Origin of the sequence: Pseudomonas cerasi (genome assembly GCF_027983475.1) — a bacterium.
GTDB classification, from domain to species: Bacteria; Pseudomonadota; Gammaproteobacteria; order Pseudomonadales; family Pseudomonadaceae; genus Aquipseudomonas; species Aquipseudomonas cerasi.
In genome coordinates, this window is record NZ_JAQJVM010000003.1 from 1,268,105 (window position 1) to 1,325,775 (window position 57,671).

Annotated in this window: 49 protein-coding genes and 1 pseudogene (2 of these 50 running past the window's edge); 21 read left to right on the forward strand and 29 right to left on the reverse strand. The window is 60.1% G+C overall.

Annotated elements, in window-relative coordinates; genetic code table 11:
• Positions 1–983: the 5' portion of a VRR-NUC domain-containing protein gene (locus PI739_RS21135; RefSeq protein WP_054081065.1), read on the reverse strand. Its footprint begins 721 nt before the window's first position; the window shows 983 of its 1,704 coding nt (coding positions 1–983); the start codon lies at positions 981–983; the stop codon falls past the left edge of the window.
• Between the two features lie 168 nt (positions 984–1,151).
• Between PI739_RS21135 and PI739_RS21140 the strand changes: the two genes are divergently transcribed.
• Positions 1,152–1,670 (forward strand): nucleoside 2-deoxyribosyltransferase, encoded by a 519-nt coding sequence (locus PI739_RS21140; protein WP_003371929.1) that lies wholly within the window; start codon positions 1,152–1,154, stop codon positions 1,668–1,670.
• 9 nt (positions 1,671–1,679) lie between these two features.
• Here PI739_RS21140 and PI739_RS21145 read toward each other — a convergent pair whose 3' ends face one another.
• Positions 1,680–2,582 (reverse strand): LysR family transcriptional regulator, encoded by a 903-nt coding sequence (locus PI739_RS21145; RefSeq protein WP_271352168.1) that lies wholly within the window; start codon positions 2,580–2,582, stop codon positions 1,680–1,682.
• A 106-nt stretch (positions 2,583–2,688) separates the two neighbouring features.
• Here PI739_RS21145 and PI739_RS21150 point away from each other — a divergent pair, with 106 nt between their 5' ends.
• Entirely contained in the window at positions 2,689–3,777 is a 1,089-nt protein-coding gene (locus PI739_RS21150; protein WP_003371924.1) for an AbrB family transcriptional regulator, read from the forward strand.
• Between the two features lie 33 nt (positions 3,778–3,810).
• Here PI739_RS21150 and PI739_RS21155 read toward each other — a convergent pair whose 3' ends face one another.
• The 5 genes and pseudogenes from PI739_RS21155 to PI739_RS21170 all read right to left on the reverse strand — a co-directional run bounded on the left by PI739_RS21155 (position 3,811) and on the right by PI739_RS21170 (position 9,323).
• Entirely contained in the window at positions 3,811–5,055 is a 1,245-nt protein-coding gene (locus PI739_RS21155) for a D-mannose isomerase (protein ID WP_003371923.1), read from the reverse strand.
• 125 nt (positions 5,056–5,180) lie between these two features.
• Positions 5,181–6,044: a methyl-accepting chemotaxis protein gene (locus PI739_RS24990; protein ID WP_371857177.1), complete on the reverse strand. Its 864-nt coding sequence runs from the start codon at positions 6,042–6,044 to the stop codon at positions 5,181–5,183.
• Positions 6,036–6,806 (reverse strand): annotated as a pseudogene (locus PI739_RS24995) (HAMP domain-containing protein); the annotation flags it as partial. The gene PI739_RS24990 and the pseudogene PI739_RS24995, both read right to left, overlap by 9 nt.
• A gap of 173 nt (positions 6,807–6,979) precedes the next feature.
• Complete coding sequence (locus tag PI739_RS21165) at positions 6,980–8,119, reverse strand: glycerate kinase (protein ID WP_271352170.1); 1,140 nt, start codon at positions 8,117–8,119, stop codon at positions 6,980–6,982.
• A gap of 112 nt (positions 8,120–8,231) precedes the next feature.
• Positions 8,232–9,323 (reverse strand): sugar diacid recognition domain-containing protein, encoded by a 1,092-nt coding sequence (locus tag PI739_RS21170; protein ID WP_058396319.1) that lies wholly within the window; start codon positions 9,321–9,323, stop codon positions 8,232–8,234.
• A 230-nt stretch (positions 9,324–9,553) separates the two neighbouring features.
• Between PI739_RS21170 and PI739_RS21175 the strand changes: the two genes are divergently transcribed.
• Positions 9,554–10,645, forward strand: coding sequence for an alpha/beta hydrolase (locus PI739_RS21175; RefSeq protein WP_054081111.1), 1,092 nt, complete (start codon positions 9,554–9,556; stop codon positions 10,643–10,645).
• 332 nt (positions 10,646–10,977) lie between these two features.
• On the opposite strand, the gene PI739_RS21180 is transcribed toward PI739_RS21175, so the two are convergent.
• Positions 10,978–11,691 (reverse strand): FadR/GntR family transcriptional regulator, encoded by a 714-nt coding sequence (locus PI739_RS21180; protein WP_003350184.1) that lies wholly within the window; start codon positions 11,689–11,691, stop codon positions 10,978–10,980.
• A gap of 461 nt (positions 11,692–12,152) precedes the next feature.
• Between PI739_RS21180 and PI739_RS21185 the strand changes: the two genes are divergently transcribed.
• The 5 genes from PI739_RS21185 to PI739_RS21205 all read left to right on the forward strand — a co-directional run bounded on the left by PI739_RS21185 (position 12,153) and on the right by PI739_RS21205 (position 18,365).
• Positions 12,153–13,478: an MFS transporter gene (locus tag PI739_RS21185; protein WP_044308790.1), complete on the forward strand. Its 1,326-nt coding sequence runs from the start codon at positions 12,153–12,155 to the stop codon at positions 13,476–13,478.
• A 64-nt stretch (positions 13,479–13,542) separates the two neighbouring features.
• A complete protein-coding gene (gene gudD, locus PI739_RS21190; RefSeq protein WP_240880349.1) occupies positions 13,543–14,895 on the forward strand; it encodes a glucarate dehydratase in 1,353 nt (450 codons plus the stop codon).
• 151 nt (positions 14,896–15,046) lie between these two features.
• On the forward strand, positions 15,047–15,700 hold the full coding sequence (locus PI739_RS21195; RefSeq protein ID WP_003396441.1) for a DUF1345 domain-containing protein: 654 nt from the start codon (positions 15,047–15,049) through the stop codon (positions 15,698–15,700).
• 42 nt (positions 15,701–15,742) lie between these two features.
• Positions 15,743–16,699 (forward strand): D-2-hydroxyacid dehydrogenase family protein, encoded by a 957-nt coding sequence (locus PI739_RS21200; protein ID WP_003371904.1) that lies wholly within the window; start codon positions 15,743–15,745, stop codon positions 16,697–16,699.
• Between the two features lie 418 nt (positions 16,700–17,117).
• Positions 17,118–18,365, forward strand: a complete 1,248-nt coding sequence (locus tag PI739_RS21205; RefSeq protein ID WP_096107814.1) for a cellulase family glycosylhydrolase — start codon at positions 17,118–17,120, stop codon at positions 18,363–18,365.
• A gap of 110 nt (positions 18,366–18,475) precedes the next feature.
• Here PI739_RS21205 and PI739_RS21210 read toward each other — a convergent pair whose 3' ends face one another.
• Positions 18,476–20,602 carry a TonB-dependent siderophore receptor gene (locus PI739_RS21210; protein WP_271352171.1) on the reverse strand — a complete coding sequence of 709 codons (2,127 nt, stop codon included), beginning with the start codon at positions 20,600–20,602 and terminating at the stop codon, positions 18,476–18,478.
• Between the two features lie 191 nt (positions 20,603–20,793).
• Between PI739_RS21210 and pncA the strand changes: the two genes are divergently transcribed.
• From pncA to PI739_RS21250, 8 genes are all read left to right on the forward strand, one after another.
• A complete protein-coding gene (gene pncA, locus PI739_RS21215; RefSeq protein WP_058396322.1) occupies positions 20,794–21,438 on the forward strand; it encodes a bifunctional nicotinamidase/pyrazinamidase in 645 nt (214 codons plus the stop codon).
• A gap of 141 nt (positions 21,439–21,579) precedes the next feature.
• On the forward strand, positions 21,580–22,515 hold the full coding sequence (locus PI739_RS21220; RefSeq protein ID WP_271352172.1) for a formate/nitrite transporter family protein: 936 nt from the start codon (positions 21,580–21,582) through the stop codon (positions 22,513–22,515).
• Between the two features lie 86 nt (positions 22,516–22,601).
• Positions 22,602–23,285 carry a response regulator transcription factor gene (locus PI739_RS21225; protein WP_003371891.1) on the forward strand — a complete coding sequence of 228 codons (684 nt, stop codon included), beginning with the start codon at positions 22,602–22,604 and terminating at the stop codon, positions 23,283–23,285.
• Positions 23,263–24,660: a sensor histidine kinase gene (locus PI739_RS21230; protein ID WP_042931051.1), complete on the forward strand. Its 1,398-nt coding sequence runs from the start codon at positions 23,263–23,265 to the stop codon at positions 24,658–24,660. Before PI739_RS21225 ends, PI739_RS21230 begins: the two co-directional genes overlap by 23 nt.
• Before the next feature lie 435 nt (positions 24,661–25,095).
• Complete coding sequence (locus PI739_RS21235) at positions 25,096–26,022, forward strand: alpha/beta fold hydrolase (protein ID WP_052810440.1); 927 nt, start codon at positions 25,096–25,098, stop codon at positions 26,020–26,022.
• Between the two features lie 65 nt (positions 26,023–26,087).
• On the forward strand, positions 26,088–27,311 hold the full coding sequence (locus PI739_RS21240) for an efflux RND transporter periplasmic adaptor subunit (protein WP_058417292.1): 1,224 nt from the start codon (positions 26,088–26,090) through the stop codon (positions 27,309–27,311).
• Complete coding sequence (locus PI739_RS21245; RefSeq protein WP_003371884.1) at positions 27,308–28,399, forward strand: efflux RND transporter periplasmic adaptor subunit; 1,092 nt, start codon at positions 27,308–27,310, stop codon at positions 28,397–28,399. Before PI739_RS21240 ends, PI739_RS21245 begins: the two co-directional genes overlap by 4 nt.
• Positions 28,396–31,434 (forward strand): efflux RND transporter permease subunit, encoded by a 3,039-nt coding sequence (locus tag PI739_RS21250; RefSeq protein WP_268950616.1) that lies wholly within the window; start codon positions 28,396–28,398, stop codon positions 31,432–31,434. The genes PI739_RS21245 and PI739_RS21250 overlap by 4 nt, the downstream gene beginning before the upstream one ends.
• Before the next feature lie 4 nt (positions 31,435–31,438).
• On the opposite strand, the gene PI739_RS21255 is transcribed toward PI739_RS21250, so the two are convergent.
• From PI739_RS21255 to PI739_RS21265, 3 genes are read right to left on the reverse strand one after another with little or no spacing between them, the layout of a single operon-like run.
• Positions 31,439–32,284, reverse strand: a complete 846-nt coding sequence (locus tag PI739_RS21255) for an amidohydrolase family protein (RefSeq protein ID WP_003435946.1) — start codon at positions 32,282–32,284, stop codon at positions 31,439–31,441.
• A 55-nt stretch (positions 32,285–32,339) separates the two neighbouring features.
• Positions 32,340–33,626 (reverse strand): MFS transporter, encoded by a 1,287-nt coding sequence (locus PI739_RS21260; protein WP_003435949.1) that lies wholly within the window; start codon positions 33,624–33,626, stop codon positions 32,340–32,342.
• A gap of 49 nt (positions 33,627–33,675) precedes the next feature.
• Positions 33,676–34,407, reverse strand: coding sequence for a GntR family transcriptional regulator (locus PI739_RS21265; protein ID WP_003435951.1), 732 nt, complete (start codon positions 34,405–34,407; stop codon positions 33,676–33,678).
• A gap of 262 nt (positions 34,408–34,669) precedes the next feature.
• On the opposite strand from PI739_RS21265, the gene PI739_RS21270 reads away from it, so the two are divergent.
• Positions 34,670–35,869, forward strand: coding sequence for an MFS transporter (locus PI739_RS21270; protein ID WP_054081076.1), 1,200 nt, complete (start codon positions 34,670–34,672; stop codon positions 35,867–35,869).
• A gap of 6 nt (positions 35,870–35,875) precedes the next feature.
• On the opposite strand, the gene PI739_RS21275 is transcribed toward PI739_RS21270, so the two are convergent.
• The 13 genes from PI739_RS21275 to PI739_RS21335 form a co-directional block, all read right to left on the reverse strand.
• Positions 35,876–36,595 carry an alpha/beta hydrolase gene (locus PI739_RS21275; protein ID WP_054081077.1) on the reverse strand — a complete coding sequence of 240 codons (720 nt, stop codon included), beginning with the start codon at positions 36,593–36,595 and terminating at the stop codon, positions 35,876–35,878.
• 73 nt (positions 36,596–36,668) lie between these two features.
• The gene (gspD, locus tag PI739_RS21280; protein ID WP_003435970.1) at positions 36,669–38,996 is read right to left on the reverse strand and encodes a type II secretion system secretin GspD; all 2,328 of its coding nucleotides are present in this window, start codon (positions 38,994–38,996) and stop codon (positions 36,669–36,671) included.
• Positions 38,996–39,526 carry a general secretion pathway protein GspN gene (locus tag PI739_RS21285; RefSeq protein WP_003371856.1) on the reverse strand — a complete coding sequence of 177 codons (531 nt, stop codon included), beginning with the start codon at positions 39,524–39,526 and terminating at the stop codon, positions 38,996–38,998. The genes gspD and PI739_RS21285 overlap by 1 nt, the downstream gene beginning before the upstream one ends.
• Positions 39,523–40,134, reverse strand: coding sequence for a type II secretion system protein GspM (gene gspM / locus PI739_RS21290; RefSeq protein ID WP_003435978.1), 612 nt, complete (start codon positions 40,132–40,134; stop codon positions 39,523–39,525). The genes PI739_RS21285 and gspM overlap by 4 nt, the downstream gene beginning before the upstream one ends.
• Positions 40,109–41,203 carry a type II secretion system protein GspL gene (locus PI739_RS21295; RefSeq protein ID WP_054081078.1) on the reverse strand — a complete coding sequence of 365 codons (1,095 nt, stop codon included), beginning with the start codon at positions 41,201–41,203 and terminating at the stop codon, positions 40,109–40,111. The genes gspM and PI739_RS21295 overlap by 26 nt, the downstream gene beginning before the upstream one ends.
• Positions 41,200–41,934 (reverse strand): general secretion pathway protein GspK, encoded by a 735-nt coding sequence (locus PI739_RS21300; protein WP_003435982.1) that lies wholly within the window; start codon positions 41,932–41,934, stop codon positions 41,200–41,202. The genes PI739_RS21295 and PI739_RS21300 overlap by 4 nt, the downstream gene beginning before the upstream one ends.
• The gene (locus tag PI739_RS21305) at positions 41,931–42,563 is read right to left on the reverse strand and encodes a type II secretion system protein GspJ (protein ID WP_003371841.1); all 633 of its coding nucleotides are present in this window, start codon (positions 42,561–42,563) and stop codon (positions 41,931–41,933) included. The genes PI739_RS21300 and PI739_RS21305 overlap by 4 nt, the downstream gene beginning before the upstream one ends.
• Entirely contained in the window at positions 42,560–42,931 is a 372-nt protein-coding gene (locus PI739_RS21310) for a type II secretion system protein (RefSeq protein WP_003343408.1), read from the reverse strand. Before PI739_RS21310 ends, PI739_RS21305 begins: the two co-directional genes overlap by 4 nt.
• Entirely contained in the window at positions 42,931–43,365 is a 435-nt protein-coding gene (locus PI739_RS21315) for a prepilin-type N-terminal cleavage/methylation domain-containing protein (RefSeq protein ID WP_072366198.1), read from the reverse strand. The genes PI739_RS21310 and PI739_RS21315 overlap by 1 nt, the downstream gene beginning before the upstream one ends.
• Positions 43,366–43,373: 8 nt before the next feature.
• Entirely contained in the window at positions 43,374–43,805 is a 432-nt protein-coding gene (gene gspG / locus PI739_RS21320) for a type II secretion system major pseudopilin GspG (RefSeq protein ID WP_003317918.1), read from the reverse strand.
• A gap of 25 nt (positions 43,806–43,830) precedes the next feature.
• Positions 43,831–45,033: a type II secretion system inner membrane protein GspF gene (gene gspF, locus PI739_RS21325; protein WP_003371834.1), complete on the reverse strand. Its 1,203-nt coding sequence runs from the start codon at positions 45,031–45,033 to the stop codon at positions 43,831–43,833.
• Positions 45,030–46,754: a type II secretion system ATPase GspE gene (gene gspE / locus PI739_RS21330; protein ID WP_046719248.1), complete on the reverse strand. Its 1,725-nt coding sequence runs from the start codon at positions 46,752–46,754 to the stop codon at positions 45,030–45,032. Before gspE ends, gspF begins: the two co-directional genes overlap by 4 nt.
• 83 nt (positions 46,755–46,837) lie before the next feature.
• A complete protein-coding gene (locus tag PI739_RS21335; RefSeq protein WP_003435985.1) occupies positions 46,838–47,065 on the reverse strand; it encodes a hypothetical protein in 228 nt (75 codons plus the stop codon).
• Between the two features lie 496 nt (positions 47,066–47,561).
• On the opposite strand from PI739_RS21335, the gene PI739_RS21340 reads away from it, so the two are divergent.
• The gene (locus tag PI739_RS21340; protein WP_042931063.1) at positions 47,562–50,303 is read left to right on the forward strand and encodes a beta-glucosidase; all 2,742 of its coding nucleotides are present in this window, start codon (positions 47,562–47,564) and stop codon (positions 50,301–50,303) included.
• A gap of 38 nt (positions 50,304–50,341) precedes the next feature.
• On the opposite strand, the gene PI739_RS21345 is transcribed toward PI739_RS21340, so the two are convergent.
• Both PI739_RS21345 and PI739_RS21350 read right to left on the reverse strand, forming a co-directional pair.
• A complete protein-coding gene (locus PI739_RS21345) occupies positions 50,342–50,986 on the reverse strand; it encodes a TetR/AcrR family transcriptional regulator (protein WP_046719247.1) in 645 nt (214 codons plus the stop codon).
• Between the two features lie 113 nt (positions 50,987–51,099).
• The gene (locus tag PI739_RS21350; RefSeq protein WP_003371825.1) at positions 51,100–51,639 is read right to left on the reverse strand and encodes a GNAT family N-acetyltransferase; all 540 of its coding nucleotides are present in this window, start codon (positions 51,637–51,639) and stop codon (positions 51,100–51,102) included.
• Positions 51,640–51,742: 103 nt separating this feature from the next.
• On the opposite strand from PI739_RS21350, the gene PI739_RS21355 reads away from it, so the two are divergent.
• The 3 genes from PI739_RS21355 (at position 51,743) to solA (ending at position 56,083) form a co-directional block, all read left to right on the forward strand.
• The gene (locus PI739_RS21355) at positions 51,743–52,633 is read left to right on the forward strand and encodes a LysR family transcriptional regulator (RefSeq protein WP_046719246.1); all 891 of its coding nucleotides are present in this window, start codon (positions 51,743–51,745) and stop codon (positions 52,631–52,633) included.
• Positions 52,634–52,895: 262 nt separating this feature from the next.
• Positions 52,896–54,479, forward strand: a complete 1,584-nt coding sequence (locus tag PI739_RS21360; protein ID WP_054081079.1) for an aldehyde dehydrogenase (NADP(+)) — start codon at positions 52,896–52,898, stop codon at positions 54,477–54,479.
• A gap of 428 nt (positions 54,480–54,907) precedes the next feature.
• Positions 54,908–56,083: an N-methyl-L-tryptophan oxidase gene (gene solA / locus PI739_RS21365; protein WP_003435989.1), complete on the forward strand. Its 1,176-nt coding sequence runs from the start codon at positions 54,908–54,910 to the stop codon at positions 56,081–56,083.
• Here the strand turns inward: solA and PI739_RS21370 are convergent, their stop codons facing one another.
• Positions 56,084–57,433, reverse strand: coding sequence for a TolC family outer membrane protein (locus PI739_RS21370; RefSeq protein WP_054081080.1), 1,350 nt, complete (start codon positions 57,431–57,433; stop codon positions 56,084–56,086). It lies immediately after the preceding gene.
• 1 nt (position 57,434) lies between these two features.
• Positions 57,435–57,671 carry the 3' end of an HlyD family type I secretion periplasmic adaptor subunit gene (locus PI739_RS21375; protein WP_003371807.1) on the reverse strand. Its footprint extends 1,101 nt past the window's final position, so 237 of the gene's 1,338 nt are visible here — the last part of the coding sequence; the start codon falls outside the window, past its right edge — the gene reads right to left on this strand; the stop codon is at positions 57,435–57,437.

The following is a 57,671-nucleotide window of genomic DNA, read 5'->3' on the forward strand; positions in this document are numbered from 1 at the left end:
AGCTTGCGTTGCAGGCGTGGCAAGACGCGTGACAGGTGCTGGACCTCGGCATCACTTTCCGGAGCGAGACGGGCCTGCTCCGCCAGCGCCAGCGCCGCTGCGTACTCGGCGTTGCGCTCCAGCACGCGGATCTGCCTTGAACGCGCGCCGGGGTAACTCGACTGACGATACACCGCCATCGCCAGAGGCCAGTCCTGCATGCGCTCGGCCTGTTGCCCGATACGAAACAGCAGTTTGCCACGACGCATGAGCAACCACGGGTTGCCGCATTCGATGGCAATGACCCGCTCGGCCAGCGCATGCAGTTCCAGGCAGGCTTCCAGCGCTTCACGACAGGCATGCAATTGCAGGCACACATCGATATCCGCACGCTCGTTGATGCCACGCGACTCCAGCGAAAACTCGACTTTTTCGTAGCGGTAGATACCCAGGTCAGCCAGCACGAATTCAGACCATTCCTGGTACAGATTGCCGAAGTACAGCAAGCGCAGGCGATCACACAGCGGCATGATCTTCAGGCCGAACACGGCGTCGGGCAACGTCGGATGCCATTGTTCGAGGGACTGCGGCGACGGGTACATGGGCTGCAGGCGCTCGAACCAATCCTGCTTGCGCTCAGGGCCCTTGACCGCGTGGTCCTTGAAGCAGTGGCTCAACTCATCCCGACGCAGCAGCTGGAACAACTCGCTCAGGCCCAGTGGCGGAGCGATGTCGACCCACTCCCGCGCCAGCAGCGGCAATACGGCGTCGTGAGGGTCGCCAATCTCGACATAACCGAGTTTGCTGGCCCGAAACAACACACCCTTGCGCATCACCATGCGCACCAGCAACCCCTGGGCGGGGACCGGCAGCTCGGCAAACTCGCTGATGAAGCGGCGCTCGGTTGCGTCGAGCAGGTCATCGTAGCGCCGGGCAATCCAGTCAAGGACCTGACGGAAGTTTTCCAGGTAGTAAAACGGATTGTCGAGGGGCGAAGTATTCAAGGCCAGCGTTCACATGACAAATGAGCAGACTGAACAAGGATACTGGTTATCCGTACAGATTCCAGTGCAAACGCCTGCTGATCGTGTTCGACCGATCAATGGCATGTATCGCGGGCAGACGGTCGGCCTTAGAATCGGCGCGACAACATCTGCAGCCGAGAGACGAATATGCACGCGCCACTGGTTTATCTCGCAGGCTTCGACGTGTTCAGGACCGATGCCGTGGAACATGGACGCTATCTGAAGGCTCTGTGCGCCGCACACGGACTTGAGGGTCTGTACCCGTTTGACAATGAGGTCACGCACGGACGAACAGCGCATGAAACCGCACAGCAGATTTACTCGATGAATGTCGCGATGATCCACCGCTGCTCAGCGATGCTGGTCAACCTCAACGTGTTCCGTGGCCTGGAGCCGGATTCGGGCACGGCCTTCGAAGTCGGTATGGCGGTCGCACTGAACAAGCCAGTGTGGGCGTACTTTGAACCGGTGGCGTCGCTGCGCGAACTGGTTCCCCACGATGAAAACGGTCTCGACGCCAATGGGTTTACGGTTGAAGACTTCGACCTGCCGCGTAACCTGATGCTCGCCTGCAGCTGGGCGGGCACCAGCTCAACCGTGGAGCTGGGTGCAGAGGCGCTGGCAAAGTACCTGAGTGGCTTTCAGGCCCTGCCCACAAGCGGCTGACCGGTGCGGTCAGCCCCACCCCAGAAAGTCCCCGCCGTTATCGCGCAGCATCTGCAACATGCCTTCTGCTGCGGGTGACAGGTAACCGCCCTTGCGCAACGTCACACCAATGGTGCGTTTGAGGATGGTTTGCTCCAGCGGCACTTCACGCAGGTGCTGCATGGTCTTGCCGAACTCCAGCGACTCGCGGGCAATGAAGCTCAACAGGTTGCTGCGGGCAATCAGCCCCGGCAACAGCGAGATCGAGTTCGCTTCGATCTGCACCGTCGGCAGCGGCAGGCCATGAGCAGCGAAGGTTGCGTCCAGCCATTTGCGCGATGAAACACTCACAGGCGGCAGTACCCAGCGATACGCGCACAGGTCACTCATTTTCAACGACGGCTTGAAGATCGGATGATTCTTGCTGGCGACCACAACGGCTTCGTCCCTGAGTATGGCAAAGCTGGTGACGTCTTCACTGTCGGGCGCCAGCGCGCAAATGATCATGTCCAGTTGACCGGAGCGCAATGATTCGCGCAACAGGTCATCCTGACCTATCACCAGTTTCAAGGTGACGTCCGGGGTGCGCTGCAACAAGGCGGACGTCAGTTTCGGCATCAAATATTCCGCCATCGTCGCGGCGCAGCCGACCCGAATGTTGCCCACCATGCCACTGGCGAAATCCCGCACCTCGCGCTGGGTCTGGGCAATGCTTTGCTGCAACTCCTTGCCGCGCGCCTGCAGCAACTCGCCCACGGGCGTCAGCTTGATCCTTCGGCCGTCACGTTGAAACAGTCGCGTTCCGAATGACTCCTCGAGGCGCTGAATGCTCTTGGTCAGCGCTGGCTGGCTGCGATTTAGCTTCTCCGCAGCACGTCCGAGATGCCCCAGCTCGGCAATGGTTTCGAAATAGGTGAGATCGCGCAGGTCCATATCTATCAACCAAAGTTATCAATTCATGATTATTAGAAAATAGACTTGATGGGTTGGGAAGTCGATACTGTGTGCATGTGATTCACCCCAATCAAGGAGAACGTCCTTGTCAAACGCTTCACGCTTTTCGCTTTCCTCCCTTTCCCCGCTGACTCAATGGGCGGGTCTGATCCTGATGGCCGGCATTGCCGGGCAACTGCTCAAACTGTTCGATATGCCTGCTGCGATGTTCCTCGGGCCGATGCTGGTCGCCATAGGCTTTGGCGTATCAGGTGCCAGCATCCGCATGCCCAAGCGGGCCTTTCAACTCGGTCAGGGCACGGTCGGCGTGCTGATCGCGCATGCCATGTCGGTCAGTGTGCTGCTCACCGCCCTTCATTCATGGCATGTCATGCTCCTGGCGACCATCCTCACGGTGGTGCTGAGCGCGGCAGTTGGACTGGTGCTGGTGCGCTTTGCCGGCATTCCGAGCAACACGGCAGCCTGGGGCACGTCACCGGGCGCGGCCTCGGCGATGGTCGCGATGTCCGAAGATTACGGTGCCGACTCACGCATTGTCGCCACCATGCAATATGTGCGCGTGGTCTGCGTGGTCACCATCGGCGCGCTGGTCAGCCATTTCATCGGCACCCCGGATTCCGCTGCGGCCCTGCACAGCAGTGCGGCGGTCTTGCCCAGCCTTGACCTTGTCGATCTGGCGCTGAGCCTGGCGGTGATTGCCGCAGGCGTGGCACTCGGCTCGCGTCTCCCGGCAGGTGCCCTGCTGGTGCCGCTGATGCTCGGCGGCGCGCTGCAACTGAGTGGTGTGATGCAGATCAGCGTTCCAGCCTGGTTGCTGCCCATCGCTTACGGTGCCATCGGCTGCTACGTCGGCCTGCGTTTCGACCGGCCAACGGTGCAATACGTCTGGAGACGACTGCCGATGATGATTCTGGCCTCACTGCTGTTGATCGTGCTCTGTGCTGTGTCGGCCTGGCTGATTGCGGTGATGATGGGCAAGGATTATCTCTCGGTATACCTGGCGACCAGCCCGGGCGGCCTGGACACCATGGCCATTATTGCCATCGATACGCATGCCGACGTCGGCTTCGTGCTGGCGATGCAGACCTTGCGCCTGTTCGGCGTGATCCTGACCGGAAGCTTCCTGGCCAGGCAGATCATCCGCCTGACCGACAAACGCATCCCTGCGCTTTGACTTCCGATCTCAAGCTCAACAGACGCTAGCCGTTCATTCCAGCCCCGCCAGGGCGCTGGCCAGGCTAGGTGCCAGCGGCAACACCGGCAATAACGTGGCCTGATAGGCGTGATAAAGGTCCGGCTTGCCGGGCCATATGTCTGCGCTGGGCTCGTTGCGCTCGTTCAGCTCATGGCGCCAACTGCCATGTTCGTGATCGATGAACAGTGTCTCGTTGAACTCCCAGAAACAGCGATACCAGTCTTCATACTGTTGCTCGCCGGTACGTTGCAGCAATGCGGCAGCAGCAGCGGCCGCTTCGCAGTGAGTCCAGTGCAGACGATGACGGACTACCGGCTGGTTCTGCCAGTCGAGGGTGTAAACGATGCCCGGGGCACCGTCGACATCCCAACCGTACCGGCAGGCATTGGCAAACAGTTGGCGGGCGTCGTCCAGCAACCATTCGGGGTTGGCGCGTCCGGCCTGACGGCGTGCAGCCTCCAGATGCAACACCAGCCGAGCCCACTCGAAAGCATGCCCCGGCGTGGTGCCGAAGGGCCGGAAACCGTCGGCCGGGTTTTCCCGGTTGTAATCGGCCAGCGGCTGCCAGTCCTGGGTGAAATGCTCGACGACCTGAAAATTGTTGGCACCGGCATGCTCGTGGATAACCCGCTCGACGATGCTCAGCGCCCGGTCGAGCCACTGCGCGTCGCCGGTCACATCAGCGAGCGCGAGAAAAGCTTCGGTGCTGTGCATGTTGCTGTTGGCACCGCGGTAGGTCTCTTCATTGCTCCAGTCCCGCGCGAACGACTCACGCATGGCGCCTTCCTGCTCGCTCCAGAAATGCGTCTGGATGATCTGGATGACGTCGGACAGCAATGCCTGCGCCCCAGGCCGCCCCGCCACCACGGCGGAACTGGCCGCCAAGGCAACGAACGCATGCAGATAAGCCTGTTTGTCGGTCTTGCCGCCGTCTTCGAGCGCGGCGCTGAACCAGCCGCCATGTTCGGCATCGTGCAACGGGCCTTGCAACGCGGCGATACCGTGATCGACCAGCGCAGCACAACCGGGAATGCCCTGCGCATGGGCCATGGCAAAACAGTGGGTCATGCGCGCAGTGTTCATGGTTCCTGCGGTGGCACCGACCATCAGCCGACCGTAGTCATCAAGACTGCCAAAGCCGTTGTCCAGTCTGGAGGCCTTGGCGAAGGTCAACAGACGATTGCCTTCCAGGGCCAGCCACTGGTGATGGGCTGGCGAGCGCAGCCAACTGCTGAAGGTTTGATTATTGTTATTCATGAAGCGATGCCGCCCCCTTCGATAAGGTTGTGCCCAGACTGTACCGGAGGTCATTTCGACCGAGGGCATAATGCGCGTCCGGTCGATCGTCGGCAAGCGGACACAACCTGTATCAATGTAGGGTTTTACACCTTGAAGCGTGAGACCACCTGATTCAGGTCAGCGGCCAGACGCGACAATTCATGGCTCGACGCACTGATCTGGTTGGCGCCCTGAGTCGACTGCATGGACAGATCGCGAATGTTGACGATGTTTCGATCAACTTCACGCGACACTTGCGCCTGCTCTTCAGCCGCGCTGGCAATCACCAGATTGCGCTCGGAGATCTGGTTGATCGACGAGGTGATTTCGCTCAAGGACTCACCCGCGCCCTTGGCCAGTGCCAACGTCGAGTCGGCCCGGTCACGGCTGGTGTTCATCGAGTCGAGTGCCTGCGCCGAACCGCTGCGCATGGCGCTGACCATCGAATCGATTTCCAGGGTCGACTGCTGGGTGCGATGCGCCAATGCCCGGACTTCGTCCGCCACCACCGCGAAACCGCGGCCCGACTCGCCTGCCCGTGCCGCCTCGATGGCGGCGTTGAGTGCCAACAGGTTGGTCTGCTCGGCAATCGAGCGGATCACGTCCAGCACTTTGCCAATATCCTGCGACTGATTGGCAAGGTTTTGCACCAGCGTCGAGGTGGCCTGCACGTTGTCGGTCAGCGTCTGGATCGACTGCACCGTCTCGATCACCCGCGTCTGGCCCGCCAGCGCCGAGGTGCTGGACTGGTTTGAGGCGTCCGATGTGGACACGGCATTACGCGCAACTTCTTCTACTGCCGAGGTCATTTCGTTGATCGCCGTGGCGGCCTGATCGATCTCCGCATTCTGTTGGTTCAGCCCGCGGTAGCTGTCTTCGGTGACCGAGTTGAGCTCGGTGGCGGCCGATGCCAGTTGCGTGGCCGAACTGCCGATGTGGCGCATCGCTTCACGCAGATTGATCTGCATCGTCGCCAGGGCACGCAACAGCCGGGTGACTTCGTCTTCGCCATCGACCTCGATGGTATGGGTCAGGTCGCCGTTGGCAACCTGCTCGGCGGCGGTGACCGCGCGTTGCAGAGGACCGACGATGCTGCGGGTCAGCCAGAGTGCCAGGCCGATGGTGCACAGCGCGGCAATCACCACGAAGATAATGACGATATCGCGCGACTTACCGTACTGGGCTTCGGCGGACTTGCCTTCCGCATCGACCCTGGTGACATAAAAGTCGGCCAGATCACCGAGTTGCTTGCCGGAACCGTCGACGATCTGCTTCATGTCGACCAGCAGCAGCTTGTTCAGTCCGACGCTATCGCCCTGGCCAGCCAGTACAAATGAGCGGTCCAGCGCACTGCGGTATTGGCCCATGGTCACCATGAACTGGTCGGTCAGCGACTTCTCTTCCGGGGTGTCGACAAAGGTCTTGAGAATGGCCAGCTTCTTGTCCAGATCGCCCAGACGTACGTCGAGCTGACCACGGTAGGTCGGAATGCTCGCAAGATCGGTGTCCAGCGCCATGCGCAGGGAAATGGTCCGAATGCGCAGCATGATCTCGCGGATATCGTTGACCACTCGCATGCTGGGCAGCCAGTTGGTCTCCACCGCCACCTCACTCTGGCGAATGGTCGACATCTGTGCCAGCGCAAACCACCCCAGCAATGCCACCAACAGGGAAATGAGAGTAAAACCCAGACCGGCACGACGAGCGATAGTGAGTTTGCGTAGATTCATGACCAGAGCTCTTTATATTTTTTTGGAGGACGGTGTCCGACTCGAAGTTGTCAGACAACCGATAGCATATCGCCCTGATCAGGCAATTCTTTAGCACGTCCAGTGAACATTCGCAGGCTTAGTCAAAATAACAGCCGATTGCCAGGCTGCTGCCGTTGATCACAGCGCGATCATCAACGGCCCGAAGCCATCTGCCAGAGACGCGCCACGTCACGCGCACGCTCGTGCAACAGGCGGCGGGTATCGCGGCAGGCCTGCTCAAGGCTCATCGGTCCGCTGACCAGAGCAAAGGCGGCGCCGATGCCTTGCGCATACAGCTGCTCGTAGCCTTCGCCCAGGGTTCCCGCCAGCACAATCACCGGCACTTGCCGACGCCGGGCGACTCGCGCAACGCCAAGCGGCGTCTTGCCGCGCAGGGTTTGCGCGTCGAAACGGCCTTCGCCGGTGATGACCAGATCGGCACCGATCAACGCGTGTTCCAGCCCGGTCAGGTCGGCCACCACTTCCACGCCGGCACGAAACGAGGCCTTCAGGTAGGCCTTGGCGGCAAAGCCCATGCCTCCGGCCGCGCCGCTGCCAGGACTGTCGCGCAAGTCCTGGCCGAGAACCTGAGCCGTATGGTCGGCAAAACAGCCGAGCGCAGCGTCCAGCGCCATGACCTGCTCAGGCGATGCGCCTTTTTGCGGGCCGAAGATAGAAGAGGCGCCATTCGGCCCGCAGAGTGGATTATCGACGTCGGCGGCGATCTCGACGCACACGTCAGACAAGCGTGGATCGAAGCCGCTCAGATCGATACGCGCCAGGTCGGCAAGCGCAAGTCCACCCGGCGCCAGAGTCTGATCGTCGGCATCCAGAAAGCGCGCGCCCAAGGCTGAAAGCATGCCACTGCCGCCGTCATTGGTTGCGCTGCCGCCGATGGCCAGGATCACCCGACGGGCTCCTGCATCCAGCGCCGCCGAGATCAGCTGACCGGTGCCTTCCGTGCTGGTCACACAGGCGTCGCGTTGTGCCAGGGTCAGCAGTTGCAAGCCACTGGCCATGGCCATTTCGATGATTGCGGTCCTGCTCTCCGCCAGCCAGCCCCACTGAGCATTGACCGGGGCGCCAAGCGGACCGCTGACGCTGGCACTCATCAGTTCACCATTGCAGGCAGCCAGCAGCGCCTCGATGGTGCCCTCCCCGCCATCTGCCATCGGGCATTTGATCAGTTCGGCGTGCGGCCAGACCTCGGCCAGACCACTGGCGATCGCGTCGGCAACTGCCTGGGCGCTGAGGCTGTCCTTGAACGAGTCGGGGGCGATGACGATTTTCATTGTTGTTCTCCAGATCCGGTATCTCGCATGCTCTCACTCAAAACCGTGTTCTCCGCCTGCCGTTCGCACAATGATCTGCGGTCGTCATCGGGCGTTTGAACAAAACCCGGCTTCAGGTGTGACCGGTGATCATCTGCGCCCCCAGGTACAGGCGCAGCAGGTCATCGGTTTTGTAAGGATCGCAACCCGTCAGCTCGCCAATCTTCTCCAGCCGGTAGCGCAGGCTGTTGCGATGGATACCCAGCGCTTCAGCGCACGCCTGGCTTTCGCCGCTGTACTCGAACCATTTGCATAAGGTGTCGAGCAGTTGTGCATGCGTGTGCAGACGCTCCATCGGCTCGGCGACGTTCTCGGCCAGCCAGTCATGACGATAACGCCAGAACAGCACCGGCAGCCGATAGGCGTCAAGACGCAGCAGGCGTTGTGCCGGCCTTGCCTGGCTGGCGTAGTCGAGCAGATCCCGCGCTGCCGCGCAGGCCTGGCGCAGGGTGGGCAGATCCTTCGATTGCGCCACAGTGGCCATACGCAGCACTGGCCAGTGGTGTTCATCGAACTGCTTGAGCAGCAGCGCATCGTCACGCTCCTTGCCCGTGGCGCGGCACCAGTACAGCAAGGTGGGCTCACGCAGCACGCACCAGCTGTCGGCGTAGCGCGTGCCGAGCCATTTGGCAACCTGGCTGGCAGCCAGCCCCTGCTCGGCAAACTGGAGCAGTACCACCTGACGCGCCATGTGCGGCTGCAAACCCAGCTGTCGCGCTTCATCCACCAGGCTGTCGGGACAATCCGGCAACAGCAGGCGAGCCAGCAGGTCTTCGCTGCGCTGCGCCCGCCATTGAAGGTCAGCCTGCTGGCGGCGCTGTTCCATGAGCATCTCGGCAGTCATCTTGACCAGTTCGCCATACACCCGCACTTCGTCCGGCTCGCCGGTGATGCCGAGCACGCCCACCAGTTGATGATCGAGCATCAGCGGCAGGTTGACACCCGGCTTGACACCCCCGAGCTGTGACGCTGCCAGAGAATCGATTTCCACCACCTGCCGGTTGGCCAGCACTCGCTGCGCGCCTTCATGACGGGTACACAATCGCTCGGCATCACCGCTGCCGATGATAATGCCCAGGTAATCCATGACATTGACGTTGTACGGCAGGATGGCCATGGCCCGGTCGACGATGTCCTGGGCCAGCGCTCGATCAAGGGCGAACATGAACGACTCCAGGCGCGTGGCGAGGCTTGCAATGCTTGGGCATATGGATACATTTTGTTGAAGTTATAGAACGCCCGAGTGTGCCTGAAAGTAGTCACGGGCGCGACGTACATGGCAGAGTGCCCGCGTCGACCTTCTGAACCCTCATATATGTGCGCACAGGCCCCCTTTTGATCAAATTCCGACTCGCCAGCCTGCTGTCGCTCTTGACCCTGCAAGCCTGCACGTCAATGGCGGAAAGCGATGAGCCGAAACAACGCTTTGAAGACTACCGTCAGCAGACCCTCGAGCTGATTCGCAACCAGCGCAACTTTCAGACCGCCGACCACCAGGCCGAGCTGGACTGGAACGCGCCACGCCAGTGGACCCCGAGCGGGACACCCAAGGGCGGCGTACTGCTGGTGCATGGCCTGGGGGATTCGGCGTGGTCGTTTCATGACGTTGCACAGATGCTTGCCGCTCAGGGTTATCTGGTCCGAACCGTTTTATTGCCGGGGCACGGCACCAAGCCCGAAGACATGCTCGACGTGCGCCTCGAACAGTGGCAGCGCGTGGTGCGCGAACAGGCGCAACTGCTCGCTCGTGAAGTGCCGAAGGTCTATCTGGGAGGCTTTTCGACCGGTGCCAATCTGGTCCTTGATTACGCCTATGGGCATGACGAAATCGCCGGGCTGCTCTTGTTCTCGCCGGCATTTCGCTCCAACAGCGGCTATGCCTGGCTGACCCCGTGGATCGGCTGGGCACGCCCCTGGCTCGCCGCGCCGAACCAAGGCCTGCGCCCAATGCAGACGCCGGTTCGCTACATGAACATGCCCACCAATGGTTTTGCCCAGTTCTATCGCAGCAGCGCGCTGGCCCAGGACCGCCTGCATCAGCGTCGCTATGACAAGCCGGTATTCATCGCCATCGCCGAGCACGATTCAGTACTCGACACTGATTACGTGCTGGATAATTTCAGCCAGCGCTTCAGCAATCCCGCCAGTCGCCTGATCTGGTACGGCGACCTGCCCGCCCGCGCTGCCAATACGCCGCGCGTCGAGGTGCGCAAGGACTACCTGCCGGAATACCGCATCAGCCGCTTTTCACACATGGGCCTGCTTTTTTCAGCGGACAACCCGCTTTACGGCGTATCCGGCAGCCAGCGTATCTGCTGGAACGGCCAGAGCACGCCGGACACCGCCAAGTGCATGGCAGGCGAGCCGGTATGGTATTCGGACTGGGGTTACACCGAACCGGGCAAGATCCATGCGCGCCTGACGTTCAACCCGTATTTCGAGTGGCAGACCCAAGTGATGCTCGGCGTGCTGAACGCAACACCGTAGTACGCAACCGCCTCCCTTGTATCGTCGATACCGGGGGCGCCAGGCTTCTGTAGGAGCGAACCGGGCGACGCTTCGCTTGTTCGCGAAGGCAGTGTTTTGAACGCCGAATCTTCTGCGGCTGTACGGGCCTTTTCGCGAACACGTTCGCTCCTGCATTTTTGCCGTACGCTCGAGCATGGAGGGCTTCTGTGGGAGCGAACTTGTTCGCGAAGGCGGTGTTTTGAGCGCCGAATCTTCTGCGACTGTACGGGCCTTTTCGCGAACACGTTCGCTCCTATATTTTGCCTTTCGCTTGAGCATGGGGGCTTCTGTGGGAGCGAACTTGTTCGCATCTACTCCAGCGGAACCAGCCGCTCACGGCTGTTGCTCAGGTGTGTCCACATCGCCGCACGCGCTGCATCCGGGTCCTTGCGGCGAATGGCGCTGAGCAGTGCTTCGTGTTCGAGGTTGGCCAGATAGCCCTGATGCGCGAGGTTGTTGCCTGCGCGCTCGCTCGATGCGATGCGGCTGCGCGGAATGATCGCGCTGCCCAGGTGTTGCATGATCTCCAGAAAATACGGATTGCCAGTGGCTTCGGCGATCAGCATGTGAAAGCGTTTGTCAGCCTCGACGCAGCTGTCGTCGTTGGCCAGCAGGTCCTGATAGTCGTCCAGCGCCTGACGCATGGCCGCCAGTTGCTCATCGGTGCGGCGCACAGCCGCCAGCGCCACGGCCTGGGTTTCCAGGCCGATACGCAGTTCGATGATATCGCGCACTCTGGATACCGTTTCGACTTTGAGGCGCAGTCCCGTCTGGTCACTGCGCTCGAGCACGAACGTACCGATGCCGTGATGGGTCACCACCAGCCCGGACGCCTGCAATTTGGAAATCGCTTCACGCACCACGGTGCGGCTGACGCCGTGCTCACGAACGATCTGGTTCTCGGACGGCAGCTTCTGACCCGGTGCGATCTTGCCGAGCAGGATGCGCTGGCTCAGTTCGGTGACCAGATCAGTGGCCAGGCTGTGCTGACGGCGTTTGGGCGCAGTACCGGCGGGCTCTTGCATGGTGAGTGAATCCTGACTTGTCTGGTTAAGCTGCCGTATCACGGCCGTGGCAGCGCAAATGCCGTGCTGGTTGCGTTTGAAAGCCGGATTTAAACGCCCTGCACAGTTGTCTTACTTGTATTACAAGTCATTCCCGACTGTCAAAGTTCCTGTGTCCATCCACACCGCCTACCATCAGCCACTGCGTTCAAGGTCCCGACCAGGCATCAACGGATACGCACGATCTAAAACCCCAGTATTTACTGGCCATAAACTTTAAATTAACACCATCATACAGCCCCTGCACACCTGCACATCGACAGCCGATCAGAGTTTAGTAATCTTGCAGATCGTCACCGCAAGGGGATTGCACAACCACCATTTACTTGTATGATGACCGACAATGCGAAGGACACACTTCGCACATACCCGCATAAAAACAACGAGTGGGAGATTCAACTGTGAGCACATCCAATTCCAGGATGGCCGACGGCACAGGTTCGGCTCTGAATTCAGCCGTATCGAAGGTCAAACGTCACGTCCTGCCGCTTTTCGTCATCATGTTCATCGTCAACTACATCGACCGGGTCAACATCGGCTTTGTGCGCTCGCACATGGAGCATGACCTGGGCATCGGCGCAGCAGCCTACGGCCTGGGTGCCGGACTGTTCTTCATCGGCTATGCCCTCTTCGAAGTCCCTTCCAACATCCTGCTGCAGAAAGTCGGTGCGCGTATCTGGCTGACGCGAATCATGCTCACTTGGGGCATCGTCGCCGCCTGCATGGCCTTCATCCAGAACGAAACCCACTTCTACATCCTGCGCTTTCTGCTCGGTGTGGCCGAGGCCGGCTTCTTTCCAGGCGTGATCTACTACTTCACCCGCTGGCTGCCTGGCGTCGAGCGTGGCAAGGCGATTGCCATCTTCCTCAGCGGCTCGGCCATTGCCTCGCTGATCTCGGGCCCGTTGTCCGGCCTGCTGCTGCAAATCACCGGTTTCGGCCTTAAAGGCTGGCAGTGGATGTATTTCATCGAAGGCATGTTCTCGGTCGGTCTGTGCTTCTTCGTCTGGTTCTGGCTGGACTCCAAACCGCACGATGCCAAGTGGCTGACCCGCGAAGAACAGGATGCGCTGGTCAACGCCATCGATGCCGAACAGGCTGCTCGCGAAGCCGCGACGCCGGTCAAGGCTTCCATCGGCAAGCTGCTCAAGGACGGTCAGATCATTCTGTTCTGCCTGATCTACTTCTTCATCCAGCTGACGATTTACGCAGCGACGTTCTGGCTGCCGAGCATCATCCGCAAAATGGGCAGCCTGACTGACTTCGAAGTCGGCATGTTCAACTCCATTCCGTGGCTGCTGTCGATCATCGGCATGTACGTGTTCGCCACGCTGTCCGCCAAATGGAAACGCCAGCAGGCCTGGGTAGCCATTGCCCTGCTGATTGCCGCTGCCGGGATGTTCATGTCGACTACCGGCAGCCCGATCTTCGCTTTCGTTGCCATCTGCTTTGCAGCGCTGGGTTTCAAGTCGGCTTCTTCGCTGTTCTGGCCGATCCCACAGGCCTATCTGGACGCACGGATCGCCGCAGCGGTCATCGCGCTGATCAATTCGGTGGGCAACCTCGGCGGCTTCGTAGCACCGACCACCTTCGGCCTGCTGGAAGAACACACCGGCTCGATCCAGGGTGGGCTGTATGGCCTGACAGCCACGTCGATCATTGCCGCGATCATTGTTTTCGCCGCGCGCAACACCCCCAAGCCTGGCGCGACACCGGTCGCCGCCATTCAGACGCCGGCGACCCACTGACACACATGCGCAGCCACTTTTTCATCGGTCATATTTTCAAGGCCTTACGTTTAAAGGACCCGTCATGAATATTCAGCAATCCAATATCACCAGCAAGACCCCCGTCATTACCGAGATGCAGGTCGTGCCCGTGGCGGGCCATGACGACATGCTGCTCAATCTGAGTGGCGCACATGGCCCCTACTTCACTCGCAACGTGGTCATTCTCAAGGACAATGCCGGGCATGTCGGCGTGGGCGAAGTACCTGGCGGCGAGCTGATTCGCCAGACGCTGGAGGACGCGCGATCGCTGGTCGTCGGCAGCAGCATCGGCACCTACCAGAAGATCCTCAACGAGGCACGCAAGGCGTTTGCCGATCGGGACGCCGGTGGCCGCGGCTTGCAGACATTCGACCTGCGCATTGCCATTCATGCGGTCACCGCACTGGAAGCGGCGCTCCTCGACCTGCTCGGCCAGCATCTGGAAGTACCGGTTGCCGCATTGCTGGGCGAAGGTCAGCAACGCGATCAGGTCGAAATGCTCGGTTACCTGTTTTATGTCGGCGACCAGCGCAAAACCGATCTGGCCTACCGCAGCGAACCCGAGGCCGATAATGACTGGTTCCGTATCCGCCATGAAGAAGCACTGACACCGGAGGCCGTAGTACGCCTGGCCGAGGCCGCGCATCAGCGTTACGGCTTTCAGGACTTCAAGCTCAAGGGCGGCGTGCTGAGCGGCGACCAGGAAATCGAAGCGGTGACCGCACTCGCCGAACGCTTCCCCGAGGCGCGCATTACGCTGGACCCGAACGGTGCCTGGTCGCTCAAGGAAGCGATCCGCCTGTGCAGCGATCAGCATCATGTGCTGGCCTACGCCGAAGACCCGTGTGGCGCGGAAAACGGTTATTCCGGGCGTGAAGTGATGGCCGAGTTCCGCCGTGCTACCGGCCTCAAGACAGCTACCAACATGATCGCTACCGACTGGCGGGAAATGGGCCACGCCATTCAGTTGCAGTCAGTGGATATCCCACTGGCCGACCCGCACTTCTGGACCATGCAGGGCTCGGTACGCGTGGCGCAGATGTGCAACGAGTGGGGCCTGACCTGGGGCTCGCACTCCAACAACCATTTCGATATTTCCCTGGCGATGTTCACCCACGTCGCCGCTGCAGCACCGGGCACTATCACCGCAATCGATACGCACTGGATCTGGCAGGACGGCCAGCGTCTGACCAAGGCGCCACTGCAAATCGTCGGTGGCAAGGTCGAGGTCCCGAAGAAACCGGGGCTCGGTGTCGAGCTGGACATGGACCAGTTGGCCAAGGCTCACGAACTCTATAAAGGCATGGGCCTGGGCGCGCGTAACGACGCCGTGGCCATGCAGTTTCTGATCCCGGACTGGAAATTCAATAACAAGCAGCCTTGCCTGGTGCGTTGAATCGGTCTGACACTCGCAGTTGACTCGCCGCCTGCTCACTCTCTGGCTGGCACACGGCGCGCAACCCCCTTGCGCGCCGTTTTTTTAATCGAATTTGGCTTGCCGAAGCGGCATGCTACTGTCTGGTAATGTCCAGTAACGATTAGACCGCATGCGCCATCTCGCCCGTACCCGCCCTCGCCTCACCCTTGCCGCTCTGGTCGGCCTGACCGCAGGCATCGCCTGGTCCTGGCTCATACCTCACTCGACACTGACCCAGAGCCTGCTGACTGGCTGGGACACGGGGGTATGGCTTTATCTGATCATGATTTTCATCCGCACGCTGCGCAGCGACGCTGACGATGTTCGGCGAGTTGCGATGAGGGAAGACGAAAACGCGGGCGTCATTCTGGTTACAGTCTGCGTCGCGGCGCTGGCCAGCCTGGCCGCAATCATTTTTGAAATCGCCAACAGCAAAGGCCTTTCCAACGACGCCAAGATGCTTCACCACGCCTTCACCGGCCTGACGGTCATCGGCTCCTGGCTGATGATCGGCGTGATCTTCAGCCTGCATTACGCACGCATGTTCTACACCTGGAAAGGCAAAGAACCCGCACTGGCATTTGTGGGCGGTGAAAAGAACCCCGATTACTGGGACTTCCTGTACTTTTCGTTCACCCTCAGCGTCGCGGTGCAAACCTCCGACGTTGGCGTAGCGACGCGCGAAATGCGCAAGGTCGTGCTCGGCCAGTCGTTGATCTGTTTTGTGTTCAACACCGCGATTCTGGGTTTTTCGATCAACATCGCCGCCAGCCTGTTCAACTAGCGTTTGCCTTGAAAAACAATCCCATCAAGAGGCCTTCAGACAATGACCCTATTGAAAATAGCGGTACTCGATGACTGGCAAAACGTCGCCAGCGATGTCGTGGACTGGTCCGTACTCGACTCAGTGGGCACAGTCAGCTTTCTGCATGACTACCCTGCCGATACATCGACCATGGCGCAGCGCCTGCAAGGCTTCGACATCATTTGCGTGATGCGCGAGCGAACCCTGTTCGATGCGACGTTGCTCAGCCAACTGCCGACGCTGAAACTGCTGGTCACCGGCGGAATGCGCAATGCGGCGATCGATACCGCTGCGGCGAAGCGTCAGGGCATTGTCGTGTGCGGAACCGAAAGCTATAAGCATGCGGCACCGGAGCTGACCTGGGCGCTGATCATGGGCATCACCCGCAACCTGGTAGCCGAGGCCAACTCGTTGCGTGCCGGCAATTGGCAGGTCGGACTGGGCAGCGACCTGCATGGCAAAACCCTGGGCATTCTCGGCCTGGGCAGTATCGGTAAGTGGATCGCCCGCTACGGACAGGCATTCGGCATGAAGGTCATTGCCTGGAGCCAGAACCTGACGCCAGAGGCGGCTGCCGAGTCAGGCGTCACCCATGTCAGCAAACAGCAACTGTTCGAGCAGGCCGATGTGCTGTCGGTGCACCTGGTGCTCAGCGATCGCAGCCGCGGTCTGGTCGACGCAGAGGCGCTGAGCTGGATGAAGCCCGAGGCTTATCTGATCAACTCGTCACGCGGCCCGATCATCGATCAGGCCGCGCTGATCGACACACTGCAACAGCGCAGAATCGCCGGTGCAGCGCTGGACGTCTTCGACATCGAACCACTGCCGGCCGACCACCCGTTCCGCACGCTGGACAACGTGCTGGCAACTCCGCACATCGGTTATGTCACCGAAAATAACTACCGGACCTTCTACGGGCAGATGATCGAAGACATTCAGGCGTGGCATGCGGGGTCGCCGATTCGGGTGTTTGGCTGACGAGTCCTGCAACATCAGGCTGTAACCTATGGATGCCAGGCTGCGTCTGGCGTTGGATTTCAGCCTCTGTAAAGAGTGGTCACGGGGCCCGCCGCAGGCCCCCGCTTGCATATCAGTAACGATTAGCGCGTCGGACAAAAAAGGTCAGCACAGGATTAATCCTCCGGTTTTTGCCAACATTGAAAATTATATCTAGGCGAACCTGCTCTTCCGATGGACAATGCCCGGAATATAATTGCACCCTGAGCCCGAGTATCAATAAACAACAGAAAAATAGAAACAGTCGCTCAATCGCTCCATCAAGTTTCCGACGTATTTATATGAATACTGTCATTCCATCCGTTATCGCTTGCCTTGAGATTTATTCTCCTGTTTCACCAGGCGCAATCACTTTTCGCACCGATCACTGAGACACCCGATGAATATCCGCTCAGCCAGGCTATATGACAGTCTCATGGCCGCTAACGAGAAACCTGTCATGGCCGACAGGACCGTACAGCCGGCGAGCGCTGGCGCGACTGACACAACTTCAAATGCGCAGGCGAAACTCGATACTTACACGCCCTCCGACAGGCACTCCGCTGAAGCAGCGGAAACCTCTCCGGTCTATACCAGAGCACTGTTCAAGCGAAATGCTCAAGCACTGGCGAGCGAAGCATCCCCGTCGGATACGGCGTTACTTACCAGTCAAAAAACGCGTGTCAATCAGGATGATACCAAGGCCGTGCTCAATGACGTCGCCACTGTCAAAGACAATACGGCCCCTGCCGAGCCAGATAACAAAGTCAAAGACAAAGACAAGATTTCCGCTTCAGAGCCGGTCAAAACTGCCGAGCCCGTCTTGCGCGGGGGAGCCAACGTCAATCCTGATGATATCGCCACACCTGCCGCAGCCACGAAGATGATTCAGGACCTGAAAGCGATTGGAGGCGGAACCTTGCGCTTTCAGATGACGCACGACCAGATTCAGGATAGCAGGCAGTTGGACAAGCTCAGGGCGTTGCTCAATGAAGGGGGCAAACAGGGTGTAAAAGTTCAGTTCACGTTCCGCGACGATGCAAACCAGGGTAGCGGAAACGTGCTGACGGGAGACAAATTGAAGCAGGCCTCGGCCGACATCAGTACCATTGTCAAAAGGTTTGGCAGTCGCACAGGCTTTGTGCTGGATACCTTCCATCAGGGCGGTAAAAGCGCAAGTCAGGAATGGGCTGACATGCAGACCACGTTAATTAAATCTGCGCGCGATGCCGGTTATAAAGGAAGTATTGTTGTCGAGGACAGCAATTGGGGGGGTGGCCTGACCGCAGGTCCGCAAAGCGGCCTGGTCAAGTTTGCGGTTCAATTAAAGGCTGCCAATGGCGACGACAACCCTGCACTGATTGGCAGTTTTCATGTGTATGCCAGGGAAAGCGAAGCCTCTTCGCGACTCGCCAACCAGATCAAGGCAATGAAAGAGGCTGGCTACAAATTCCAGATTGGCGAAGTGGGTAATGCCAACCTGACAGCAGCCAATACCTTCCAGCAAAAGGACGCCGCCACTAATGCCCTGCGGGATAATATGAGCGCTCTCAAAGCAGCCGGAGCGGACATTTTACCCGGCAAGGAACAGTTCCAGGGGGGCAAACTTCGCCACCGTGCCGGCTTTTCAACGGCCGATCAGTACTGATGATGCACGGCTGCGTGTGCACAAGGGCCGGTGCCCATGACACACGCTGCTGAACCTGCCCCTGAAAGGATCAGGCTTGCGCTATCAGAACCCGATATCGGCACACGGCATCACAACGTATAGGCAATCCCCACCTGCACCGTCCGTGGTGCCCCCGGATAGGCATAGACGTTGCCGAACGAGCCTTCCTCATAGTCGGTGTTAAACAGATTCTTCAGGTCCAGATTGAGTTTCACGTGCGGGTTGACCTTGTAATAGGCCAGCAGGTCAAACACCGTATAGCTGTCCATCGAGAAAGAAGTGTTGGCTGTACGCCCGGCGCGCTGGTCGACATAGCGACCGCCGCCGCCCAGGCCCAGGCCACGCAGGGCGCCGTCCTGAAACTCGTAGACGTTGAGCAGGCTGAAGGTTTGCTCGGGAATGTTCATCAGCCGTGTACCGGACCGTAGCGTGTTGTCCTTGGTGACTTCGGCGTCCACGTAGGCGTAACTGCCCATTACCCGCCACTCCGGCGTCAGGTTGCCGACCACGTTAAGGTCCAGGCCGCGACTGCGCACCTCGCCCGCCGCCACACTGAACGTTGAATCGACCGGGTCGGTGGTCAGCACGTTACGCTTTTCGATCTGATAGACGGCCGTGTCGACACTCAACTGCCCGTCCAGCCCCTCCCACTTGGTTCCGATCTCATAGGATTTGCCCTCCTCCGGCTTGAACCCCCCACCCAGTCGGCTGGCACCGCTGTTGGGCTTGAACGAGCGAGCAGTCGTGGCGTAGACGGCAAGGTCGTCGGTCAGGTCGTAGTTCAGGCCGAGGCGCGGTGTGACCGCGTTATCGCTGGCAGTCCAACTGCTGGTGCCGGGCAGAAAAGAATTATAATCATGTTCGAAACGCTCCAGACGCACACCGCCCAGCAGCTTCAGGCGCTCGGTCAGGGCCACCTGGTCCTGCACGAAGGCAGCCCAGGTCTTGAGGTTTTCCTTGTCGTGGGTTGTCGTTCGGGTCAGTGCCGGACGAGCCTGGCCGTAGACCGGATTGAAGATGTCGATCGGGTAGGCACTGACTGCACCGCTGGAGCGTTGAATGATCGACTTGTAGTCATAATCTTCGTACTCGACACCGGTCAGCAGCGTGTGCTCGAAACCGCCCGCAGAAAAATGCCCGGTCAGGTTCAGTTGCACATCGCGATCGGTCCATTCCAGCTTGCGATAGTTGAAGTTGCGCCCGAGGGTGCGGCCGTCCGCCGCCAGCCCGTTGGCCTCGATGGCATCGCCTTGCAGGGAGCCGTCAAGGATCTGCACACCGCCGCCCAGCGTCCAGTCCGGGTTGAGGTCATGCTCGAAGCGCAGTTGTGCCATGTTGTTGTCGTTATGCAGCTTGCCCACACTCTTCTCGCCGAAGAACGTGTCGCGGGAAGCCGTGCCCGTCTGGTTGGCATAGCGAGTCAGGCCACGATCCAGTGGCGCGTTATTGCGCATGAAGTCGCCTTCGAAGGTGATCCGCGTAACGTCGTTGAGCTGCCAGCTCAATACCGGCGCCACGCCATAGCGCTCGGTCTCGACGTGGTCACGGAATGTATCGCCGCCCTCGCCCACGACATTCAGGCGGTAGGCAAAACGCCCTTCGTCATCCACGGGTCCCGAGGCATCCAGCGTTCCGCGCTTCATGCCCTGATCATTGAGCTGACTGCCCAGCGTGACGGAGGGCTCGGCCAACGGCTGCTTGGAAACCACATTGAAGGTGCCGCCCGGATCGCCACGGCCATAGAGCGTGGTGGCCGGACCGCGCAGCACCTCAAGGCGCTCGATGGTGTTGGCGTCCGGCATGTTCGGATAACCACGATTGATCGGGAAGCCGTTGCGATAGAACTCGCCGGTGGTGAAGCCGCGCACCGTAAAGGTGGTCAGCCCCTGGCCGCCGAAGTTGTTGGCTCGCCCGACGCCACCCGCGTAGTCGAGAGCATCCTGCAAACGTGTGGAACCGATGTCCTCGACCGCTTCACGGGTCACGACGCTGACCGATTGCGGGGTTTCGTGCAGCGAGGTATCGGTACGCGTTGCACTGGCAGACCGTGTGGCCCGATAACCATCGACCGGTCCTTGTGCCGTTTCGGCATTGGCGGCGCCCTGGATATCGATATTCTGCAACTCCATGGCAGGCTGGACGCCAGCCACCTGATCGGCCCAGGCCGCTTGAGAGATCGCCTGGATAACGCAAAGTGAAACGAGAGTACGACGCATCGACGTGCAGCCCTTGGCAAGAAACCAGGCCTCTTGGGACCCGGCAGGATTTTTTGCGAATAGTACAGATTCGTATTAACGCCTGATACAAATTCCCAAAAAATACTCTTGCACAGGCCAGACATGACGCTTAGCCAATGTGGCGATAAACAGGCAAACTGCGCTCATTGCTCCTTACCAGAGAACCCACGATGCCCCTTTCCCACAAGCCTGCCGATCCTCGTTGCGCCTTGCTGGTGATCGACATGCAATACGACTTCATGCCCGGCGGGCAACTGGCTGTGGCTGACGGCGATGCGCTGCTTCCGCTGATCAATCGCCTGGGTGCGCGCTTTTCCCAAGTGGTCATCACTCAGGACTGGCACCCTGCCGGGCACATTTCCTTTGCTTCCAGCCATACGCAGCGCCTGCCGTTCGAGAGCATTACCCTGCCCTACGGTCCGCAGACGCTGTGGCCGGATCATTGCGTACAAGGCAGCCACGGTGCTCAGTTGCATGCCGACCTCGATCTGCCTCACGCGCAACTGGTCCTGCGTAAGGGCTGCAATGCGCACATCGACAGTTACTCGGCATTTCTGGAGGCAGACCGCACGACCCGCACAGGGCTGGCCGGGTACCTGACAGAGCGCGGTATCGATACGCTGTTCGTGGTCGGTCTGGCGCTGGACTTCTGTGTCGCCTGGTCGGCGCAGGACGCACGGAGTACCGGTTTCAATACTTTTGTGGTCGAAGATGCCTGTCGCGCCATCGACATGAACGGCTCGCTGGAGCAGGCCTGGAAGACCATGCTCGGCATGGGTATCGAACGCGTGCAGAGCGCCGATCTGCTGGGCTAGACCGACACATTCTGCCGACTGGCTCAAACATTTCTCGATACGCCCCGCCGCTGGCGAACGACAGCGCGCGGCGCCTGTCTGAACCATCGGCCCGACATTGCCCCGGTCGGGCCATTTCATCACTGGCGCTGAGGACGTTGTATGGATCACGAAGTAGATGGCAAGACCCCCGGCCTTTCCGCCGAGGAAGAGCGCGAGATCGATGAGAATCAGCCGCCCCGCGCGGCAGTGTTGCACGAAACCATTCGCATGCAGGGCGACCACGAACTGGAGCGCAGCGTAGCCGCGCTGTGGTGGTCGGCACTGGCTGCGGGGCTGACCATGGGCCTGTCGCTGATGGCGATGGGTTTGTTGAACTCGCGCCTCGAAGGCATCCCCGGTAGTCATGTGATCAGCAGCCTCGGCTATTCGGCAGGGTTTCTGGCGGTAATCCTGGCGCGCCAGCAACTGTTCACGGAAAACACCATCACGGCTGTACTGCCGGTCATGAGCAAGCTGAACCTGGCCAACATCTGGCGGCTGCTGCGCCTGTGGGGTGTGGTTCTGACCGGCAATCTGGTCGGCACGCTGACGGTGGCCTACGTCATGCTCAACCTGCCGATTTTCGATACCAGCACCGACAAGGCGTTTCTGGAAATTGGCCACAAGGTCATGGAAAACGACCTGGGCCAGATGTTTTCCAAGGGCATTGTGTCGGGCTGGATGATTGCGACCATGGTCTGGATGATCGCGTCGATGGAAAACGCCAAGATAGCGATCATTGTGCTTATCACTTACCTGATGGCGCTCGGCGACTTTACGCACATCGTGGTGGGTTCGGCCGAAGTATCCTATCTTGTATTCGCGGGTGAGCTGGGCTGGAAGGATTTCTGGTTTGCGTTCGCAGGCCCCACGCTGGCGGGCAACATTATCGGTGGCAGTTTTATTTTCGCGTTGATCAGCCATGCGCAGATTCGCAGTGAAAAAGACACCACCGAGAAAATGGAGCGCGATCGCAAAAACAAGGAAGAAAAACGTCGCCTGGAGAAAGCGCAGAAGCTCAAGGAAGAGGATTCCATGGCAAAGCGAGAAATATGATCCCTATCATTAAACTTTCTTTCAGGAAACGCAGCGGATTTTAAAGGCAGAATGACTCTTTGAACGCACCTATTCAGGCAGGGACCATGACCCGAATTCTGGCAATCGAAGACGATGCCATCACTGCAAAGGAAATCGTGACCGAACTCAGCAGCCACGGGCTGGAAGTGGACTGGGTCGACAATGGCCGTGATGGTCTGGCGCGTGCAGTGAGTGGCGATTATGACCTTATTACCCTGGACCGCATGTTGCCGGAGATGGATGGTCTGACCATCGTCACCCACTTGCGTGCCCAGGGCATTTCCACGCCGATCCTGATGATCAGCGCACTCTCCGACGTGGACGAACGCGTCCGCGGCCTGCGTGCCGGAGGGGACGACTATCTGCCAAAACCCTTTGCGTCGGATGAGATGGCCGCACGCGTCGAGGTGTTGTTGCGACGCAGCAACCCGGTCAGTGCCGCCAAGACGGTCTTGCAGGTTGCCGACCTGGAACTGAACCTGATCACCCGGGAAGCATGTCGCGGCGGCGAACCGCTGACGCTGCTGCCCACCGAATTCAAGCTACTTGAGTTCCTGATGCGCAACAGCGGACAGATCATCACGCGAATGATGATTTTTCAGGAAGTCTGGGGCTACCACTTCGATCCGGGCACCAACCTGATCGACGTACACATCGGCCGTCTGCGCAAGAAGATCGACCAACCCGGTACCGCACAGCTCATTCAGACCGTGCGAGGATCCGGCTATGTCATTGCCGAACCCGTCTGACGGCTGGCGATCATCCACAAGTCGATTACTGGCGCTGTACAGCTCGCTGTTCGTAGCCTGGAGTGTGATTCTGCTTGGCGTCCTGTATTGGGAGGTGACGTCCTATCTGGACACCCTCGCCCGCCAGTCGCTTACCCATCGCCAGCAACTGTTTTCACGCTTCGAAGGCCAGGGCCTGGTGGACGCTCTGGCCACCAGCATGACCTTCGATACCCGCTCGGTGGATGCCTACGGTCTGTTCGACGAGAACTTCCGCCCGGTTGCCGGGCCTATCACCAGCGTCCCGAAAAACCTGCCTATCGACGGCCAGATTCATGTACTGAACGATTGCATCGAATCGGATGATCCAGGCATGCCGCAAGGCAGTTGCGATGCGATCGTCAATCGCACGTCGGACGGCCGCTGGCTGGTGCTGGTTCGCGAGAACGGTTCGCTGTTTGCGGTGAGCACGCTGATCCTGCATGCCTTGCTGTGGGGCATCTCGTTGACCATCATTCCCGGTGTTGCCGGCTGGCATCTGTTGCGCCGTCGACCGTTGCGACGCATCCGTGCGATCCAGGCCAGCGCCGAATCGATCATCGCCGGCGACATGGCCGGCCGTCTGCCGGTCTCCAACAGGCGCGATGAACTGGACATGCTGGCGGTAATCGTCAACGCCATGCTCGACCGGATCGAAAAGCTCATGAACGAGGTCAAGGGCGTCTGCGACAACATCGCCCATGACCTGCGCACACCGCTGACCCGCTTGCGTGCGCAGCTTTACCGTATTCAACAGCAGTCGGCCCACGATTCGACCCACGCCACGCAGATTGCCCAGGTCATCAGCGAAGCTGACACACTGATGGCACGTTTCCGCGGGCTGCTGCGCATTTCCGAGCTGGAAGACCGTCAGCGGCGCTCGGCATTCGTTGAACTGGAACTGCGCCCGCTGCTGCAGGAGCTGCATGATTTTTACCTGCCGCTGGCTGAGGAAGACCAGATCACCCTGATACTCGACCTGCATGAAACGTTACCCACGCTGGTAGGCGACCGCGCCCTGCTGTTCGAAGCACTGACCAACCTGCTGGGCAACGCAATCAAGTTCACCCCCGGCGGCGGAATCGTCAAAGTCAGCGCCTACCCTGCCCCAGGCGGCACCACGCCGTGCATCGAAGTACAGGATTCCGGGCCTGGCATCCCCGTCGCCGAGCGCGCCGCTGTCTTCCAGCGCTTCTATCGCAGCGAAGCCGGCACCGAGCAAAGCGGTTTTGGCCTCGGTCTCTCGGTAGTGGCCGCCATCGTCAATCTGCATGGTTTTACCCTGCAGATAGGCACCAGCGAATACGGCGGCGCAAGCTTGCTGCTGGAATGCCGCACAGTGAATACGCTGGCCTGAGATTCAGGCACTTCCCAAACCCTTGATTGCACGATCGTGCCTGCTTTTTGACGAGATTAAAGCGTCTGGCTCGAGGGTTTCAGCGATTTCGATATTAATCTGGCGCATTATGCCAAGCACAAAAATGTAACTGAATGTTACAAATCCGTATCAAGCTTGACCGTTTCAGCACCAGCAAGTTCACCCCAATAAATACGCTTTTCAGGTTCGATATGGCGTTTTTCCCCGATTAAATCCGTCTATTGGTCAAAAGATGATGGCCAAACGCCAAGGTGCAATGTGAACAGCTAGACATTTTTATGACGTCAGTGACTTGTCGCAATGCTGGCACTGCGTTATCTATGTCAGGGCAAGCACAGTTCCTGCGGTAACGTTTTCGCTGCACCCCTAATAATAACTCACCGGATTTCGCCACTTACCAGGCGAGGCTTTGGCATGGCTGCCGAAGCAGAGAACACTGTACTAATTGCTGGATCAAATTTTAGCTGGGAGGCTGTTATGGGCGCACAATCGAAGATTCTAACCATCGGTAAGTACAAGGTGTACGCCGAGACTTACTGGAAAGGCAGCGACGCCAAGACCATTCTGCTGGTCAACGGCGCACTGTCGACTACTGGCTCTTTCGGGCAGACGGTCAAATACTTGCAACCGCACTACAATCTGGTGCTGTTCGACCTGCCATTTTCGGGGCAATCCCGAGCGCACAACCCGGACGACATGATTGTCAGCAAGGAAGATGAAGTAAACATTCTCCTGCAACTGATTGATCTCTATCAGGTAAACCACCTGCTGTCAGTCTCCTGGGGCGGTGTATCGGCCCTGCTGGCCCTCTCCGAATGCCCTCCTTCCGTGGAAAAGGCCATCATCAGTTCGTTCTCGCCGGTGCTCAACGAGGCCATGCTCGACTATATCGACAACGCCCAGATCTACCTCGCCGCACGCGAAAAGCGCAAGATCGGCTCACTGCTCAACGACACCGTGGGCAAGTACCTGCCGCGCCTGTTCAAACTTTATAACTACAAGCACCTGATCAGCCTTGCCGAGCACGAATATCGCCAGATCGACTTTCACATCAGCCAGATTCGCCAACTAAGCGCCAGTAACTACGTCGAGCGTTTTTCCTCGATCAACATTCCGGTGCTGTTCATCAACGGTGAAAAAGATGAATACACCACCGTTGACGATGCGCGGATGTTTTCCAACTACATCGCCAAAAGCAGTTTCAATGTCGTTCCGGACACCGGGCACTTTCTGGACCTGGAAAGCAAGGCGGCGTGGCACCACTCGCAAAGAACCGCACTGACATTTCTGGGCACTGAAGCTACCCAGGAGGTTTGGCCCAGCGTCACCGCGATGGCCTGAAGCTCGCTCGCCTGAGCCCGGGAAGCCCTTGCGCTTTTCCGGCCTGACGCTGTGACTCATGGATGATGTTGGCTTCTTTGATCGGGCAGTGCTATTCGTTGATGACTTTTCCCTTTGCAACGCTCCTGCGTTCGTGCTGCCGTGTTTCCGGAAATATCCGGCCGTTGCACTTTCTGTACACTCAGCGCGGCGTGGTGCTGGGGTTCATCTCGCTACTCTCGCTCAGCGCTTGCTCTGCAGGAAAACCCGCAGAAAAGGCGCTGGTGCGAGTCGTCGCGCAACCGGTTGCCCTACTGAACGTCGCCAGCAGTGTGACGCTGACGGGCGATATCCAGGCCCGCAAGGTGACTGAGCAATCGTTTCGCGTCTCCGGCAAGCTGATCAAGCGATATGCGGATGTCGGGGATCGAGTGCGGGTCGGACAGGTTCTTGCCAGGCTCGACGCGCGCGAGCAAAAGACCGAGCTGGCGTCAGCCAGTGCCGAAGTGGCCGTGCGACAGTCGCGACTGTACCTCGCCGAACAAAACTACCAGCGTCAACAAGTGCTGCTGCCCAAGGGCTATACCAACCTCAGTGAATACCAGAAGGCCCGCTCTGGCCTCGACAGTGCGCGGGCGGATCTCGCCGCACTGCAGGCGCAGCAGGCGAACGCGCGTGAACAGGTCGGGTACACCGAGCTGTTCGCCGCAGCCGATGGCGTCGTGACGGCGCGCTACGCCGAAGAAGGTCAGGTGGTTCAGGCCGCCACTGCGATTTTCAGCGTCGCTCACGATGGCGAGCGCGAAGCGGTATTTTCCGCGTACGAGTCCCTGCTGCGCGCCGATCAGACCGGTGCTGCAGTGATTGTCAGCCCCCTCGGCCAGCCAGAGATTCAGCTGACCGGCATCATCAGGGAAATCACCCCCATCGTCTCCGCCGCGAACGGCACGTTGCGGGTGCGCGTTGCACTGCAGGGAGCTGCTGCACCGCTTGCGCTGGGCTCCGTGGTCAGCGCTCGCTTGCAGACGCAGTCGCAAATAGTGTTCGCCCTGCCTTGGTCCGTCTTGAGCCGCACACAAGGACAACCGGCAGTCTGGCGGGTGGACGCTGAGGCCAGGGTCAGGCTGACGCCTGTGAAAGTGCTGCGTTACGAGCAGGGTCAGGTCATCGTTTCAGAGGGCTTGTCCGAAGGTGATCGAATAGTTTCCCGAGGACTGCAGTTTCTCTACCCGGGGCAACGGGTCGAGGTCGCAGAGCGAGCACCGGCCGAAAACCCCGTCTCGTTGGCCTCGTCGGGAGCTGCGCAATGAGCACCTCGTGCGCAGAACCACGAACGAGATCCCGCTGCTGGCTGATCTGCATTCTGATTGTGGCACTGCCGGGCTGCCGCGAAAAACCGCTTCGCGAGGTTGTCGAACGCCCGGTACTGTTCACCGAAATAGTCGACCAGCGCAGCGCCTCTTATGGCCGCTTTGCTGGCGTCATCCAGCCGCAGTATGAAGTGGCGTTGGGGTTTCGCGTCGCTGGCCGACTGGCAACCCGGCACGCGGAGATCGGCGATCAAGTGCGCAAGGGCGATCTGCTCGCCACACTGGAACCCGGGGACCAGCAACACCGTTTACACGCCCGCCAGGCGGAACTCGGCAAGGCCCAGTCCGCCTGGCAACAGGCGCGCGACGAGTTGACGCGCTACCAGCAGCTCTATGAGCGCGGTATCGGCTCGCGGGCGCGAATGGATCAGTTGGACAACGACCTGAGCACTCAGGAAGCGTTGTGCAATCAGGCCCGCGTGGCGGTGCAGCAAGCCCGTGATGATGTGTCCTACACCCGCTTGTCAGCCGAGTTCGATGGCCTGATTACTGGATGGCAAGCGGAGGTCGGCCAGGTCATGGCGACCGGTCAGGCAGTCGTCAGCCTTGCGCGCCCCGACAGCCGTGAAGCGGTCGTCGACTTGCCACTCGGTTCGCTGGATGAACGCCACCGCATCAGAGTGGTTTCGCAACTGAACGATCAGCTTTCAGTGGCTGCGAACGTCCGCCAGCTTGCACCGCAAATCAATGCCGAGACCCGCACTCAGCGCGTCCGCCTGGCCTTGCAGAACCCTCCGGACAGCTTTCGCCTGGGCTCGACCGTCACGATAGAGATCAGTGGCGACGCGCCGGCGTTTCATGAGCTGCCCGGCAGCGCAGTGCTGCAGCGTAACGGCTCCTCTCAGGTGTGGGTGATCGACCCAACGACATCGACACTGATCCCGCGAGCGGTGCAGGTATTGGCGCGATCGGGCTCGACGGTAAGGGTCAGCGGCGAGCTGCACGAGGGCGAAAAGGTAGTGACTGCCGGCGTCAACGGCATGCAGTCCGGACAAAAGATCCGCCTGCAGCGAGAGGTCAGTTTGTGAAGGAGCGCTTCAATCTGTCGGCCTGGGGGCTCAGGCATCGCACGCTGGTCTGGTACATGATGTTCGTTTCATTGCTGATGGGCAGCTGGTCATTCCTGAATCTGGGGCGCGAGGAAGACCCTTCATTCGCCATTAAGACTATGGTCATACAGGCGCGCTGGCCGGGCGCGACGCTGCCCGATACCCTACAGCAGGTGACTGATCGGCTGGAAAAGAAGCTCGAAGAAATCGACGCGCTGGATTACGTGAAAAGCTACACGCTGGCTGGCGAATCGACGCTTTTCGTCTTCCTCAAGAGTGAAACCCGAAGCGCCGACATCCCTGCGGCGTGGTATCAGGTGCGCAAGAAGATCAGCGACGTGCGCAGTGAGCTGCCCAGCGGCATTCAAGGCCCTGCGTTCAACGACGAATTTGGCGACGTGTTCGGCAGCATCTACGCGTTCACCGCCGATGGCCTGTCTTTCCGCCAACTGCGTGATTACGTCGAGCAAGTGCGCGCCGACATCCGCAGCGTACCCAACCTGGGCAAGATCGAGTTGCTCGGCGCCCAGCGCGAAGTCATTTATCTGAATTTTTCGATCCGCAAGCTCGCGGCGCTGGGCATCGATCAACGCCAGGTGCTGCAAAGCCTGCAAGCGCAAAACTCGGTTACGCCTGCTGGCGTGATGGAGGCCGGTCCTGAACGCATTGCCGTGCGGGCCAGCGGGCAGTTCAGCAATGAACAGGACCTCGAGGCCGTCAATCTGCGCTTCGGCGACCGGTTCTTTCGCCTCAGCGATCTGGCGACTATCGAGCGCCGTTATGCCGATCCGCCCTCCTCACTGTTCCGCTTCAATGGCCAGCCAGCCATTGGCCTTGCGGTGGCCATGAAGCAAGGTGGCAACATCCAGGCATTCGGCACCCAGTTGCAGCAGCGCATCGAAGATCTGACCACTGAATTGCCGCTGGGCATCGGCGTACACCTGGTCTCCAGCCAGGCCGATGTGGTCGAAAAAGCCATCGGCGGCTTCACCCATGCACTCTTTGAAGCGATCCTGATTGTGCTGGTCGTCAGCTTCATCAGCCTCGGCATTCGTGCCGGTCTGGTAGTGGCCTGTTCGATCCCGCTGGTGCTGGCGCTGGTCTTCGTGTTCATGGAGTACAGCGGCATCACCATGCAACGTATCTCGCTGGGCGCATTGATCATCGCTCTGGGGCTGTTGGTGGATGACGCGATGATCACCGTCGAGATGATGGTCACCCGCCTTGAAAGCGGCGATTCATTACCGCAGGCCGCTACCTTCGCTTACACCTCGACCGCGTTCCCGATGCTGACCGGCACATTGGTCACGGTCGCCGGTTTCGTGCCCATCGGCCTTAACTCCAGTTCGGCAGGCGAATACGTGTTCACCATGTTTGCCGTCATTGCCGTGGCGTTGCTGCTGTCCTGGCTGGTGGCGGTACTGTTCGCGCCCCTGATTGGCGTGCACATCCTCAAAGCCTCGGCGCAACATGCCGCGCCGGGGCGCTGGATGCGTGGTTTCAGCCGCCTGCTGGTCAAGGCACTCGAGCACCGCGGGTGGGTGATCGGCATCACGTTGCTGATGTTCATCGGGTCGCTGTTTGCAGGCAGGTTGCTGCAGAACCAGTTCTTCCCGGACTCCGACCGACCGGAAATCCTCGTGGATATCTACATGCCGCAAAACGGCTCCATCGAAGGTACCCGCCAGACCATGGACCGCTTTGAAGCAGCGCTCAAAGGGGATGCCGATGTGCTGCGCTGGAGCTCTTACGTGGGCAAGGGCGCGGTGCGTTTTTACCTGCCACTGGATCAACAATTGAGCAATCCGTTCTACGGGCAACTGGTGATCGTCAGCCAGGGTGGCGAAGCGCGTGACCGGCTGATCGAACGCTTGCGTCAGCGCTTTCGTGACGATTACGTCGGCGTGGGTGGCTACGTTCAGCCACTGAACATGGGGCCGCCGGTGGGCTGGCCGGTGCAATACCGGGTCAGCGGACCGGACATCGAACAGGTTCGCAGCCAGGCCATGGCGCTGGCGGCGATTCTCGATGCCAACCCGCATATCGGTCAGGTCATCTATGACTGGAACGAGCCGGGCAAGGTGCTGAAGATCGACATCGCGCAGGACAAGGTACGTCAGTTCGGCCTGTCTTCTGAAGACGTGGCGCAAATCCTCAACAGTCTGGTCAGTGGCACCACCATCACTCAGGTGCGTGACAGCACCTATCTGATCGACCTGGTCGGACGTGCAGACAGCGACGAACGCAGCTCGGTGCAGACCCTCGCCAACCTGCAGATCCCGATACCTGGCGGTGCGAGCGTGCCGCTGCTGGCGTTCGCCACGCTCAGTTACGAGCAGGAACAGCCGCTGGTCTGGCGCCGTGACAGGCTGCCGACCATCACCCTGAAGGCCAACGTGCTCGGCAAGCTGCAGCCGGCAGCGCTGGTCAGGCAATTGAAGCCCGACGTCGATGCCTTCAGCGCCGGCCTGCCGTTGCGTTACTCGGTCGCCACCGGCGGCGCAGTCGAGGCCAGCGCGCGCTCACAGGGTCCGATCCTGAAGGTCGTACCGTTGATGCTGCTGTTGGTGGTCAGCTTTTTGATGATCCAGTTGCACAGCGTGAAAAAACTGCTGCTGGTGGTTAGCGTAGTGCCGCTGGGCCTGATCGGCGTGGTCGCAGCCTTGTTGATTTCCGGCTATCCGCTGGGGTTCGTGGCAATTCTGGGCGTGCTGGCGCTGATCGGCATCATCATCCGCAACTCGGTGATTCTGGTCACGCAGATCGATGAATTCATCGCCGCAGGGGAAAGCGCCTGGACATCGGTGGTCAAGGCCACCGAACATCGCTGCCGACCGATTATGCTGACCGCAGCGGCCGCGAGCCTGGGCATGATCCCGATTGCCCGCGAAGTGTTCTGGGGGCCGATGGCCATCGCCATGATCGGCGGCATCGCCATCGCCACCCTGCTGACCCTGTTTTTCCTCCCGGCGCTGTATATGGTCAGCTATCGGATCAGGCCACATGTCGTTTAGCAGGTCAGATTTCCACCGGCAGGAAATCGAACAGTGCCTGCGGGGCCTCGACCAACATAATGCGCTTGAGCGGGTCAGGGCATTCGAGCGCGCGGAACTGCTCGACCACACCGGTGTAGCTGACCGCGTGCTCATGCTGGGTGTGCGGCCAGTCGCTGCCCCATACCAGTCGGCGCGGCCCAAAGCTTTGCAGCAGCAAAGGCCATGCAGCGCGAGCAAACGTCGCGTTCTGCTCGACACTGCCGCCCAAACGATAGATTGCCGAAATCTTCATCCACAGCTGCCCGCTCAGGCCCAATTCCAGCAAGGCCTGGAACGCCGGATCGTCAACGCCAAGACGCGCATCGGGCCGCCCGAAATGATCAATCACCAGCTTGCAGCCAAACGGCAGCAACTGCCGGATCAGCGCCGGCAGGTCAGCGACCTCGCGGTGCAGTTCGACATGCCAGCCGAGCGTCCAGATGTGCTTGAACAGCGTCTTCCATTCCGGCGCGGCGAAGTCTGGCAGCGGCTTGCCGATCAGGTTCAGGCGGATGCCGACAATGCCCAGCCCGGACATACGCTGTAACGCACCGCGACTGATGTCCGTGTCAACCACCGCCACGCCGCGCAACCGGCCAGGAGCCTGCGCCAGGGCGTCGAGCAGAAACCGGTTGTCAGTGCCCAGAAAACTGGGCTGGACCAATACGCCGTGGCTCAGGCCGTGTTCGCTCAGGTTGGCCAGATAGGCGTGCACCGTTGCGTCATAATCCGGGCTGTAACGTCGTCCTGGCGCCAGGCTCAAATCCTTGCTGAAGACGTGCGCGTGGGCATCAATGCCCAGTATGGGCGTGGTACAGGAATCAGTCATGGGATCGTCTACAAAAAGTCAATGCGGCGCCGCAACACCGCGAATGAAAGGATTTTCAAGCCTGCTGCGCTGCATCCTTGTCCAGTGGCTCGGCAATCGGCGGCATGGCCTCAAGGTTGCGCCCACGGGTTTCCGGCAGACAGAAAGCGGCGATCATTGCCACGCCGTAAGCAATGCCCGCGTCGATTCCGATGGCGCTGCCGAGCGACATTGACTGGCTCATATGTCCCACCAGAAACGGAAACACCGCCGACAGCACGCGCCCGAAGTTGTAGCAGAAGCCCACCCCGGCCCCCCGCACCTCTGCCGGGTACAGCTCGTTGAAAAACGAACCGAGGCTGGCCGGAATGCCTGCGGCGAAGAAACCCAGCGGAAAGCCGAGAAACAGCATCTGCGTGTTGCTCAACGGCAGCATCAGGTAGCACTGCACGGTGACTACGCAGCACAAGGCGAACAGTATGATGTTCTTGCGTCGACCAATCCGGTCGATCAACAGACCGCTGCACACGCAACCGCACCAGAACGCAACGATAATGACCGCCAGATAGCCGCCGGAACTGAGCACAGAGAGGTTGCGCTCGGTTTTGAGAAAGGTCGGCAACCAGGTCATGACCGCGTGATAACCGCCATGCGCACCAAGCCCCAACAAACCGCCGAGCAAGGTAACGCGCAGCAGCTCGGGGCGAAAAATCCCGGCCATCGACTTGAAGAAATTGCCCTTCGGCGCTGCGCTTTTCTGCATGCGCTGGAAGCTGTCCGGTTCTTCGACGTTGCGTCGCACCCAGATGATCATCAGGGCCGGCAGCAGGCCGACAAAGAACATCACCCGCCAGGCAATATCCTCCGGTACAAACGAATAAATCAGGGTGAACAGCACCACCGCCAGGCCCCAGCCTACGGCCCACGCACTTTGCACAGTGGCCATGACCTTGCCGCGGTAGCGGGACTGGATGGTCTCGGCCATCAGCACTGCGCCTGCCGCCCACTCACCACCGATGCCAAAGCCCTGCAGTGCCTTGACGATCAGCAACTGGTTGAAACCGGTCACGAACGCAGACAAAAAGGTAAAGAACGAAAACCACAGGATCATCCACTGCAGCGTGCGCACCCGGCCATAGCGGTCGGACAGCGTCCCGCCCACCCAACCTCCCAACGCTGACGTCACCAGTGTTACCGCGCTGATCAGCCCTGCATCGCCCTTGGTCAGGGCAAACGCAGCAATCAGGGCCGGAATGGCCAGACCGAACATCTGCACTTCCAGCGCGTCCAGCGACCAGCCGCCAAAACAGGCCCAGAAAGTCTTGCGTTCTTTGGGGGTGACGTCGCGATACCAGTTGAACATGGCTTTAATCCTTAAAGACGTTGAACGGCTCGGGCAGACTGCAGCGCTGTCAGCGAATTTCCACGCTGTAGCGGAAATGGCTGGCGTGCCCCCGCGAGCGGCGCCACTCCAGAGGCTCACCGGCGTAGTTGCGCGCCAGGCGTTCGATGACCACCACCGCACTGCCGACCGGAATCTGCAGCAACCGGCCGTATACGTCGTTGACCGTCTCGGCCGTCAGGCTTTCTTGCGCACAGGCGACCACCTGACCGCAGACGTCTTCGTAGATCGGATAAAGCAATGGCCCCTGCGTATCGAGGTCAAGCTCCAGCAATGCCTGAAACCGCGCACGTGGCAGCCAGATCTCTTCGGCCAGCACCGGCTGGCCATCCAGCAACCGCAAGCGGACCATACGAATCACCGGCGCACCTGCGCCCATCCCCAGCGCCTGAGCGACCGACGAAGGCGCGTCCACAGGCTCGACGGACAAAATCCGGCTTTCCGGCACCCGGCGTTCACCCGCTTCGGTTTGAAAACGGAAAAAACGAAACAGCGAAGACTGAAACTGCGCACGACGAATGAACGTGCCACGTCCCTGCTGGCGCTCCAGAATGTTGTCGCTGACCAGCAGATCAATGGCCTTGCGTACCGTACCGGTGGACAGGCCATACTCTGCAGACAACGCCGCTTCGGTAGGAATCGCCTCACCCGGACGCCAGCGATTATTGGCAATCTGCTCCGCCAGGCTGTCGCGCAGGCGTTGGTAAAGTGGTAGACGTTCGTCGCTGGAAAGCTTGTTCATTATTTTATTCATCCAGTCATCTATATGAATTTTTGAAAAGAGTATTCATCCGTGGCAAGCGAAGGTCAATAGTCCGCGAGCGTGCGTGACTATACCGACACATCGCAGTGCTTCGCCGATCATCATTCCCGGAAATATCCTGTATCAACTCGCCGCACCTACTTAATCGCCGACAAAACCGTTAGCCTGCGCTGCATCGATCAAAAACCGTCTGACAGACACGTTTCCAGTGTCTGACAGTCCCTGCTCAAGCGAGATTTTCATGCCCCACTCGTCCCAATCCGCGCATAACGCTGTGACCATGACACCGGCCATGGTCATGCTGTTTGCCTTCTGCTGCGGCGCAATTGTCGCCAACATCTACTACGCCCAGCCGATCATCGAGCTGATTGCCCCGGACATCGGGCTGTCGAGCACGGCGGCCAGTCTGATCGTTTCGTTGACGCAGATCGGTTACGCACTGGGGCTGTTTTTTCTGGTGCCGCTGGGTGATTTGCTGGAGAACCGCAGGCTGATGCTGGTAACGACTGTCGTCGCGATTCTCAGCCTGCTGGGTGCCGCTTTCGCCGAGCAGCCGAATGTGTTTTTGCTGGTTTCGCTGCTGGTGGGCTTCAGTTCGGTGTCGGTGCAGATGCTCATTCCGCTGGCGGCGCATCTGGCTCCGGAGGAGTCGCGTGGGCGGGTCGTTGGCGGGATCATGGGCGGACTGCTGTTGGGGATTCTGTTGGCGCGGCCGATTGCCAGTCTGGTGGCTGACCATTTCGGCTGGCGGGCGGTGTTCGGCTCGGCGGCCGTGGTGATGATCGGCATCAGCGTGGTACTGGCGACCACCATGCCAAAACGTGTCCCGGATCATCGTGCGTCCTACGGACAATTGCTGTTCTCGCTATGGACTCTTCTTCGTACCCAGCCGGTGCTGCGCCAGCGTGCCTTTTATCAGGCCTGCATGTTCGCGACTTTCAGCCTGTTCTGGACCGCCGTGCCGCTGGAGCTGTCGCGCAATCACGGGCTGTCGCAAACCCAGATCGCGATCTTTGCCCTGATCGGCGCGATCGGTGCCATTGCGGCGCCCATCAGCGGCCGTCTGGCAGACGCCGGCTACACCCGCATCGCCTCACTGGGCGCACTGCTGTTCGGCGCACTCAGCTTTCTTCCAGGCCTGGTCCACCCTGCCTACAGCGTGATTGGCCTGGCCATAACCGGCGTAGTGCTGGATTTCTGCGTACAGACCAGCATGGTCCTGGGTCAGCGCACGGTCTACGCGCTGGATGCCGCCAGCCGCAGCCGGCTCAACGCGCTGTACATGACCAGTATTTTTATCGGTGGCGCCATTGGCTCGGCAGTCGCCAGCCCGCTGTTTGATCACGGTGGCTGGAGCTGGGTGCTGATCGCAGGCACGGCGCTGCCACTGATTGCGCTGCTGGCGTTTCTAAGGGACCGCTCGAAGCAAGCTAACGGCTAATGATCCTTAACGGTTTGACTGTTTCAACCAAGCCGCCAGATCCATCACTTCAGCCTCGTTGATGCTGTGCCCCATGCCGTCATAGGCATGCAACTGCGGCGTCAGGCCGAGCGATTTCAACGTCGCTTCGGCTTGCGGTGCGCTGGCATAGGCCACCTGGCGATCCTGCGTGCCGTGGCCGATGAATACGCTCAGAGCCTTGAGGTCGTCGGAGGCTTTGACCTCGGACTTCAAGACCGGCAGCAGCCGCCCGCTCAATGCTGCAAAACCGCCGACCAGTTTTGGCTGTCGCAGCGCGACTTCGTAACTCATCATGGCGCCCTGGCTGAAACCGATCAGGAAGACCTTGCCTGGCTGGGTATGAAACTTCTCAGTGGCTTTGCCGATGAACGCAGCCAACCGGGTACCGCTGCTTTTCAGGTCTTCAGTCACACCGTCGTAATCCGCGACGCCGGGCTTCTGGGTGAACCATTTGTAGCTGTCAGCGCGCAACTCCATCGGCGCCTGTACCGACACGTAGTTGTAGTCGGCCGGAAGCTCTTCCTTGAGCCCGAACAGGTCGGCCGCATTGCTGCCGTAACCGTGGATGAAAATCACCAGCGGCTGGTCGGGCTTGTCGACATTGGTCTGCGCTAGGTAATCCAGTGGCAGATCGGTGTGCAAGGTGTCCTGCGCCTGTGCCATTGCGGTAAAGGCGAACAGCAAGGCAGCGAAGAATTTCAGCATGTTCATGACCTCTGTTTGACGCTGCCAACGGGCAGCGTCGTGAGTGGGCGTGGTGGCGGAAGCCCGCACAGCGTCAGTTCTGCATGCTGGTCCGCGAAACTTCCGGCTTGATCAACTGCATCTGCTGACGGTAATCATCCGTCACCTGACGTGCCTGGCTGCTGCTGGTGATGACTCGCGGCGTGATCAGCACGATCAGTTCGGTACGGTCCTTGGACTTGCTGGTGTTGCCGAACAGCCATCTCAAACCCGGGATGCGTCCCAGATAAGGTACGGCGCTGACCGACTCGGCGTTATCCTGTTTGATCAAACCGCCCAGCAGCACGGTCTGACCACTCTGCGCGGCCACTTGCGTGGCCACCGAACGGGTGGAAATACGCGGATTGCCGTTGGCATCGTTGTTGTTGGCATTGGTGTCGGCACTGCTGACCTGCTGCTGAATGTCCATGTACACCAGGCCGCCCGGATTGATGCGTGGCACGACATCGAGAATCACACCGGTCTGCACATATTCGACGCTGCTCAATGTGGTGTCGGTGGAGGTGTTGGTGTTGATCGAGGTCTGGCTGATCGGGATGTTGTCGCCGACCTGAATCTGCGCCTGCTGGTTGTTCATCACCACCAGCGAAGGTGCCGACAGAACCTGGGTGCGGCCATTGGTTTCCAGCGCCCGCAAGGCGACTTGCAGGTTGTTGCTGACGAAGGAATAGAAGAACGCATCAGTGGAGGCCAGCGCAGCCCCGCCAGTACCAATCGCCCCCTGACTGCCTGAAGTGTTGGTCACGTTGCCGGTCGTACCCGAGTTGCCCGCCAGACGCCCCAGGTACCACTGCACACCCATGTCCAGCTCGCCCGTGAGCTGAACTTCCAGAATGCGCGTTTCGATCTGCACTTGCAGCGGCGGATTATCGAGGCGTTTGATGGCCGACTCGATCTCCTTCCACTGCGCCGGACGGGTGCGCACCAGCAACTGGTTGCTGCTCTTCTGCGCAGTGATGCGCGTGCTGGCGTCCAGAGACTTGTTGTTGCCGCCAGACCCGCTGCCGTCCTGACTGGCCGAATCCGAATCGCCGCCGCTCTGATCGTCGCCTTCCGATTCGCTGTCGCTATTGGTCTGGCTGTTGTTCATGCCCTGACTGTTGCCAAAACCTCCGCCATTGCTCAGGCCGCTGCCAGTGCTGCCCAGGCCGTTGGAGCTGCTCATGCCGCCGACACCGCTGCCGCCACTGGAGTTGAGCGATGACAAGGTGGTGGTGCGCAGGCCCGGTGCAACCTTGGCCGCAGCGTCTTCCTTGATGGCACCCGTACCGTAGATCTGCCGCAGGTATTTGGCCAGATCAGTCGCCTTCATGTTGCGCACGTCATACACGTACATCTGCGGCTCGTTGCCACCACCTTCATCGATGGTGTGAATCCACTCGCCGACCTCGTGCAGGTATTCAGGCTGCGAGGAAATCGCCACCACCGAGTTGGTCCGCTCGATCGGCAGGAAACGCACCATGCCCGCCAGCGGCATACCGCTTTCCGGGCCGAACATTTTCTGCAGCTCGGGCATCAGCTCGCCGACCGAGGCGCGTTGCAGGCCGAAAACACCGACCGACATGCCTTTGAGCCAGTCCACATCGAAGGTGTCGATGGTGTCCTGATAGTTGGCCAGCTCTTCCGGCGTACCCGCCAGGCTGAGTACGTTGCGCGCCGGATCGACCAGCAGGAAGGCGTTTTCCCGGGCGAACGGCTTGAGCAGCTTCTGCATTTCCGTCGCCGAGATGTAGCGCAGCGGAAACAGCCGCGCCGACATGCCTGCCGAAGGTTGCGCGACGCGCATTTCCGGCACCAGCTTGCCCGCCACCGCCTGATTGGACGGCAGAATCACATAGCGGTTGCCCTGCTTGATCATCGCGTTGTCGGTCCAGGACAGCAGTGTCTCGAGAATCGACAGCGCCTGCTGTTTGTTGACCGGCTTGGACGTCGAGAAGCTCACATCGCCTTTAACACCTTGGGCAATGCTGTAGTTCTCGTGCAGCAGATCGCCCATGATGCTGTTGATCACCGCCTGAATCGGCTGGTTGGTGAAGTTGAAGACGATGTCACCGGTCTCGGCCTGACGCGCTGCCGGAGCTGCGGCGGGCTGCCGGATGAAACGCTGGTTGCCTTTGATGATCTGCCGCTGCGGCGAGCTGGTCGCCTGCTGGGAAGGTGGCTCGACGGGCGGTCTTTCGCTGCGCGGGTCTACCGGCGGGCGTTGTGAACCGGTTCCCTGGAGCGCTTCCTGCAGCATGCCATTGTCGGGATCGAGTGTGTCTGACTGTGACGCGCAGCCGCCAAGGGCGACGGCGGTGGCCAGGCAAAGCAAGGGTGTGCGCAAGGTAGCGATGGCAGGAACTCCAGAAAAGGTACCCATCACAGGGTGGAATCGTTGGTTAAGGTAATCGGCGGTGTATTCGACGGCGGCGGCAGACGCAGCGCGGGCAGGCGCAGGACTTGCGAGCGGTCATCAAGTTTGAACGTGGCCTGGGTGGGCTCCAGACGGTCCAGCGTCCAGCCGTTGGGCAAGCGATCGCCCTGACGGACTTTCAATGCCGGACCGCTGGCCTGCTTGAGCAGTGCCACGCGCAACGAGCCGTCCATGATTACCCCGGTCAGGGTCAGGCCAGCCAGATTGGTGGCCTGCGCATCGGCTTTGCGAACGGCCACGTCAGGGCTGCGATCAGGACTGAACAGCGGGGTTTTCCAGGTATTGGCGAGGCTGTCGAGTGTCGCCGAAGGCGCGCTGTGGACCTGCGCCCTCTGATCGACCGGGTCGCGCGGTGCCTGCTCGGGCAGCCAGTCCGGTGAGTGCGCGGCGCCGCTGACAACCAATGCGATCAAGGCTGCCAGGACTGCGGCGAAAGCCAGCAGTGCCCACTCCAGCGGACGCAGTGAACCGATCATTGCTCGCCCTCGCCGGCACTGGCCGGTTGCAGGTAGCCACGCACCAGCAGGTGCACCACCAGTTTGCCGGCAGCACCGCTGGCCGGAGCGTTGGCGTCGCGACGCATACTCATCTCATCAATAAACAAAAACGGGCGCTGATACTCCAGCGCATGCAGGATCGCAGTCAATGGTTCGATGGCGCAGTTCAGGGTCAGGCTGACCTTGACCTGCCGATACGGCTCGGCGCTGTCCTGCTCCGGGGTGATCGGCATGCGCTGGGTCAACTCGCAGCCACCGCCGGTGCTGGCCTGGCTGCTGATCAGGTCGGCAATGCGTTGCATCAGATCAGCGGCCACGGCACTGGGATCTTCGCCCGGCAGGAGGCTGGTGCTGCTGGCCGGATCACGACGCGCCTGCTCCAGTTGCTCGCGCAACGAGCCACCCTGCTGCAGAAGGCCAGCGTAGCGCTGCTGCTGTTCGCGCAGCTGGTCGGTCTGTTCGTTGATGTCACGCAGTGGACCGGCGAACCAGCTGTCTATCAGCAACCAGTAAGCCAGGCACAACACCAGAGCCAGGATCATCAGGGCAGCGCCCCGCCGCTCACGGCTTGTCAGTGGACGGCGCATCGGCGTTCTCCTGCTGCTGGTTCTGGTGCAAATGCGCGCGCAGGGAATACTGATCCTTGCCGGTTTTGGTGTCGGGCTGGATCACCCCCTGAAACTGCGCATTATCCAGACTTCGGCAGTCCTTGACGCGGCCGATCAGCGCACTGGCCTTGGCGCTCTGCCCTGAAAAGGCCACCTCGGCACTGTCGCTGATTTCCAGGTGCTCGATCCAGGTGTCCGAAGGCAGGCAGGCGGTCAGCTCGCTGAGCAGCGCCGAAAGCGGCGGTTGAGCAGCCTTGCGGCGCAACAGGTAGTTGGCAGCGCCCAGAGTGTTGGTCAATTGCTGGCGCAGTTGTTGGACCTCGCCAACCTGAGCCTTCTGCGCCTTGACGCTGGCCTGCATGTCATCGAGCAGGCTCTGGCGGTCGTTCAGCCACAGCAACATGGCGCTCAGCAGCAGGCCGGCACATAGCCAGATCAGCCCGCGCTGCAAGCGATGGCCGGAGCGCGACTGTTGCGGGCGCAACGGCATCGGCAGCAGATCGACACCCATGCGCTGCCCTGTAGTCAGGTTGTCAGCGCACACATCAGTGCCCACATCGACAGCATCGGGACGCAACCCACGCTCGGCGCACTCACGGAGTATCGCGTCCAGCCGCTCGCGCAGTATTGCCACCAGCGTGACCTGCACAAAGCTGGCGCTGCGACTGTCCTGACGGGCCACGAAGTACAACTGCCCAGCGTCAAATGGCGTGAAACGGTCAAGCTCGTAGCCGACCACAGTCGACAGATTGCGTGCCGCAGCCGCAGGAAGCTGCAAGGTCTGCAACAGCACAGCCGACGGCGGCAGCAGCAACACCCGCCGCACCTGAGGCGATGCATCGGGCAGCGGCTCGACCAACGGCCAGACAAGCGTCTGCTCCACGGTCTCGCGGCCCAGCCATCGACGCACACGCGGCGGCAGGCAGGCGCGAAGCTCCGTCACCCACCACTGCCAGGCGTGTTGCGCCGGACTGCCACGCCACTGCCGGGCGACCTGTTCGCGTAACGCATAAACAGGCGCCAGACGTGCAGAAACTGATGAATTCATTCTTGCCAACGCAACACCCTGTAGGGCTGTGCGCCTCCCTCCGATGGGCTCAATAAAACAGTGGTCTGTAACAGGGCGGTCACACCGCCCGGTCGTTCTGCGCGCGTGTCGATGGCCAGTACCTCACCGGGATCGGCCCCGACCGCGCTCTGGTTCGGCAGGTTCAAGGCCCGGCGCAGCAACGCCGAAGCGAATGCCGGGTCGGGCCGATCCAGACCGCTCCATAATGTTATTTCCGGTAGCAACCGGGCATACAGCGCCTGGCTCATGCCCGGCAGTTGGCGAACTTCCTCTACCACCCGCAACGGTGACTGACCGCCATTGCGCTGCGACTCCAGCACCTGGGCGATACCGCTGGCCTGATTCTTAGCCGCGCCACAGGCCTGCAGCAGACGCGATATATCAGCAACCGGTGCGCTGTTGAGGTCCAGCTTGCCCCGCTCGCTTCTGATGCTCACCAACAGTTGCGTGTCATCCATCCGTAACGAGACCACACGCCCGTCGGCAATCCAGCGTTTGCGCTGTTCAGGATCGAGCAAGCCCTGTACAGCCATATTCATGCCAGCTTCGGCAGCCATCAGCGCCTGGGTATTTTGCCGTAACCAGAGCGACTGCCGGCTCTCCAATTGCACCCACCCGGCCAGCCCGCCGAGCAACAGGCTCAGCAGTGCCAGCACCCAGAGCACCACCAGCAGCGCAACACCGCGCTGCGATTGGCCGGTCACATTCATTCGCCGCCCGCCCCGCCGGACAGGTCCAGACGCAAGGCCACCACTTCAGAGACCCATTTCACCGCGCCATGGGTCTGCATATCGATGCGCACCGCGCCCGGCAAGCGATTCGGCCAGGGCCATTCGGCCATCCAGCCGGTCGGCTTGCCCTTGGGCGTCAGCCCGCGATAACTGAACGTCAACGACTCGACGTTTTGCAGCAATACCTGAGGCTCACCCCAGGGTTTGAGGGCAATGCCATTCGCACTGGACAGAACCTGAGCGAACGACACTTGCAAAGACCGATGGTCTTGCGGCCCCTTGAGCTCCAGACTGTGAACCTGGATACCGCCGCCTAGCTCGCCCGGCAGCGTTGCGACAAACCGCAACTGCTGCGCCGAGCCTTCAAAAAAACCGCTGTTGACGTCATCTTCACCAGACGTGTCCAACGGCAGCGCCTGAGCGATCGAGCTACGCAGAAACGCTTGCGCGGCGCGGATCTCGTCCAGGTTAACGGTGTAGCGCTCAGCCTTGAGCACGGCACGATTGGCGCCCAGCAACGCCCCGGCAACCAGTACCAGCAACACGCCGAGCAGGCTGATCACCAGCAGCACTTCCAGCAGCGTGAAGCCACGCTGGGTACGCATCATGACCCCGCACCGCTGACAGCGCCGCGTAATTTAAACGTGCTGAACTGCGCCTTGCGCTGATGTTCACTGAGCATCAGGTCGAGGCGAAACATCCTCGCCTGACCATTGGCGCCCGGCAACTGACGGATATCCAGTGTCCAGTCGATGCCTGCGAGTTCGCCCTTTCGCGTACCGTTTTCCAGCGGACCGGCGCTTTCCTGATCCATTATCGTGCGTGCCGCATGGCTCAGCCGGTCACTGCGCGACACCTGCTGCAAGGAGCGCGCGCTTTGCCCGAACGCCACCAGCAGAACACCGCTGCACACCGCCATGACGGTCAGTGCAGCAAGCATTTCCAGCAGGGTGAACCCCGACTGCGATGTTTTCATTAAAGCGTCCGGACCTGGACGCTGCCGGTCAGCCAGCCAATATCAATACGCCAGCGCCGGTCGCCGTCAGCGACCACCACGTTGCCACCGCTGGAGCCGCCGTCCGGATAGAACTCCACGGCGGAGCCAAGATCGGACGCAGTCTGCATGGTCACGCGCAGGTTTTCCGGCCAGTGCATCTCGCGCTTGCCCGGCGCCTTGAAGGTCGCCTTGCGCAGGTTGAACTCGGTGCGCGCCGGCTGACCGGTCACAATTGCACGCACTCTGGTTGCCCGCAGCGCTTCGACCATGTCACCGACCGCGCGCCGTTCACTGGCGGTACTCAAACCCTGTTGCAGACCGAAACCCACCAGACCGACGGCGATGCTCATCAACACCAGCACCACCAGCATTTCCATGAGGGTAAAACCGCGGCTTGCGACAGGCGTTCTCATGCCGAGCTTTACTCCCAGTTGCCCAGGTCGGCGCTGTAGCCTTCGCCGCCCGGCTGACCGTCCTGGCCGTAGAAGATCAGGTCGAAGCTGCCGTGCTGGCCCGGGAAGCGGTAGCCGAATGCATGGCCGAACGGGTCCTTGAGGTCCGAAGGCTTGGCATAAGGGCCGTTCCAGTTCGACGCATTGCCCGGTTTCTCAGTCAATTGCTGCAAGGTCTTGGGCGGCGAACCAACGTCCAGCGCGTAGCTTTCGATCTTCATGCCCAGGCTGGCCAACTGAGCCTTGCCTGCGCCGTATTTGCCCTTGTCGACGTTGCCGCCCACCTGACGTACGACGATGGTCGCTACGATGCCCAGCAATACGATAACGGCGAGCATTTCCAGCAACGTGAAACCGCCCTGTCGACGTGCGGGTTTGAAACGTGTACGGCTAAAAGTCATCGGAATGGTTTCCTCTTTCATGAATTCAGATATTGCTGGTCAGACTCATCAGCGGCAGCATGATGGCCAGCATGATCACCGCGACCATGCCCGCCATCACCACCGTCAGCGCCGGTACGAGCGCGGCCAGCATGCGGTCGATACCGCGCTTGGCCTCGACGTCGAACACATCGGCGACCTTCATCAGCATGGTGTCCAGTTCGCCTGCCTGTTCGCCGACCTCGATCATTTGCAGCGCCAGATCCGGCAACAACGGCTGCGCGCCAAACGCGCTGGCCAGCGTGCCGCCACCCTTGACCGATTCGGCCGCCTGCTCGACCTGCGCTTGCAGGGCACGATTGGTGCAGACCTGGCGAGCGATCACCAGCGCCTGCAACAACGCCACGCCATTGGTCAAAAGCGTACCGAGGGTTCGAGTCAGGCGTGCTGCCTCGATGCGTTGCAACAAAGGACCGATCACCCGAATGCCCAGCAATCGGCGGTCACGGCGCTCGCGACGCTGCGGGTCGCGCATGCGAATGGCCATGCCCCAGATCAATGCGATCAGGCCCGCCAGCACAGCCAGCCCGTAGTCGCTCAAAAACTGTCCGAGGTTGAGAATGACCTCGGTGATCAATGGAATCGGCACGCCCAGATCCTTGAAGATCGGTACGAATTGCGGCACGACATAGGCCAGCAACAGGGCCAGAGAACCCAATACGCCTACCACCAGAAAGGCCGGATAGATCAGCGCGTTAATCACTTCGCCACGCAGCAACTGGCTACGCTCCAGGTAATCGCTCAACTGGCGCAGCGTGCTTTCCAGTGCGCCACCGGCTTCACCGGCGCGAACCATGCTTATATAGAGGGGCGAAAACTGGCTACCCTCTTCCTCAAGCGCCACGGACAGCGGCTTGCCAGCCTTGACCTGTTCGCGAATGCGCTCGATCAACGCCTTGGTCTGCGGTTGTCCAGGCTGTTTGAGCAGAATTCCAAGCGATCGTTCCAACGGCTGCCCCGCGCCGAGCAGCGTTGCGAGCTGCTGGGTGAAGCTGACCAGCGCCGCGCCATTGAGCAAGCCGCTGCCCAGCGCACGGCGCAAACCGCCCATACCGGCGGCATCGACCTGCAAGACCATCAGGCCACGCTTCTGCAACGCGGCAATGGCGGCATCCTGATCGCGGGCTTCCAGAGTGCCATTCTGCGGCGCGCCCTGAGCATCCAGCGCTCGGTACTTGAACAGACTCATGTGCCTTCACCACGGGTGACGCGCAGCACTTCTTCCAGCGAAGTTACCCCGGCCACGGCCTGACGCAGACCTTCTTCATGCAATGTGCGCAAGCCGCCACGTCGGGCAGCCTCTTCCAGCGTCGAAGCGTCGGCGTGGCGCATCAGAAGACTGCGCAGTTCTTCGTTCATCACCAGCAGTTCAGTGATTGCACTGCGCCCGCGATAGCCACCGCCGGGCGCATCGGCACGCGGGCGATACAGACGGATGGGACGCTCGTCAGTGAAGCGCTCCAGCCCGTGTTCAGCGATCAACTCCGGTGGCGCATCAAAGGCTTCCCGGGTTGCAGGATCGAGGCGACGGACCAGGCGCTGAGCCAGAATCCCGTTGACCGTGGACGCGATCAGGTAGCTTTCGACGCCCATGTCCAGCAAGCGGGTAATACTCGCCGCCGCGCTGTTGGTGTGCAGGGTCGAGAGCACCAGGTGACCGGTCAATGAGGACTGGATGGCAATACGGCAGGTTTCCAGGTCGCGCATCTCACCGATCATGATGACATCCGGGTCCTGACGCACGATGGAGCGCAGCGCTCCGGCGAAATCCAGCCCGATGGATGGCTTGACCTGAATCTGGTTGATACCTTCGAGCTGATACTCGACCGGATCCTCAACGGTGATGATCTTTCGCTCGGCCGTATTAAGCCGTGACAGCGCGGTGTACAGCGTGGTGGTCTTGCCAGAACCGGTCGGCCCGGTGACCAGCAGAATGCCGTGCGGACGCTCCAGCACGTCGAGAAATTCGTCCAGCCGTTCGCCATCGAAACCCAGGCTCGGGAAATCGAAGTTGATGGTCTGCCGGTCCAGCAGACGCATGACCACCGATTCGCCAAAGCTGGTGGGCACTGTCGATACCCGCAGGTCCAGCTCCTTGCCCTGGATACGCAGCATGATCCGGCCATCCTGCGGCAGACGACGCTCGGCGATGTCCAGCCGCGCCATGATCTTCACCCGGGAAATCACCGCGGCCGAAGAACTGGACGGCGGTGCTTCGGCTTCGTGCAAGACACCGTCGATGCGATAGCGCACCTTCAACTGGCTCTCGAAGGGCTCGATATGGATGTCGGACGCACGCTGTTCGACCGCGCGTTGCAAGATCAGATTGACCAGACGAATGACCGGCGCTTCGGAAGCCAGGTCCTTGAGGTGCTCAATGTCTTCCAGCGAGCCGCCCTCTTCATCCAGGTTTTCGATCAAGGTGCCCATCGCCGAGCGGCCCTGGCCGTAGTAGCGTTCGATAAGGGTCTCGACCTCGTTGCGCGGGCCGATGGAAAGTCGCACGGGCACCTCGCAGGCATAGGCGATGGCCTGAAACGGGTACAGCGTGCCGGGGTTGGCACTGAGCACTTGCAGGCCTTGATCGCTCCAGCCTACTGGCACGACTTGATAGTGGCGCATGAAGCGTTCGGTCAGCGGCGGCAGAGGATCCAACAGTGGCGGCACGGCATCGGCGAGCAACAACGGCGCCTGCAGCAATGCCGCCCATGCGCGGGCCAGTTCGAATTCGGAAACCAGGCCCAGACGCGTCAGCAGCCCGAGCAACTCAGTGCCTTCCGACTCCTGCTGCAAACGTTGCGCGCGCTCCAGATCGGCCGTTTTCAGACCAGCATTTTCTATCAGCCAGGCACAAACCTGCTGGGCATCCGGAATGAGCAGACTGGAAACATCGACGGGAGCTGACGGCATGAATGAGGGCATTTTGCTACTTCGGAGGGACATATTACAGAACTCTCCGACTGGAGAGTGCTGCGCTCAAAGGCTTCAAACGATCAGTTTGACTGCTTTTGAGTGGTTGCGTTCTGCGGGCGACCACCTTTTGTCGTTTCGGTCTTCTGGTTTTGCGCCTTCTGCGCTGCCTTGGCGTCCTGGGTCTGGGTCATCACGGTCTCGTCGCTGGCACCGGAAGTCGCGTCGGCGTCTGTCGCGTCGTCAGCAAAGACCGCACCACTCAGGGCAAGACCCAACACCACACCGGCACTCATCATGGAAAACTTCATCGTATTAACTCCTCGAAAAACAAAAAGAGCCCCGCAAAAAAAGCGGGGCAGTTGTAGAAACCGGGCAAGAACTAGCGCACAGCAAACGTCGCAACTTGCGAGCTGTCTTTCTTCGTCCTGAAAAATCTTAAACCCATCGACCAGTAGGTTTAACAAGAGTTCCTCATTTGTAAAGAAAAAATACGAAATCGAAGAAAAATACGCTTTTATTTGACATTTATGCCTTGTTTTAGACTTAATTGTACAGTTTTGTAGATTCAAAACGCCACTACGTGATGTCACTTTAGTGGCGCACCACAAGTAAAAAAAGAAACGCCAAACAAAACTAATACGGCAACTAAGGAGTCCTAACTCGCGCCCTGACAACAGGGAATAAACGCGACGACGGGAAACTGTTGCCGAAAGAAAAAGTTGGCGGAAAGCGGTAAATAAGAACGCAATGATCCTGCGCACGTGCGCAGGCAGACAGATATTTGAAACGCAGTTGGAGAGCAATATGAACAAGCGAAAGATGATAGGCGCGCACTCGGCGCTGGCCTTGCTGGCATTGGCAGTATCCCAGGTGCACGCCGCTGACCCTACCGTGCAACAAGGGCGTGAAGATCGCGCCGAAAAAGCCGCACAGAAAACCCTGGCCAAAATGACCATGGAAGAAAAGCTGGCCTACATCGGCGGCACCGGCGGCTGGGACGTCAAGCCGCTGACCAACTACGGCATTCCGCAGATCCACGGCGCTGACGGCGGTGTCGGCGTACGCTACACCAGCGAAGGCAACGATCAGGGTGTTGTTTACCCGTCCGGTCCTAACCTGGCCGCCACCTTCAACCCGCGTCGTGCCATCGACCTCGGCCGCGCACTGGGTTATGACACTGCCGTCGGCGGCTACCAGTTCATCACTGGTCCCGGCGTCAATTTGTATCGCATGCCGTACGGCGGCCGTGCGTTCGAATACCTCTCCGGTGAAGACCCGTTCCTCGGCGCCAGCCTGGCACCAGGCGTCATCAACGGTATCCAGTCTCGTGGTGTATGGGCCAACGCCAAGCACTACGCGGCCAACGATCAGGAAAGCAACCGCTTCAATCTGAACCAGACAATGCCAGAGCGCGTTCTGCGCGAAATGTCGCTGCCTGCGTTCGAATCGTCGTCGAAAAACGGCAATGTGGCGATGATGATGTGTGCCTTCCAGAAGGTGAACGGTGATTTCGCCTGCGAAAGCGACCACCTGATCGCCCAGATCCTGAAGAAGGAATGGGGCTTCAAAGGCTTCGTACAGAGCGACTACAACGCTGTCGTTCACGGTTTCAACGCTGCCCGCGCCGGTACCGATCTGGACATGATGGGCTACCAGATGAACAGCTCCGTGCTGAAGCCGCATCTGGACGCCGGCGACCTGAGCGCTGCGACCATCGACGACAAGGTCCGCCGCATCCTCAAGCAGATCTACCTGTACAAGTTCGACAGCAAGACGCCGCTGACCACGCACAACATGAACAGCTCGACCAGCAACAAGGTTGCTCTGAACGCTGCGCGTGAAGGTATCGTCCTGCTGAAAAACCAGGACAATCTGCTGCCGCTGGACAAGCAGAAAGTCAAGAAAATCGCCGTAGTCGGCACCCTGGCCAAGTACTCGCCACCGACCGGTTTCGGCAGCGCCAACGTTATGGCCAGCCATTACGTCAGCGAATTGAGCGGCCTGCAACAAATCGCGCCTAACGCCAAGGTCGACTTCATCGAAGGCTTGTCGCTGGACCCAAGCACCAGTGCCTGGACCACCACCGACGCAACGGGCAATGAAGTTCAGGGCATGAAGGTCGAGTACTTCAGCAACACCAACTGGTCTGGTGATGCAGCGGTCACCCGCACCGAGAAGCATGTTGACCTGGACTGGGCCAACGACAAGAACCTGCCGTTCGAAAGCAACACGTCGACGTCCGATCCGTACACCAGCAAAGGTTCGACCGCTGGCGAACTGAACGGCGATACATCGTCGACGTCGATTCGCTACACCGGCAAGGTCACCCCGACCCAGAGCGGCGAGCAGGTGTTCAAGGTGCGTGCCGACGGCGCCGTGCGTCTGTGGGTCAACGGCAAGAAAATCATCGACAACGGTGACGGCAAGCCGCTTCCGGGCAACAGCATTCCGCCAACCATTCCAGAGTTCGCCAAGATCAATCTGGAAGCAGGCAAGTCTTACGACGTGAAGCTCGAGTACTCGCGTCGTGCCGGCTACCTGTCGACCATGGGCGGCCTGGTAGGTGTGCAGTTGAGCTCCGCTTCGCTGAACGCTCCTCAGGACCTGTCCGGTTATGACGCCGTCGTGGTTGCCGTGGGTAACAGCAACGAATACGAAGGTGAAGGTTTCGACCACAGCTTCGATCTGCCTGAGTTCCAGAACGAGCTGATCCAGAACATCGCCAAGGTCAACCCCAATACCGTGGTGACCATGTATGGCGGTACGGGTCTGAAGATGAGCGACTGGATCGAACAGGTTCCAGCAGCGCTGCACGCTTTCTACCCAGGTCAGAACGGTGGTCAGGCCCTGGCCGAGATCCTGTTCGGCAAGGTCAACCCGTCGGGCAAGCTGCCGATCAGTATCGAACGCAACATCGAAGACAACCCGGCTTACGCTTCCTTCCCGAAATTCGACAATCAGAACACTCTGACCGAAATGGATTACAAGGATGACCTGCTGCTGGGTTATCGCGGATACGAGAAGAAAGGCATCAAGCCGCTCTACCCGTTCGGCTACGGTCTGTCGTACACCACGTTCGGCTACAGCAACATCAAGGTCACGCCAGGTGTCGCGGTCGGCAATACGCCGATCAAGGTGTCCTTCGACCTGAGCAACACCGGCAAGGTCGGTGGTTCGGAAGTCGCTCAGCTGTACGTTGGCCAGCAGAACCCGAAAGTCGAGCGTCCGATCAAGGAACTCAAAGGCTACAAGAAGGTGTTCCTCAAGCCGGGTGAAAGCAAGCGTGTGACCATCGAGTTGAATGACCGCTCGCTGGCCTACTTTGACGAGAAGAGCAAGCAGTGGGTGGTCGATGCCGACACCTTCAACATCTCGCTCGGTTCGTCGTCGCAGGACATCCGCCTGAACGCCAAGCTGGTCAACTCGTTCCGTCAGGAACTGTCGACCACCACCAGCAACCCGCTGCCACGCTCCGCTCTGAACTCGGTTCTGGTCGAGAAACCACCGGTCAAGACCGGCGGTGTATTCAAGCAGACCGTCGAGTAAGCGTTAGCTGACTGAAGGGTAAACGGACAAATAAAGGCTCAGGGACGAGCCCTTACCGCTGCATCGACCTGCGCAATGTAGGTATCGAAACACTCGACCAGGTCCACCTGATCGGGAAAGCGTAACCACTGAATCTGCAAACCATCCATCATCGCCAGAATCTGCCGGATGATCTTGTCCAGATCCACATCCGCACGTACCTCCCCGCGTTCCACCAAGGCCGAAAACTGTCCCAGCAAGTGCGCGTGAATGCGCTTGTAGCGCGTCTGGAACCATTCAAAGGCAGGCTGGTTTTCCAGCAGACTTTCCGCATTGAGGATCGAAAACGCACGTACCACGCCGGGCGCCGTAGCGTTGGAGCGGTTGATCGCGCGCAAGCCGCCGAGCAGACCGGTCAGGGTGTTATCGGTGCGGACTTCAGCAGCAATTCGGCCGTTGACCTCATCGCGTCGCTCCAGCACGCCCATCAGCAGCGAGATCTTGCTCGGAAAATGGTGCAGCAGTCCGGCGACGGAAATACCGACGATGGCTGCCACCTTGGCCACTGAAGCGCCGGTGTAGCCTTCAAGGGAAAACACTTGCAGGGCCGCATCGAGCAGTTCTTCCCGGCGCTTCTCGCCCTTTGGCGCGCGTCGCTGTCGAGTGACTGCCGTGCCCTTTTCCGTGGGGTCATGCCGAGTCATATCAGGCTCCTTCTTGAACAGCCGCGTACCCTAACGATTCAGGCAAGCGCTGGCAACGCTATTGAGCCAGATTGTTCGACAATTTAATTTTGTACAGCAGAGCCATGGCAGGGTCAGGTGCGCTCCACTGGAACACTGGCCCAGCCCTCGCCCAGCATGCGCTGCATCAGTACCGTGTCTACCCAGCGGCCATGCTTGAAACCGACCGATTCGAACACGCCGACCCGGCGAAAGCCAAGACGCTCATGCAGGCGCAACGAAGCGATATTCTGGCTATTGCCGATAACCGCAATCATCTGCCGCCAGCCGCCCGCTTCACAGTGCTGCACCAGGGCGCTCAACAGCGCCTGGCCGATCCCCTGACCGCCGAGTCCGTCGCGCACGTACACCGAATCCTCCACGGTAAAGCGGTAGCCTGGGCGAGGTCGATACGGCGTGACATAGCCATAGCCGACAATTTCTCCGGCGCGCTCGGCGACCAGATACGGCAAGCCTTTGGCGAGGACCATGCGACGACGCTGCAGCAATTCGGCCAGATCGGGCGGCTCCAGCTCGAAGCTGGAAATCCCGTGCAGCACATGGTCAGCGTAAATCGCCTGCACGGCGGGCATGTCATCGTCGCGGGCGTCACGCAGGTCAAGGGTTGAAGTCATGTCCAGGCTCTGTACGAATGTGTGTGAAGGCCGTAATGATGCAGCCCGTCACAGCATTAAAAAAGCTATGATTTGTCATCCACAGTATAAGAAATACTTTGTCATGCGTCGGCTGAACCTCAATCACCTGCACACATTTTCGCTGGTCATCGCCCATGGCAGTTTTTCCGCGGCGGCAGAGCGTTTGCACCTGACCCAGCCAGCGGTCAGCCTGCACGTGCGACAACTGGAAGATCAACTGAAGCTGCAACTGATAGAAAGGGTTGGCAAACGCCTCAAACCCACCTCCGCAGGCAATGTACTGCTGGAGCATATCGCGCGCATCGATGCCGTGGTCGAAGACGCCCTGCAGGCGCTGTCCAGCCATGCCAGCGGCATTGCCGGGAAAGTCGCCATCGGCACCGGCGCAACAGCCTGCATCCATCTGCTGCCGCCCATGTTGCAGGCGCTGCGTCGGCGCTTCCCCGAACTGGATGTGCGCGTCAGCACCGGCAACACCGACGGCATCCTCAAGGCGGTCGAAGAAAACCTTCTGGACCTGGCACTGGTCACCCTGCCCGCCTCCGGCCGCAGCCTGCACATCACACCGCTGCTCGAAGATGAGTTCGTGGCGATTTTCGCCAGCAGCCAGCGACCGATGCCGGCACACATGACCCCGGAGCGCCTCAGCGCACAGCCACTGGTCGTATTCGAAGCAGGCAGCAGCACGCGCCTGCTGATCGATGAATGGTTCCTGCACGCAGGGATTCGGGTAAAACCGGTCATGGAACTGGGCAGCATCGAAGCGATCAAGGAAATGGTCGCTGCAGGCCTGGGCTACAGCATCGTGCCGCGGATGGCCGTTGCTGCGCTGCACCATCGCCGCGGCTTGCAAATGCTGCCCCTGGCCACAGCGCTGAGTCGCACATTGGGAATTGCCTTGCGCCAGGACAAACCGGTCAGCAAGGCCCTGCGTCAGGTGCTGGATGCATTGCAAGACCTTAAAAGGTCATGAACGCGCGCCACGATAGGACCTGACTGCGCTCATGCACTGTAAAAGGTAAAGGCACTCGGCCTGGCAAATAAGGTCGACAGTTGCACAGGCAGCGAATCAGGTTGTACGATGACTGCCCACTGATAACTGAAAAAATGATGGCTGGCCTGCTTTTAGACGCCCCATCACTGACAATCTGTAAAGCAACTCGGCAACCCATAAGGAGCGCCGGTCCGGATACCTTCCCTGCCGACCTCCAACCTCAAAACAACAGGAGATACCGATGCCTAACATTCTCGGCCAGAACTTCATCGCTGGCGGCCGCAGCGCTTTGGGCCAGAGCCTGCAAAAAAGCCTGGATGCCACCACCGGTGAAGAGCTGCCTTACAGCTTTCATCAGGCCACCGACGGCGAAATCGACGCCGCGGCACTGGCTGCCAAGGCTGCATTCCCGGAATATCGTCAACTGAGCCCGGCCCGTCGCGCCGACTTCCTCGACGCCATTGCTGATGAGCTTGACGGCCTGGGCGATGACTTCGTCGCCATCGTCTGCCAGGAAACCGCCCTGCCCCAGGCGCGCATTCAGGGTGAGCGCGGTCGCACCAGTGGCCAGATGCGTCTGTTTTCCAAGGTTCTGCGTCGCGGTGATTTCGTCGGTGCCCGTATCGACCTGGCGCTGCCGGATCGCAAGCCGCTGCCACGCGTCGACCTGCGCCAGTACCGCATCGGCGTGGGCCCGGTTGCCGTGTTCGGGGCGAGCAACTTCCCGCTGGCGTTTTCCACTGCGGGCGGTGATACCGCAGCGGCACTGGCCGCCGGTTGCCCGGTGGTGTTCAAGGCGCACAGCGGTCACATGGCGACTGCCGATCTGGTGGCCAGCGCCATCATTCGCGCTGCCGAGCGTACGCAGATGCCGAAAGGCGTGTTCAACATGATCTTCGGCAACGGCGTCGGCGAAGGTCTGGTCAAGCACCCGGCCATCCAGGCGGTCGGTTTCACCGGCTCGCTGAACGGCGGTAACGCCCTGTGCAAAATGGCCGCCGAGCGTCCACAACCCATTCCGGTGTTTGCCGAAATGTCCAGTATCAACCCGGTCGTGCTGCTGCCAGGCGCCTTGCAGGCACGTGGTGAAACCGTGGCCAAGGAGCTTGCCGGCTCGGTGGTCATGGGTGCCGGCCAGTTCTGCACCAATCCCGGCGTGGTCATCGGCTTGCGTTCTCCGGCGTTCTCGACATTCATCGAGCAACTGACCGAACAGATGGGCAGTCAGGCTCCGCAGACCATGCTCAACGCGGGTGGCCTGCGCAGCTATAGCGAGGGTGTGGAACATCTTCTGGCGCATCCTGGCGTGACACATCTGGCCGGCAAGCCTCAGGAAGGCAAGCAGGCTCAGGCGCAGTTGTTCAAGGCTGACGTCAGCCTGCTGCTGGACGGCGATCAGTTATTGCAAGAGGAAGTCTTCGGCCCGACCACGCTGCTGATCGAAGTCGCTGACGATGCGCAGTTGAAGGACGCGCTGCAAGCCTTGCGTGGTCAGCTGACTGCGACGGTGATCGGCGAGCCTGCGGACTTGAGCCAGTACAGCTGGCTGCAACCGATTCTCGAAGAGAAAGTCGGGCGCATTCTGTTCAACGGCTACCCGACCGGTGTCGAGGTCTGTGAAGCCATGGTTCACGGCGGTCCGTATCCGGCAACTTCGGACGCGCGCGGTACTTCGGTGGGCACCCTCGCCATCGACCGTTTCCTGCGCCCGGTCTGCTATCAGAACCTGGCGGACAGCCAGTTGCCACCCGCGTTGCAGAACGCCAACCCGCTGGGCCTGCGTCGTCTGGTCAATGGCGAATGGAGCGATCAGCCTGTCGCTTGATAGCCGTCGGTTGAACCCGCAGCAAAGCAGCGCGACCTGATCAGGGTCGCGCTTTTTTTTGGAAAATATTTCTTTTTTGTGCCCGAATTCGCTTACAGCGGACCGGTTTTGTACCCGGACGACAGCACCATAGAAGTGCAAAACATGGGCTGTTCATAAAATAACCACACAGCTGTAAGCCACGTGTAACAAGGGTTTCAAAAAGTTACCCACAGACATACCCACGATTTCCGTGGACAACTTTTCATCGATTTCGGACCTTAAAAACCCTGAGCAGTGCAAGCGTAAATTTTTGACGGGTGCCTGCAATCCCGGTGTGATGGCATCTGTAATGGCCCACGAGGTCGCCTGACATAACCTTATGCACGTTTGGCGGTTGATTCGACAGGCTGTCCATAGTGAGATAGACCATTTATCGAGGCTCCCCTATGCAACAGCGTTGTAAAGTGGCCGTACTCGGCCTGGGTGCCATGGGTGCAGCCACTGCCTATCAGCTGGCAAAGGCCGGAGTCGATGTGATTGGCATCGACCGCTACGACCCTCCGCACACACAAGGCTCCAGTCACGGCGATACACGCATCACGCGGCTGTCAGCCGGTGAAGGTCCGCAATACCTGCCCTTGGTACGCAGCTCGCAGCGCATCTGGCGCGAACTTGAAGCATTGAGCGGCGAATCGCTGTTCGAGCAATGCGGTGTGCTGGTGATGACCTCAAGCCCGGCCTACGATCCCGAGGACGTCAACGACTTCACCCATCAGACCATCGCGCTGGCCCGTACTTATGGGGTGAAGCACGAGGTACTGGCGGCCGCAGCGATTCGCGAGCGCTTCCCTCAGTTCGCTCCTGTACTGGACAGCGCTATCGGCTATTTCGAACCCGAAGGCGGATTCGTTCGGCCCGAGCGCTGCATCGCCGTACAGCTCAAGCTGGCAAGGCAACATGGCGCGCGTTTGCTGACCCATGAAACGGTCACGCACTTACAGGCGCATGGCGATCAGGTACGAATCACCACCGACAAGGGCTCGATCATCGCCGACAAGGTCGTGGTCAGCGCGGGCATGTGGTCATCCGGGCTGCTCGGCGCACCGTTCAGCGACCTGCTGCGGGTGTGCCGGCAAAAGCTGTTCTGGTTCGAGTTGCAGCACGAGGCTGCCTTTGCTGCGCGGTCGCCAAGCTTCATCCTGAGTCACGGGCCGGGCGACGCCGATGTCAACTACGGCTTCCCGCCGCTGCCCGGTGAAAACAGCATGAAGGTCGCCACCGAGCAATACAGCGAGACGTCAGCGGCGGACCAGCTGGACCGTACCATCTCCGCGCGGGAAGAACAGGAAATGTTCCGCACCCAGGTGCAGGGCAGGATAGCGGGACTGACGCCAAAGGTGGTCAAGTCTTCGGTGTGCGCTTACACGGTCACGCCGGACTGCCACTTCATCATCGATGAACATCCGCACCTGAAAAATGTGACGGTGGTCTCGGCCTGTTCCGGCCACGGCTTCAAGCATTCGGCCGGGCTCGGACTGGCGCTGGCGCAGCGCTGTATTGATGGCGAGAGCGATATGGATCTCTCGGCCTTTTCATTACAACGCTTCGCCAGGCAGGCTTGATCAGCGCGCCACCACGAACGCCTCGTCGATGCGCGCCAGATCGGTGTCACGCAAGGTGCCCGCGTAGTAATGCAGTTTGATCCAGGCCATCAAATAGTCGTAACGGGCTTTTGCCAGATCGCGACGGGTACTGTAGAGCTGCTGCTCGGCGTTGAGGGCATCCAGGCTGATGCGCTCGCCACCCAGAATGCTCTGGCGGGTCGACTCGACCAGTGCCTGCGCCGAGATCAGCGCCTTCTGGTAGGCGCGCAACTTGCCCACCCCTGACGCACAGGCGTTGAACTGGCGACGCAGCTCGATCAGGGTTTCGCGGGTCTTGCCCTCCAGCTCGTATTCAGCCTGCTCGCGCTTGCTGTTGGCCTGGCGCACCGAGGCACTGGTGCCACCTCCGGCGTACAGCGGAAGACTGAGCTCGATGCCTATCGTGTTGGTGTCGTAACGCTGATTGTAGGTGTTGCCGCTGTCCGATTCATTCTGACGGATACTTGCGTAAGCATTCACCGTCGGCAGATGCCCCGCGCGATTGCGCTCCACCTCGTATCGCGCCACTTCCAGGGACTGACGTTGCGAAGCCAGAATCGGGCTGTTGGCCATCGCCAGCGCATGCCACTCGGTAAAGCTGGACGGCGCCAGGACCAACGCCTGAAAGCTGTCCCTCAACGGGTCCAGTTGCGTAACATCGATACTCGGCTCGCCCAGCAACGCGGCAAGCTCGCGCAAGGCCGCGTCCTGCTCATCGCTGGCTTCGATCTGCTCGGCAATCGCCAGTTCGTTGCGCGATTCGGCTTCGAGAATATCGGTGCGCGTGCCCTCTCCCTGCTCGAACATCTGTCGGTTCTGCGCGAACTGGCGTTCGAACGCCTGCTGCTTGGCACGCGCGATATTGATCTGGTCCTGGGCGAAGAGTGCCTGGGTGTAGAGGGTCAACACCCGCACCAGTAATTCCTGGCTCTTGCTGCGAAAGGTCTCGTCGGCAAACAGCGCCTGGGCCAGCCCCTTGCGGTAATTGGCGTACGCCTCGTAATCGATCAATGGCTGCTGAACCGTCAGGCTCGAACCAAAACTGTTGTAGTGGCGATGGTCAGTGGTGTCTTGAGCGCTGCCTTTGAGGGTCGCCTTGGAATCGTTGCGACCCTTGTTGTAGCTGTATGAAACGCGAGGTAACAAGCCGGCACGACCGATCACCCGGTTTTCCAGGCCTGCGTCGCGCTCCTTGAGTGCGCCCAGATAAACCGGGTCATTGCGAAGCGCCAGTTCATAGACCTGAAACGGGCCCATGGCCTGGCTCAAAGGTGCAATGCCCAGCAGGATGGCCGTCAGCAAAGCGGCTTTAAGGGGATGGCGAAACATCCTATTCCTCCGTCAACGCGGAGCCGGCACGGTCCAGCAAAGGTTTGAACAGATAATTGAGCAGCGAGCGTTCACCCGTGCGCACGAACATTTCAGCGGGCATACCGGGTTTGATCACCAGCCCGTTGAGTTTTTCCAGCGCCGCGTCGCCCACCGAGGTGCGCAGCACGTAATACGGCTGGCCGGTTTTTTCATCCTGCATCTGGTCGGCGGAAATCAGGCTCACTTCGCCGGAAAC

Excerpts from the sequence above, each read along its gene's own strand:
- PI739_RS21140 (WP_003371929.1), top strand. The coding sequence starts at position 1,152 with ATGCACGCGCCACTGGTTTATCTCGCAGGCTTCGACGTGTTCAGGACC.
- PI739_RS21145 (WP_271352168.1), bottom strand. The coding sequence starts at position 2,582 with ATGGACCTGCGCGATCTCACCTATTTCGAAACCATTGCCGAGCTGGGG.
- PI739_RS21155 (WP_003371923.1), bottom strand. The coding sequence starts at position 5,055 with ATGAATAACAATAATCAAACCTTCAGCAGTTGGCTGCGCTCGCCAGCC.
- PI739_RS24990 (WP_371857177.1), bottom strand. The coding sequence starts at position 6,044 with ATGCAGATCAATCTGCGTGAAGCGATGCGCCACATCGGCAGTTCGGCC.
- PI739_RS21165 (WP_271352170.1), bottom strand. The coding sequence starts at position 8,119 with ATGAAAATCGTCATCGCCCCCGACTCGTTCAAGGACAGCCTCAGCGCC.
- PI739_RS21170 (WP_058396319.1), bottom strand. The coding sequence starts at position 9,323 with ATGTTCGCCCTTGATCGAGCGCTGGCCCAGGACATCGTCGACCGGGCC.
- PI739_RS21175 (WP_054081111.1), top strand. The coding sequence starts at position 9,554 with ATGGCGGAAAGCGATGAGCCGAAACAACGCTTTGAAGACTACCGTCAG.
- PI739_RS21180 (WP_003350184.1), bottom strand. The coding sequence starts at position 11,691 with ATGCAAGAGCCCGCCGGTACTGCGCCCAAACGCCGTCAGCACAGCCTG.
- PI739_RS21185 (WP_044308790.1), top strand. The coding sequence starts at position 12,153 with ATGGCCGACGGCACAGGTTCGGCTCTGAATTCAGCCGTATCGAAGGTC.
- gudD (WP_240880349.1), top strand. The coding sequence starts at position 13,543 with ATGAATATTCAGCAATCCAATATCACCAGCAAGACCCCCGTCATTACC.
- PI739_RS21195 (WP_003396441.1), top strand. The coding sequence starts at position 15,047 with ATGCGCCATCTCGCCCGTACCCGCCCTCGCCTCACCCTTGCCGCTCTG.
- PI739_RS21200 (WP_003371904.1), top strand. The coding sequence starts at position 15,743 with ATGACCCTATTGAAAATAGCGGTACTCGATGACTGGCAAAACGTCGCC.
- PI739_RS21205 (WP_096107814.1), top strand. The coding sequence starts at position 17,118 with ATGAATATCCGCTCAGCCAGGCTATATGACAGTCTCATGGCCGCTAAC.
- PI739_RS21210 (WP_271352171.1), bottom strand. The coding sequence starts at position 20,602 with ATGCGTCGTACTCTCGTTTCACTTTGCGTTATCCAGGCGATCTCTCAA.
- pncA (WP_058396322.1), top strand. The coding sequence starts at position 20,794 with ATGCCCCTTTCCCACAAGCCTGCCGATCCTCGTTGCGCCTTGCTGGTG.
- PI739_RS21220 (WP_271352172.1), top strand. The coding sequence starts at position 21,580 with ATGGATCACGAAGTAGATGGCAAGACCCCCGGCCTTTCCGCCGAGGAA.
- PI739_RS21225 (WP_003371891.1), top strand. The coding sequence starts at position 22,602 with ATGACCCGAATTCTGGCAATCGAAGACGATGCCATCACTGCAAAGGAA.
- PI739_RS21230 (WP_042931051.1), top strand. The coding sequence starts at position 23,263 with ATGTCATTGCCGAACCCGTCTGACGGCTGGCGATCATCCACAAGTCGA.
- PI739_RS21235 (WP_052810440.1), top strand. The coding sequence starts at position 25,096 with ATGGCTGCCGAAGCAGAGAACACTGTACTAATTGCTGGATCAAATTTT.
- PI739_RS21240 (WP_058417292.1), top strand. The coding sequence starts at position 26,088 with ATGTTGGCTTCTTTGATCGGGCAGTGCTATTCGTTGATGACTTTTCCC.
- PI739_RS21245 (WP_003371884.1), top strand. The coding sequence starts at position 27,308 with ATGAGCACCTCGTGCGCAGAACCACGAACGAGATCCCGCTGCTGGCTG.
- PI739_RS21255 (WP_003435946.1), bottom strand. The coding sequence starts at position 32,284 with ATGACTGATTCCTGTACCACGCCCATACTGGGCATTGATGCCCACGCG.
- PI739_RS21260 (WP_003435949.1), bottom strand. The coding sequence starts at position 33,626 with ATGTTCAACTGGTATCGCGACGTCACCCCCAAAGAACGCAAGACTTTC.
- PI739_RS21265 (WP_003435951.1), bottom strand. The coding sequence starts at position 34,407 with ATGAACAAGCTTTCCAGCGACGAACGTCTACCACTTTACCAACGCCTG.
- PI739_RS21270 (WP_054081076.1), top strand. The coding sequence starts at position 34,670 with ATGCCCCACTCGTCCCAATCCGCGCATAACGCTGTGACCATGACACCG.
- PI739_RS21275 (WP_054081077.1), bottom strand. The coding sequence starts at position 36,595 with ATGCTGAAATTCTTCGCTGCCTTGCTGTTCGCCTTTACCGCAATGGCA.
- gspD (WP_003435970.1), bottom strand. The coding sequence starts at position 38,996 with ATGGGTACCTTTTCTGGAGTTCCTGCCATCGCTACCTTGCGCACACCC.
- PI739_RS21285 (WP_003371856.1), bottom strand. The coding sequence starts at position 39,526 with ATGATCGGTTCACTGCGTCCGCTGGAGTGGGCACTGCTGGCTTTCGCC.
- gspM (WP_003435978.1), bottom strand. The coding sequence starts at position 40,134 with ATGCGCCGTCCACTGACAAGCCGTGAGCGGCGGGGCGCTGCCCTGATG.
- PI739_RS21295 (WP_054081078.1), bottom strand. The coding sequence starts at position 41,203 with ATGAATTCATCAGTTTCTGCACGTCTGGCGCCTGTTTATGCGTTACGC.
- PI739_RS21300 (WP_003435982.1), bottom strand. The coding sequence starts at position 41,934 with ATGAATGTGACCGGCCAATCGCAGCGCGGTGTTGCGCTGCTGGTGGTG.
- PI739_RS21305 (WP_003371841.1), bottom strand. The coding sequence starts at position 42,563 with ATGATGCGTACCCAGCGTGGCTTCACGCTGCTGGAAGTGCTGCTGGTG.
- PI739_RS21310 (WP_003343408.1), bottom strand. The coding sequence starts at position 42,931 with ATGAAAACATCGCAGTCGGGGTTCACCCTGCTGGAAATGCTTGCTGCA.
- PI739_RS21315 (WP_072366198.1), bottom strand. The coding sequence starts at position 43,365 with ATGAGAACGCCTGTCGCAAGCCGCGGTTTTACCCTCATGGAAATGCTG.
- gspG (WP_003317918.1), bottom strand. The coding sequence starts at position 43,805 with ATGACTTTTAGCCGTACACGTTTCAAACCCGCACGTCGACAGGGCGGT.
- gspF (WP_003371834.1), bottom strand. The coding sequence starts at position 45,033 with ATGAGTCTGTTCAAGTACCGAGCGCTGGATGCTCAGGGCGCGCCGCAG.
- gspE (WP_046719248.1), bottom strand. The coding sequence starts at position 46,754 with ATGCCGTCAGCTCCCGTCGATGTTTCCAGTCTGCTCATTCCGGATGCC.
- PI739_RS21335 (WP_003435985.1), bottom strand. The coding sequence starts at position 47,065 with ATGAAGTTTTCCATGATGAGTGCCGGTGTGGTGTTGGGTCTTGCCCTG.
- PI739_RS21340 (WP_042931063.1), top strand. The coding sequence starts at position 47,562 with ATGAACAAGCGAAAGATGATAGGCGCGCACTCGGCGCTGGCCTTGCTG.
- PI739_RS21345 (WP_046719247.1), bottom strand. The coding sequence starts at position 50,986 with ATGACTCGGCATGACCCCACGGAAAAGGGCACGGCAGTCACTCGACAG.
- PI739_RS21350 (WP_003371825.1), bottom strand. The coding sequence starts at position 51,639 with ATGACTTCAACCCTTGACCTGCGTGACGCCCGCGACGATGACATGCCC.
- PI739_RS21355 (WP_046719246.1), top strand. The coding sequence starts at position 51,743 with ATGCGTCGGCTGAACCTCAATCACCTGCACACATTTTCGCTGGTCATC.
- PI739_RS21360 (WP_054081079.1), top strand. The coding sequence starts at position 52,896 with ATGCCTAACATTCTCGGCCAGAACTTCATCGCTGGCGGCCGCAGCGCT.
- solA (WP_003435989.1), top strand. The coding sequence starts at position 54,908 with ATGCAACAGCGTTGTAAAGTGGCCGTACTCGGCCTGGGTGCCATGGGT.
- PI739_RS21370 (WP_054081080.1), bottom strand. The coding sequence starts at position 57,433 with ATGTTTCGCCATCCCCTTAAAGCCGCTTTGCTGACGGCCATCCTGCTG.